Below are 57,671 nucleotides of genomic sequence, written 5' to 3' on the forward strand. Positions count from 1 at the left end.
GCCGGTACCGTTGGTCCCGTTGGCTGCTGCGGAGTTGCCGTCACCTGCGCCGAGTTTGCGCTTTCTCCGGCACTGTTCACCGCACTCACCACGTAATAATAAGCCGTTCCGTTCGTTAACCCCGTATTCGTATAGCCAGTTGCGGTCACTCCCGCTGCCACGGTAGCGTAAGGCCCGCCGCTGGTCGCTGCCCGTTTCACGTTATAGCTTGTAGCGCCGGAAGACGCCGTCCAACTCAGCGTGACCTGCGCGTTCCCCGCCGTCGCAGTCAAACCGGCCGGTGCTGCCGGTACCGTTGGATTAGGATTGCCTCCGCCGTTCGTCGGAATTACCGGATAAGCGTTTTGAACAAGCTGTACAAACTGGTTATGGAACCAGTGGCCGGATACCGGAGCGCCCGGAAGAGCGCCGGTCAATACGCCGCTGGAACTGACGTATGTCGGATCGCACATTCTGTCGAAGCCCTTGCCTTCATCGTTCGGGATGGCGGTACTGGAGCCGTCCGATTCTCCCGGCGGCTTCACCCATACGAATGCGTCCAGATGAGAGGCCGTATACCCCGCCGGGGCGGCTTGAGGCGGCTGTCCCATCCCTGCTCCGCTGGCGTTGCACCAGTTCCCCCGATGGAGACGTTTGTCGATGCGTCCGGAATTTGCATAGACGTCAACCGTCGTTCCGCTGGCGCCGGTCGGCCGATCAGGACCTCCCCAGCCGTTGCGGGAAGTGTCGATGAGGAAACCGATGCCGGACGGCCAACCCTTTGCGACAAATCCGGAATACAGCGCCGCCGTGAAGTCCGCTTCGTCAAAATAAGGATTCCATTCATAATACTTGGCCGACTTCAATTGCGACCCGTTGATCGTCAAATTCGGGTCGGGCAAATACGGTTCCTCTAGCGGAGTCGTGTTTGCCGTATTGCTGATAAAACCGTCTACACTGGCAAGACCGGCGGGAGTTCCGGCAACAACCGTCGTAAAGAGATCGATCGCAGGCTGCCGGTTGCTGTCCCAGCCGAGCCAGCCGGAGTGGCCGATGTCCATGTAGTTATAGACATTGGGAATGGCATGCAGCTTTTCAAGGGCATACCGCGTTGCATCACGATAAATGTTCGTGGAATTCGCTTGGGCGCATCTCGAATCGCTCAGGTTCGTCACCAGATTGGGCAGCGAATCGGGCTCGATGATGGCAACGATCCGGATGCCTGCGTATTTGGGATTGGAAAATACCTGGGCGATCGGATCGATGTAGCTTGATTTATAGGTCTGCAGCCCTTCCTGAGTCAAAGGCAGCTCCCCGTTGGACGCCAAAGCGTGGCAATCCCGGCCCGGCAGATCGTAAATGACGAATGTGGCGGCGATCGGCGTATTCCCTTGCTTTTGGGCAAGTATCTCGTCCATCGTTTGCTCTAGGCTTTTCCGTCCTCCGTTGGCTTCTCCTCCGGCAATTGCCGCGATCCGGTCCAGCCATACGGCCGTCGGGTATGACTTGACGGTCTCCATCTTCTCCTTCAACGTTAAATCGTTGACCTGAGCGATAGAGGTATCAATCAAATTCGAGTAATCGGGATTCAAATACATGGTCGCGCCCAAAAAAGGATTGTCGACATGTGCCTCGGCCGCATATCCCGTTTGCACCCCGAAGGGCTGCAGCAGTGATAACGCCAAGGCCGCAACTCCCGCCATCGATACCGTTCGTTTGAATAGCTTCGAAAACATGAGATCACTCCTTTACTGAGATTGTTTGCATTACAATTTCCCAAATCTGAATAACGTTTTGATGCGGCGTCCTTTTTTTAATCAATACAGGCTACTCTTGGATGTATTAAAGGAATAATCGCGATTCTCGTTGATTGGACCCGATATTGCAAATGATTTTGGGGCCGCTCCATCATGAAAAAACCAGCAGGCCGGCCAGCATACGGACAGCGAGCGTCAGTCATAGCTCCTTTTTCCGGCGGACTCATGCCATTTCACCCCTCTTCCCGCAGAAACTACAGACTCCGGTCTTGCTTTACTAATTGCGGTTCGTTTTTAGTCACCACCTCCCTTTCCGCAAAGTTGGTGTAAGGCGATTAGGCTCCCAAAAATAAAAAAATGAAAGCGATTGCATAATAGAAAATCTTTTACCCATGTCCCTTGCCCATTTCGAGTAAAAAACCTCAATAGCATATACGCTTTCATAAATTCAGCTGTCTTTTCGTCCAAATCAGCAAATCGGGAGTTAATGATTCAACAATCTTCAAAACAAACTCCATGGCTTGGTTTTTAACTTAATATAAGATAAATATGGAATAAAAAGTAAAACCTTGCATCTTCATGTTATTTTTTTCACCTCCTTTTTGTATAGTTCAAATTCTTCCGCGAGATGATTTAAAATCTTCCGATACTTGTCTTAAAACGCAAAAAAAGACGCCGCAAGGACATCTTATCTCTTTCAAACGTTTACTAGAGCAGGACGAATGTCAAAAATATGCATATCACCATTACAATGACGGTAGCTAGATATTCTCTAGAATTCTTTCGGAACTTCCAATCGACAAAGGACTGGAAACCCATAATCGAGACGCCATCGATACCAACTCAACTTTATGGGCGTTCGATGAACCGGAGAAGCCCCTTTGGAGCTCGAAGTAGCTTATTTACAATCTAATAAAGGGAAAAGCTCCCGTTAATTTCAGCAAAATGAGGATTTGCGGCGGTTTAACTGGAAATGCTACCACTAATTTTGGCAAACGAGGTAGTCTACGGTCTAAATCGTCTGATTTAGCTGGAGGATTTCCAGTTCATGTTCGACCAGATTCAATAAGGGGCCAATTAACAGGAGGATTTCCAGTTCGTGTGGTTCCATCGTTAAAAAGTGGCATTAAGAGTCTAATTTGAGTTGACGAGGTACTGTGACCATCCCCCTTTTCCTTTCGTTATGCATAGCAGCCTTAAACACTCCTATCATAACGAGTGCATAAGGTGGTTTTCTATATGCCTCGATTATACCAACCGCATAACCGGTCGTTTTCTGTTTCCCTCGCTTTGCGTGCTCAACTGGCTGAAGCCATAATAAAAAAACCGGACATGGATCATCCGGTTTTTCGCAAACATTATATTCCGTACCGCGTCAAACCCCAAGCCAGCGCTTAAACATGTGCTTGGTTGTCGCTTTGTTCATTTCGGCGATCGACGTGGTCAGCGGAATGCCCTTCGGGCAAGCGCGAACGCAGTTTTGCGAATTGCCGCAGCCGTCGATGCCACCGTCTTCCATCAGCGCTTCGAGCCGTTCTTCGGCATTCATTTCGCCGGTCGGATGCGCGTTGAACAAGCGTACTTGCGAGATGGCCGCCGGGCCGATAAAGTTCGTTTTTTCGTTCACGTTCGGGCAGGCCTCGAGGCAGACGCCACAGGTCATGCATTTCGAGAGTTCATAAGCCCATTGGCGTTTTTTTTCGGCCATGCGGGGACCGGGGCCAAGATCATAAGTGCCGTCGATCGGAATCCATGCTTTCACGCGTTTGAGCGCGTTAAACATGCGGCTCCGGTCAATGATAAGGTCGCGCACCACCGGGAAGGTCTTCATCGGTTCGATGCGGACCGGCTGCTCCAAATTGTCGATGAGCGCCGCGCACGCCTGACGCGGTTTGCCGTTGATGACCATGGAGCAAGCGCCGCAAACCTCCTCCAGGCAGTTGGATTCCCAGCACACGGGAGCGGTATGTTCTCCCTTCATATTCACGGGATTCCGCTGAATTTCCATGAGCGCGCTGATCACGTTCATGCCGGGACGATAATCAAGCTCGAATTCCTCGGTATATGACGCCGCCTTCGGATCATCCTGGCGCGTAATAATGAATTTGACTTTTTTGGCCGCCGTTTTTGGGGCCGATACTTCACTTTCCGCCATAGCCATAGTTTTTTCCCCTCCTATTTGTCCTTCGAATAGTCGCGAATCCGCGGCGGGATCAGGGAGACGTCCACTTCGTCATACGAAATCCGCGGCCCGTCCGGTGTCCATGTCGCTTTCGTCGTCTTCAGAAATTCCTCGTCGTTCCGGTTCGGAAAATCCGGTTTGTAATGCGCTCCCCGGCTTTCGTTCCGCAGGAGCGCGCCCAGCGTCATCGCCTCGGCGAGTTCCAGCATGTTCCACAGCTGACGCGTAAAAGCCGCACCGGCATTGTTCCAGCGGGACGCGTCGTTGATGTTGATTTTGCGGTATCGCTGCTTCAGTTCCTTGATTTTGCCGATGGTCGCTTCCAGCTTGTCGTTATAGCGCACGACCGTCATGTTGGCCGTCATCCATTCGCCCAGCTCTTTGTGAATCACGTAGGCGTTTTCCGTCCCATCCATGGCCAGCAAGCCTTCGTACTTGCTTTCCTGCGCTTTGCGATGGCTTTCAAATACGGACGGGCTGACATCCTCCGCCGATTTTTTCAGGCCGCGGATGTACTCGACCGCTTTCGGGCCGCTGACCATCCCGCCGTAAATGGCGGAGACCAGCGAATTAGCCCCCAGCCGATTGGCCCCGTGGTACTGGTATTCGCATTCGCCGGCCGCAAAAAGGCCGGCGATATTCGTCATTTGATTAAAATCCACCCACATTCCGCCCATCGAGTAATGAACCGCAGGGAAAATTTTCATCGGAATTTTGCGCGGGTCGTCGCCCATGAACTTTTCATAAATTTCAATGATGCCGCCGAGCTTCACGTCCAATTCTTTCGGGTCTTTATGGGACAAATCGAGATAAACCATGTTCTCGCCGTTAACGCCAAGCTTCATGTCGACGCAGACGTGGAAAATCTCGCGCGTAGCGATATCCCGCGGGACCAGGTTCCCGTAAGCCGGATATTTCTCCTCTAGGAAATACCACGGTTTGCCGTCTTTATATGTCCAGATCCGTCCGCCTTCCCCGCGGGCCGACTCCGACATTAGCCGCAGCTTATCGTCTCCGGGAATCGCCGTCGGATGAATTTGGATGAACTCGCCGTTGGCGTATTTCACACCTTGCTGGTACACCGCGCTGGCCGCGGTTCCCGTGTTGATGACCGAGTTCGTCGTTTTGCCGAAAATAATGCCCGGACCCCCGGTCGCCAAAATCACCGCATCCGCCGGAAAAGTCACGATCTCCATGGAGCGCAGGTTTTGAGCGCAGATGCCGCGGCAGGCTCCTTCATCGTCCAGTACGACGGATAGGAACTCCCAGTTTTCGTATTTCGTCACCAGCCCTGCCGCTTCATGCCGGCGTACCTGCTCGTCAAGCGCGTACAGCAGCTGCTGTCCGGTCGTCGCTCCCGCAAAGGCGGTCCGGTGGTGCTTCGTGCCCCCGAACCGGCGAAAATCGAGCAGTCCCTCCGGCGTGCGGTTGAACATGACGCCCATCCGGTCCATCAGATGGATAATGCCGGGCGCCGCTTCGCACATGGCTTTGACCGGAGGCTGGTTGGCCAGAAAATCTCCGCCGTAAACGGTGTCGTCAAAATGCTCCCACGGGGAGTCGCCCTCCCCTTTAGTATTCACGGCTCCGTTGATGCCGCCCTGCGCGCATACGGAGTGCGAGCGTTTCACCGGAACCAGCGAAAACAGCTGCACCGAAACTCCCGCCTCCGCCGCCTTGATCGTAGCCATCAGTCCGGCGAGCCCCCCGCCGACGACAATTAAGCTTTGTTTTGCCATCTCTATTTCAACTCCTAAAAGTTTTGTGAGCGATACGTCCGTGATTTGCTTCGTACAAAACTTGCTTCGTAATCCTCCGCTTCGTTTCGTGAGGGATACGTTCATGATTTGCTGCGCGCAAAACTTGCTTTACTACTCTCCCAGCTCGTTTTGTGCACATTGCTCAGTCGGGAAAACCTGCAAAAGTACAGTTATTTGCCCTTGCAGATCAAAACTCCCGGAAATAACTGCAAAACTGCAGGTTTTTCCGATCATTAGGCCCGTTTCTCTCTAAAATCGCAGAGAATAACTGCAGATTTGCAGTTTTTGATGCGTTCACGCATAAAATCGCCCTAAATAACTGCAGATCTGCAGTTATTCAGCTCAGGGTCGAGTGAAATTAAAGTCAGAACTCTTGCGTAACGTTCCATTATGGCTGGGCTATGTTCCAACTTTTTACAATACGCCCCGCTATAAGCCATGCCTATTTATTCATCAGCCTTTATCCGCCTTTATCTGCCTTTGCCCGTCTTCTTCAACCTTTGTCCGCCTTTGTCCTTCTTCTTCAACCTTCGGTCATTTCAGTCAGGCATTACGGTACCGCCACAGCCGAACTCTCAAACTGGCAACCGCTTACCCTATCAAAGCCTTCGCCGTTTGCAGCAAAACCGCGCCATCCGCCTGGAATTCCGCGCCGCGGAACGCCACCAGCGATACGACGAACATCACCGCCACTACCGCGAACAGGCTCATGCAGACGTAAGAGGAAACCCGCTGTGCCCGCGGTCCCACCGTGATTCCCCAGCTCACCATAAACGACCATAATCCGTTGGAGAAGTGGAACGCCGCCGCAATGACCCCGATTAAATAGAGCGTGAAAAATACCGGATTCATCACAATGTCGTGCATGACGCCGCCGAGCTCTTCATGAGTCACATTACCAAGCGCAACCTGCAATCGCGTCTCGACCAGGTGCCAGATCACGAAGACCAGAGCGATAACGCCGGTAATGCGCTGCAACAGATACCTCATGTTCCGTTCGGTCCGAAAGCGGCCGTTATTCGGCTTCGCCTGAAAAGCGATATAAAGACCGTAAACGCCATGATATAACAGCGGCAGCCAAATGCCGACAATCTCCAGCACCAGGACGAGCGGCAGGCCGTTCAGAAAAGCCACGCTATCCTTGAACCCCTGACTCCCGCCTTCCACGGCCGAAAAATTGGTAATCATGTGTTCCAGAAAGAAAAAACCTAGCGGAATCACACCCAGAAGCGAATGCAGTTTTCTGGAATAAAACCCTTTCATAAGTGCACGTACCCCTTTCCCGTTTCCATCTGTCTTTCGTCATTGGCAAATTTAATAATGATAGGCCGCCAGAAAGTATATGACAAAATCCACAGCATTGCGGCCGAAACACTTTGTTACAAAAGTAACATGTGAACATCTTGTGTCACTTTTTATGTTACTCCTTTTCAACTTATAATGGAATTGCTATATATTTATTAATAGTTATAACAATTTCGCATAAGGAAAACGCGCAAAACAGGAGCTTCACATTCCTATTCATCCTATGGAGGAACCTTGCATGTTAGAAGAACTGCTTGTATTCACTACCGTCGTTGAACAATCCAGTTTGAACAAAGCGTCCAAGCTGCTTAATTTGTCTCAGCCGGCTCTCTCGCGGAAAATCGCCAAATTGGAGGAGGAGTGGGGGGTAATTCTTTTTAACCGCAAAGGCAAACGGCTTGAGCTGACCCGCGTCGGTCAGGAAGCATACAACTACGCGCTTGATCAACGGCAGCGGCATCAAAACTTTCTGCAATCGGTTACCCGGCTCAAGGCGGCGGAGCGCAAAATTTTAACCGTCGGCGCCAGCTTGACCACGATACAGACTACGCTGCCGCCCCTCGTCACCGCGCTCATGCAAAAATTCCCCGATATCGAGCTAAAGCTCGTTACGGGGAAAACCCACGAAATCGTCTCTTATGTTCGCGACAAAAAGATAGATATCGGCGTCATCGCCTCCTCAATCAACGAATCGGGACTAAAATGCATTTCGCTGTTTCAGGACCATTTGGAGCTGGTCGTTCCCAAGGGACACGAACTGACGGTTGCGGCGAGCGCGGAAATGGAGGATCTGAACGGGCGCTCGATGATCATTTTTTCCAAGGGGACCTGGTACAGAAAGCTGATCGATGATCTGTTCGGCCGATACGGCATCATCCCCGATATCCGAATGGAGATCGATTCTTTCGAGGCGATCGTCAGACTGCTTCCCACCTGCAAAGCGGCCGCACTGCTGCCTAAATCCTATTTGCGGTCGCAATTGCTGCGGGACAACGGACTGGTCTCCGTAGCGATGAAAGAACTGGAGCAGACCCGGAGAGAAACTTGCCTGGTTTATGGCGATAAATCGGGGCTGAGCAGCGAAACGAAGGAATGGATCACCGACATCAAGGATAATCTTCTCAAGGAAATGGCTTTGTGAAGGGCATGAGAAGGATAAAAAAAGAAGCTGCAGCGCCAGCCGTTAAGGCTTCTCTGCAGCTTCCTTCACCTCGAGTCCCAGCTTTCGGGCAGCCCAGCCGGTGGTGCTCGCCTGGACGATAATGGTGAGCACGATGGCCATAAACGTCACGGCCGAAATCACCTCGGCATGCGCGATGCCCATCCCGGCGATCATGCCCGACAACGCCGCCGGAATAACGCCGGTTTCCCGAACCCAGGACATAAACAGCATCTCCCGCCAGGACCACTTGACCTTGCGATCCGGCAGAGCGCATAGCAGCACGGTCAAAGGACGCGCCACGAACATCAACAGCAGGATTGCCGCCAGGCTTGGCCAGAAGTAATGGCCCAGCGTCGAAAAATTCACCTGACTGCCCAGCAGAACGAAAATCAGCATCCGCATCATGACCGTTGTGTTCTCCGCAAAGGATCCGATCTCGATTTCCTTATGCTCGAGCGACAAGCCGAACGTATCCGCGTTACCCCAAATGATCCCGGCCACAAAGGTGGCCATAAAGCCGCTGACATGCAGCAAATCCCCGATAAGATACGATGCCAGCGCGCACACGATCATGACGATGGTCGAATACTCTTTTAAAAATCCGTGGCGGGCATGTCCGGCTAAAAAGGTGAGCAGACCCGAAATGACAATCCCCGTTAAAATGCCCCCAAAAGCCGTAACCAAGAAATCCGACGACATGTCGCCGAAGTTCAAAGTCCCGCCGCCGGATACGACAGCAAGGAGCGAAAACGTCAAAATGGAACCCGTCGCGTCGTTGAACGCCGATTCGCTTTCTACCGTTTCCCGAACCCGCTCTTTGATCTTCACCTGTTTAAATACCGGAATGATCGAGGCCGGATCGGTCGATGCAATCACCGCCGCCGCCAAAAAGGCGAAAATCCAATCCACGTTAAAGAGATAATGAATTCCCGTCCCCACAACGGCCGTTGTGATCAAGACCCCCGGCACGCTGAGCATCGACAACGTGATCCAGACCTTGCGCAGCCCGCTGAGCTTCAAGTTCCTCCCGCCGTCAAACAAAATTAGCGCCGAGCCCACCGTAAGGATCAGCTGATTAACCACCGATCCGCTGGATTCATGGAGCAGGCGAAGGCCGGGACCCAACAGCATCCCGACGGCGATAAACACGGCAACGTCCGGCAGTCTCAGCCAAGCGGCGAGCCTTCCGGCAAGCATGCCGACACTTAAGACGAACAGCACTAAAATAAGAAAATGATGTATCGATTCGGTCACAGCCGATTCCACATGAGTCACACTCCAACTGTCGAAGCCACATGTATGGCCTTTTATTGATTAATTACCGTTTCAAATTGCTCGATATTTTTCTTGGAGCCGATGATAACCATAATATCGCCTTGGCTAAGCTGGTCCATGGCGGTCGGAGCTACGATAATCCCGCTTTCGCGATGGATTGCCACAATGCTGCACCCGAAACGGGCTCTCGGATTGAGATCGCCGACGATTTTGCCGTTTAGGCATTCAGGAACATTCATCTCTACGATGCTGTATTCCTTGGACAATTCGATGTAATCCAGCAGGTTTGGCGTTACGAGCTGATGGGCCACGCGAATCCCCATGTCCCTCTCCGGGTAAATGACTCGATCCACGCCCAGCTTCTCCAGCGCCCGCCCGTGCAGAACGGAGATCGCCTTGGCGACGACGGTTTTCATACCAAGCTCCTTCAGCAAAATGGCCGACAGAATATTTAGCTGAATGTCGCTGCCGATCGCCACGATGCCGCAGTCAAAATTGCGCACGCCCAGCGATTTCAACACCTCTTCATCGGTGGGGTCAGCCACGACCGCATGGGTGAGTTGATCGCCCAAAGCCTCCACGATTTCCTCATTCCGGTCAATGCCGAGCACCTCGTAACCAAGATCCATCAGCTCCAGAGCCAGACTTGATCCAAAGCGTCCCAGCCCGATCACCACAAACTGCTGTGTTTTCATTGTAGATTAATCCCCTTATCCTATGATCATTTTGCCTTCCGGATGGCGATATAATTCTTTACCTTTTTTCGGACCGAGCGCGTATGCCAGCGTAAGAGGTCCCAGCCGTCCGGCGAACATGGTGAAGCTGATGATGATTTTGCCGATTAAAGTCAGCTTGCCGGTCAATCCCATGGTCAAACCAACCGTACCGAAGGCGGACGTTGTCTCAAACAGAATGCTGAGGAAGCTGGCATCCTCCGTCGTCGACAAGATCATGGCCACGGCAATAACCAGAAACAAGGCCAACATCGCCAGCGTAACCGCTTTGAAAATCCGTTCCTGGGCCAGACGATAACGGAACAACACCAAGTCCGAGCGCCCGCGGATCATGGAAATCACCGCGCCGACCAGAATCGTAAACGTCGTCGTTTTGATCCCGCCCCCGGTGGAGCCCGGCGACGCCCCGATAAACATCAGGATGATCATAAAAAACTGGGTGGCCTGACGCAAAGCGCCGATGTCCAGTGTGTTGGCTCCCGCCGTTCTGGGCGTTACCGATTGGAAGAACGAGCTCCAGATCTTCGCGCTCCAGTTTAACGGCTCCAGTGTTCTGGAATTCGTGAATTCGAATATAAAAATAACGAGCGCCCCGACAACTATCAGTGCGGACGTCATGGACAACACGACTTTGGAATGCAATGACAGCCTGCGGTGGCGCCGAAATTCAATGAGATCGGACAAGACGATGAACCCGATCCCCCCGGAGACGATCAAAAACATGGCTACAAAATTCGTGACCGGGTCGCCGACATATTGCGTCAGGCTGCGGTATTCGCCAAACAGGTCAAATCCGGCATTGTTAAACATCGAGACGGCGTGAAAGACTCCGAAATAGACCGCCCGGCCAAACGGCATGTCAAAAGCCCAGCGCAGCGCGAAAGTCACGGCCGCACAAGCCTCGATGACGAGCGAATACATCAACACCTTGCGGATCAGCCGAACGATGCCCTCCATCGAATTCTGGTTCATCGCCTCCTGCAGCAGCAGACGGTCCTTCAGCGATATTTTCCGCTTAAATACGAGAGAAAATAACGTTGCCATGGTCATGAATCCCAACCCGCCGACCTGAATCAGCAGCATGATCACGACTTGCCCGAATGTGGAAAAATACGTTCCCGTGTCCCGAACGACCAGACCGGTTACGCAGGTTGCCGAGGTTGCCGTAAACAAAGCATCGATAAAAGGCGTCGTCTCTCCCCGTGTACTTGAGATCGGCAGCATCAGCAGCAGCGCGCCCAGAAGAATAATCAGGGCAAAACCCAGCACAAGAATCTGGGGCGGAGAAAACTTGAACCATTTGGATAGCAACCTATTCACCTCATCGCTTAATTAGGAAAAACAAAAGAAAAAAGCACTGGAAATCCAATGCCTTTCGGGTTTGGCTCCTGTTGCAAAGGCCTACGAGGTTAGCTGACGGATTCGGACATGCACAGTTGCCCTATTCGCTCTCTTACCCGGCATTCCTGCCGGCTCCAAGCGAAATTCACCCCGGAAAATTCGGTTCCCCCGTTTTCAAATGAAATTCGGCCGTATTTTATTTTCATCGAGTTACATTTCATTTTTATCAAATGGATTATAATCCATAATCCAACCTATCACAATGGCTCTTTTCGATGAAATAGCCTTGAAAATCGTGAAAACCAAGAACTCATAGCTTATGATCTCGCTAAATCTAACACATTGGGGAACTTATCTTCGATTATTGGAGGTTTTCATTTATATTTTCATCACCGTCTCTGGCGCGCGGGGTACGCCCTATGATATCTTTACTGTGACGCGATTGCAGTAAAATAATCCCTTTTACAAAAATTTTAAAGGAGCTTAACCATGAACTTGATATCGCAAACCTCTGGGAGGAAAATCAAGCCCAAAACGCTTTGGCTGATGGCCGCGCTCGGATTTATCGTTTTTATCCTTGTTCAGGTTCTCCCGACCGACGCGTCGGAAACGCTGCAAATGGAGCAGCAGGAGAAAACGATTTCCAAACAGCAGGCAGCAAGCGCTGCCGAAGATTTCGCCGCATCCCAGCTTCAATTGGAAGGAGAACTTAAGCCTGCTCTCGTTACATATGAAACGCAATCGGATTTATACGGTTATTTGGCCAAAGAAGATCTGCTCGGCCCGTTTCTGAAATCCTATGACAAGAACTTTCCTTATGACGTCTTTCGCGTTCGTTTCAATAACCCGAATGAAGTGTTGTCCGCATTAACCGTAGACGTCCACATGACGACCGGAAAAGTGGTCAGCTTCGAAGAAATCACGACCGCCAGCAATAAAAATAAGCAGGATATGCTAAGCAATGGTTCGGAAACCGTCGACAGCCTGCGCTCCTGGGAAGGCGATTTGACGCTGGAGCAGAAAGAAAAATTAGCCCAGCCTTACTTGACGTATTTCGGGTTTAACAAAAGCGGGATTCAACCAGCAGCCAATGAGAGCGAAGTCGGCTTGTTGTACCAAATCCCGGATTTCAAGGTCGGGCAATCCAAAGCCCAAATCAAATTCAGCTTCGAATACGGCCAGGTTTCTTCGATGGAAGCTTCCTTCAGCGTTCCGAAATCACATACCGATTACGTGGCTCATCAGACCACGATTGCCAACTGGCTGACGTTTGGCGGTTATGCCCTGTTCACGTTTGTTCTGGGCATTTTGGCCATCGTCTACAGCGGATTGACACGGGTGCACACGTCTTTTAAAAGAGGGATTTTCCTGGCTTCCGTCTACTTTGTTCTTTCGACCGCCAGTACGATCAACATGCTGCCCGTTTTCCAAAAAGAGAGCATGTCTTCCGCCGTGCTGCTTATCGGATTCATTATCCAGGGATTAGTTACCCTGATCCTTGCCGCCTCCGTTTATTTCTCCTTGGTTGGGGGAGACGGATTGTGGCGCAAACAAGGAATCGCCCTGTGGCCGCGCGCCAAGGAGTCCGGATATGGACGGCATGTTTTGGGCGCGGTGTCCGACGCCTATGCCTGGGCCCTGATATTGCTGGGCGCACAGTCCGTCATCTTTTTTGTACTGGAACGAACGCTTCACACCTGGTCGACGACCGACGCCACACAGTCCCCATACAATATGATTTACCCAATTTTCATGCCTCTGCTTGCTTGGGTAGCCGGGATTGGGGAAGAAGCCGTATACCGGCTGTTCGGCATCCCGATGTTGAAGAAAATATTCCGCAGCACATTTGTCGCCAGCGTGATCACAACGATGATCTGGGCGTTCGGCCATACGCTGTATCCGATTTACCCTGTCACTTCCCGTCCGATCGAGCTGCTGTTCATCGGTCTGCTGTTCAGCTTCATCTTTTTGCGGTACGGCTTCGTGACGGTCATGTTCTCGCATACGATTTTCGATACGATTCTGATGTCTTTAAGCATCATTTTCATGGGCGGCGCCCTGAATTTCACGGCAGGCGTGTTTTATATCGTTCTTCCCGCCATCGTCGCTTACGTCGTCTACCGGTTTAATCCGCCGGGGAAAGAACGAAAGCCGCTGCCGTTCGACAAAAAAGAGGAGCCGTTGTTTACGACTCCTCATCCCGAAGGGCATTTATAATTTCATTCGCCAGTTTATCACCAATGGAAAGAGGCCGGAAGTCTTCGACGGAGGCCTCTTTAATTTTTTTCAGCGAGCCAAAATGCTTGAGCAGCGCTTTACGGCGTTTTTCCCCGATTCCGGGGATCGCGTCGAGCCGCGAGGTCACCATTGATTTGCCGCGCTGTTCGCGGTGGAACGAGATGGCGAAGCGGTGCACTTCGTCCTGAATGCGCTGCAGCAGGTAAAATTCCTGGCTGTCGCGCGGCAGGTGAATCGGCTCCGGCGGATCATAAGCCATCAACTGAGCCGTCTTATGTTTCGCGTCCTTAACAAGGCCGCAGACGGGAATGTACAGCCCCAGCTCGTTCTCGAGAATTTCGGTCGCCGCAGAAATTTGCCCCTTGCCGCCGTCCACAACGATCAGATCCGGCATCGGCAAATTCTCCTTCAGCACCCGTTCGTATCTGCGGCGGATCACCTCGCGCATCGTTTCGTAATCGTCCGGGCCCTGTACGGTCCGGACTTTATATTTGCGGTATTCCTTCTTGGCCGGCTTGCCGTCGATGAATACCACCATCGCCGAAACGGGGTTCGTCCCCTGGATATTGGAGTTGTCGAACGCTTCGATGCGCGACACCGACGTAAGTCCGATTGATCGGCCGAGGTTCTCCGCGGCCTTCGATGTCCGTTCCTCATCGCGTTCGATGAGGCGGAATTTCTCGTCCAGCGACACGCGCGCGTTGTCGACGGCCATCGTTATCATCTGCCGCTTCAGTCCACGCTGCGGCACCAACACCTTCACGCCGAGCCACTGCTGCAGCGCGTCCGCGCCGGAATCCGGCCCCAGCAGCTCGCCTTCGGGAGCGGCCGAAGGGCTTGCCTCGGCCTCGGCCGCTTTGCCGGAAGACGGCTGGACTTGCTCGCCGGCCTCATCCGAAACCGGCTGCTCCGGCAGGGCCGCCGAAACCTCGTCCGCCGCCTCCATTGCCGGGAGAAGAATTTCCTGCGGCAGCGCCGGATTATCGCTGTAATATTGGGCCACGAATGACAGAAAATCTCCGTATGCCTCCCCGTAGAACGGAAACGACGAGGCGTGGCGTTCAATCATTTTGCCCTGGCGCATATACAATATCTGCACGCACATCCAGCCTTTATCCACCGCAAACCCGAAGACATCGCGATTCTTGGCGTCGGCCAGCGTGATCTTCTGCTTCTGCATCAGCGCGTCGATGTTGATGATCTGATCCCGCAGCTCCTTGGCGCGCTCAAAGTACAGGTCCTCGGCGGCCTCCTGCATTTTTCGCTGCAGATCTTTTTTAATTTCCTCGTGCCCGCCGCTTAGGAAAGAGGTGATTTCCTGTGTCATCTGATCATAAGAGGCTTGCGGCACCTCCTGTACGCACGGAGCCAGGCATTGGCCCATGTGATAATACAGGCAGACCTCCTTCGGCATCACATTGCATTTGCGCAGCGGGTACATCCGGTCAAGCAGCTTCTTGGTCTGCTGAGCGGCATACGCATTCGGATAAGGGCCGAAATATTTCGCCTTGTCCTTAAGAACCCGGCGCGTAACCTCCAGCCTCGGATGAGGCTCGTTCGTAATTTTGATATAAGGGTATGTCTTGTCATCCTTTAGCAGCACATTAAAGCGCGGATGATGCAGCTTGATCAGATTGCACTCCAAAATGAGCGCTTCCATGTTGCTGCCGGTTACGATATATTCAAAATCGCGGATTTCGGAGACCAGCCGCTGCGTTTTGCCGTTGTGGCTCCCCGTAAAATAAGAACGGACCCGGTTTTTAAGCACCTTGGCCTTGCCGACGTAAATAATGATGCCGTCCTTGTTTTTCATCAGGTAACAACCCGGCAAATCGGGCAGCAGCGCCAGTTTGTGCCTGATGGCCTCCAGCGCTTTCTCCTGCTCCTGAATTTCGTTCAGAAAAGAATCCATGCTCCTAAACCTCCTCACGCATGGAACTGCTGACTTCAGGCGGACTCCATAGAAAACGCCCCCGGATAACCCGGAGGCGTGATCCTAGGCATATACTGCTGCCGCCTTATCCAACCTTATTGATGTTTGGAAATCAGGTTTTTCAAAGCATCCTTGGAGTTCAAACCGACGATTTTGTCAACCGGTTGGCCGTCCTTGAACAGGATCAGTGTAGGGATACTCATAACTCCGAAACGGGAAGCCGTTTCCGGATTATCATCAACGTTAAGCTTGGCAATTTTGATCGCATCGCCTAAATCGGAAGACAGTTCCTCCAAAATCGGGGCGATCATTTTGCAGGGGCCGCACCAAGGAGCCCAGAAATCAACAAGAACCGGACCTTGCCCTTCAATTTCGGTATTGAAAGACTGATCGGATACACTAACGATGGCCACGAAAATTCCTCCTTATGTGTCTGCCCGAAACATGCATCCGCAAGCTCGAGACAGCTTTTGTTAGAATGATAATGAATCGGCAAAACTTATGAAAAAAGCTGCCGAAACAATTATACCACAAATTTTTAGCAAATGGGAATCCACGGCAGCGAGCCTGCTTTACAAATTTCAGCGTCCCTGGTTATACTAAGAGTAACCTAAAACCGAATTGTCTATGATGAATTTCACGAAAATGAACATTATTTTAGCTAGGAGGCCGCCGACATGGATGCAAATCCGCAAGCTAACGACCCGCGCCAGCATATTAACGAAGAGCCGCGCAATGACTTGTTCGATTTGATGAACGGATTTTTCGGCATGCTGACGCTGATGGCCGTTATTTTTTTCGGCATGGTCATCATCAAGTTTATCGGCAGCTAGCCGCCGCGCATAAGCCGCAAAAGCCGGACCTTCTCAATGAAGGGCCGGCTTTTTTTTCATTACCGCTTCAACTCGTTTTTCCGATGATTCATCCCGCTCACCTGCACCACATCCACAAAAGGAGCGATGCGGTCCATCAGCCGTTGGCCCTTGTAAGCTTCTTCCCCGTCTTTGCTTGTGAAGCTTAAATGCCGCTCCAAACCATCCAAATCGTAATTCGAAGTATAAAAAGTAGGCCGCCGGTTCATCCGGTAATTTAAAATGGAGCCGAGAATGTGGTCCCGAACCCAAGGATTCAGGTTTTCGGCGCCGATATCGTCAAAAATGAGAATGTCGGCTTGCTTCATCGTTTCGAGCATGTCCTTCAGCTTCTGATTGTCCTGCATCATAAACTTGACCTCTTCCACGAACTCCGGCATGTATACGATAACTCCGGTATGGCCGGACTTCGCAAGTTCATACAGCAGGTAGGACGACAAAAACGTTTTGCCCGTCCCGAAATGTCCGACGAGATACAACCCTTTATTCGGCAGCCCATGCTCTCTGGCATCATCAATATATTCAAATATCCGGTTTACCGCCGGCGAACGCTTGATATCCTTGGACAAAATCTCCATGGCATCGTACCCTTCGCTTAAGGCCCGTTCATCGACGTAGAAGCTGCTTACCCGTTTCTTGACTTCGGTTTCATGTTGATATACAAGTTGCTTCTCGCAGGGTACCTTTCTTTCATATAACTGAGGCCCCGAAGTGACGTTCTCTACCGTCAGCTTGGTGTAATGCCCCGGAAAATCATTGGGGCAACGGTCCAGCCCCGGGCACGCCGCACAGTTCCTGCTGTCTTTAACGTATTGGTACAGTTTGCCCAAATGCATCGTAAGCTGATTTTGATCCAGTTCCGGATGATGCGCCAGCAGATCCTTTACCGCCGGATTACTGAGCAATTCACGAGTAATTTGCTCGGACCGGGCCTTAAACTGCGGATTGCTGATCTGGGACAGCAGTTCTCCCAACGATTCCATATAAGTTATCCTCCGCTAAAAACGTTAATTTTCTTTGTTTTGGCCGTTTTTCATACGTTCGGCCATCTTCAAAAACTCGGCGTATTCCTCTTCCGACACGGTTTGGTCTTGCAGAGAATTACTTTGGACAATCGGAATTTGCGGCTTGGCGTTTGCATTTCTGGAATAGTTTTTCCCTCTGCCTCTGGTGCCGGCCTGAGGCGTTTCGGAAGGGCTCGTCCGCTTCACCCTCGCCTGATCTCTAATATATTGAACCGCCTTTTCGTAAGTATTGATCTGCTTCAACAGCATATTGGCCGCGATCGCGTCGACGAAATTACGGTTGATCCGCTGTTCTCCGCCGGATATCAATAGCTCCATCAAGTAGTGAATCAGCACGTTGATGACTTCGCCGGGCAGTTTGTAGTTCAAATCGATTTTCTCGAAGATGTCCAACAGGTTATCCGGGACCGCCCCCGGGAAAAACGTCTTCAGCAGCCGCGTATACGGCTCGTTCCGCAACATCATGTTGTATTGATGTACGTCGCATTTGCTTAAGAACTGTTTCGGCACGTCAACGTAAAATTCCATCTGCACCGCTACTTCTTCCTGAAGGCTAGCGGGACGGGACGCCGCTCCCGTCTCTCCGGAGCGGAGCGACACGACTTTGTTGTACGCCACTTCGCGTTCCTCTTTCCGGCGCTTACCCTGACGAAATTGCAAATTCGCCTTGTGCTGGAGCTCGTCGAGCAGCAGTCCGCCGTTCGGATCAAACACACCGTCCTCGTCGAGCAGACGGCATAAATCCTGCACATTCAAATCGTATTTGCGAGCAACGTAATTTGCGACCCCCATGCCCTCGGGATCGAACCGGAGCGCCTCAACGTAGGCGCGATTCCGGGATTCCCGCGGAAATCTCAGGATGATATCCGAATAATTAAACGCGTCATCTTCCGCAGCGGCGCGCGCGCCGGGCTGTCTGGCAATCGCCGTTTCGGCAATAGCCTGCTCCAGCTCATAATCTATGGAATGGGTGTTGAGTTCAAAAATATCGTAAAAAGGAGTCGAAATGTTCTCCTTATTATAGGTTGATCCGGCCCACGCTTCCGGTTCTTTGCTGAACAATTGCTCCCGCAGCGAGAGCACGGCAAATTTGCCGATTTTGTCCCGGAGCAGCAGCGTCAAATGCTGGGTTCGGAAAAACTCGGCCGGCGCAAGCGGCGCCTGCAGCTCGTATTCGTACATATAATCATCGCTGTCGGGCACGTAAAGACGGCTGGTTTGCAGCAACCCCACCGCTTCCAGCTTGGAGGCCAGCTCGATCAACAGCTTTCTTCCCTTTTCGCTGGGCTCCACGCCCAAAGTCATAAACAGCTTACGCTGCTGCTCGACCGCTGAATACCCTACTTGCTCCAGCGGAACTTGCTCCGATAATAGGCGATACAAGGCAACGGCAAACGCGCCGACCATCGGCTGATAGACCAGCCCAAGCATCCTGCCGTCCACGGGGCTGAGGCAAAAGTCACGGTACACGCAGTAACGGTGGTTTTCGGTATAATGCAGCAGGTTGTTAATACGCATGGCTTCAGGAGCTCCTTCCCTTCACGGACATGTAGACTTTCTCTATTTTATCATAAAAGACTTCGTCCTGAATCGATGATAGTTTACAAAAAACGCTGATTTTCTCCTTCGGTTTAACCGGCATTTCGATTATCTTCGATTTTCGCGGCCGCTCCACACAGAAAAAAACGAAGGATCTCCCGGTGAACCGGTCAATCTTCGTCTTTATTTCTTCCTAATAAAAAACCGGGGAGGATCCCTCTAAAACATTCTGTAGCCGCTGCTGCGAAGCTTCGCAATGGTCCAGCCGCTCAACATAGCGCCCACCAGCCCGGCAACGGCTGTCAAATAATCGACGAGCCGGAAGGAGGCCAAATAGGCTCCGAAGCTTTTATCGTGATCCCAAAGCGAATAAACGACAATCGGAATGAGTATAAGAACAAAAACGTACGCGGGAAACCAGGTTGTTTTCATGAGCATATTGAGGATAAACCCGATGCCGAACATCATGACAAAAAACAAAACTATCAGCACCAATACGATAAGCCAGCCCATCTCTTCCCCACCCTTCCGAAATACGCAAACAAAAATAGCCCGTACTATGAATTAAGTCACACCGACTCAAGCTAGTAGTAAGTTTACTAGAAAATTTGTCACGAGGCAATGAACTTTCTGTAAAAAGATGGTGAACCGATTTGCCCCATTCACTCACCTTGCGATACAATAAGAGATGTGCAATTTAACTTGATGATACCAATTAGGAATCTAGGAGTGATTATAAATGAACGAAGCTGCACTAACCTTGGAAGGATGGTACGCGCTTCATGATTTTCGTTCGATGGACTGGAAGGCTTGGAAAGAAGCCGATGACGAGGAGCGCGCCGGAGCTCTTGAAGAGCTGCACACCTTCCTTGAGGAATGGGGCTTAATGGAGCAATCCAAGACAGGCAGTACGGCCTTATATTCCGTTGTGGGTCAAAAAGCCGATTTTGTCTTTATGCACCTGCGGGAATCGCTGGAGGAACTGAACGCCCTGGAAACGGCTTTTAATAAAACAACCTTTGCGGAATATACCGTTAAATCTTATTCTTATGTCAGCGTCGTGGAACTGAGCAATTATACTTCGTCTCCGGACAGCGACCCCAAGGCGAATCCTGAAGTGCTGGCCCGCCTGCAGCCGATTCTGCCGCAGTCCAAGTACATCTGCTTCTATCCGATGAACAAAAAACGCGACCTAAGCGACAACTGGTACATGCTGTCCATGGAAGACCGCCGCGCGATGATGCGCAGTCACGGGCTGATCGGCCGCAGCTATGCAGGCAAAGTGAAGCAGATCATTACGGGCTCCGTCGGTCTGGACGACTGGGAATGGGGCGTTACCTTGTTCTCGGATGATGCGCTGCAATTCAAGAAGCTCGTTTACGAAATGCGGTTTGACGAAGTCAGCGCCCGCTTCGGTGAATTCGGTTCCTTCTACGTGGGTCATCTGCTTGACGCGTCCTCGCTGGATGACATGCTGAAAATGTAACAAAAGAATAACGACCTCGGGCCGCTCTTGTCCGCCACTTGCCTAAACAATAAAGTATATAAGTTGAACTGAAGATTGGATACGTATAATGGCTGTCGTGTGAAATGTTCTTTCGATCGCTGTTGTGACCGGATTTCTTTGATTTGTTAAATTCAAATGAAGTAGAAACCCGGTCACAAAGGCGAACGCTTCGCTTCTGCCAGAACATTTCACCCTTTTGCCAAGTTACTTTTCATTAGTTCAACTTATATAGAAGGTTGGCAAGCGGCTCCCAAATGCGAACAGGCTCCCTCCGGTTCGTTATTCTTTTTTCTTGATATTGAAAGTTAAAGAGCGCGAGTATTGGGAGGCCCCGGTACTCGCGCTCTATTTTTATGTGCCTATTCGTCGTCCTCGGACATCCTCCCCAGCGATTCCAAAAACTCGGCCGTCGCCCGGTCGCGGTCCCGGCTTTTCTCTTTCAGCCTTTCGATCGCGGGCAAAATCAGAATATCCACTTCCTTCTGGATCGTGTAGGCATAATCGTACTGCTGCTGCGATTCCAGAAAAGAGCCCACTTCCATCAGCGCATTATAGCGGTCCAACTCCTCGCGGGTCAACAATCCCCGAACCTGAACGCTGCAATGGCGCATCTTAGAAAAATCTTCCTTTACGGAGAACCAGCGGAATGCCTCCGATGATAAACAGGTAGCGCATATCTACAAGCTTCTTGAGTTGAGCCGCGACCCATCCTTTATATTTCTTGCCGAAGGCCGTGGCCACAGCTTGACCTTTACCTAGGGATGCAACCGTACCTTTATTGCTGAAAGCAAACTTTTTCAGCTCTTTCCCGCGAATAGAGGCAACCACATTTTGGGCGCACACCACGCCTTGCTGCATGGCAATTTGTGCCGTTGGCGGATATGGCCGGCCTTCCGGGTTGAACATCAAAGAGTTGTCTCCGATAATAAACACGTTGTCGTGATTCGGCGCGCGGAGGTAATCGTCGATCTTTACGCGGCCCCGGGTCGTTTCGAAGCCGGCAGCGTCGACAAGCCGGTTTCCGCGGATGCCGCCGGTCCAAATAACGGTAGCCGCTTTGATCTCTTCGCCCGTAGCGAGCATGACCCCATCCGGCGTGCATTCTTTAATGGCAACGCCGATTTTGAACTGCACGCCCTTCTTGCGCAGCACGTTCATCGCGTACTCGACAAGCTCGGGATCGAAGCCGGGCAGCGCCGTTGGCGCAGCTTCTATATTATATACGTTGACGAAATTAGGATCGACGTCGTATTCTTTGCATAATTTCGGGATACGGTCGGCTAGCTCCGCAATAAATTCAATGCCGCTGAAGCCGGCGCCGCCAACCACGAAGTTAAGACGGTCCATGCGGCTCTCATCGGCTTTGTAAAGGGCGAATTGATATTCGATATGCTGGCGGATCATACGGACCGAGTTGATGCTGCGAATCGTCATCGCATATTCGGAAAGTCCGGGAATGCCGAAGGATTCCGGTTCTCCGCCTAGTGCGATAATTAGATAGTCGTACGACAAGGTTCCGTCCTGAAGCACAACCTTTCTATCCGCTAGCCGGATTTCCTGAACATTGGATTTCACGAGATCGATTTTGAATTCATCTATTAATTTGGAAATGGCAACGCGTGTATGGTCAATGGAGTCCGTTCCGGCCGCAGGCATATGTAGATGTGTCGTGAAGTAGTGATATTCATGGCGGTTAACGAGCGTTACGTCCGCCTCATTGTAGTTCAATTCTTTTTGCAAGCGCTGGGCGGTCAGGATTCCGCCATACCCCGCTCCAAGAATGACGATTTTGGGTATGGTACTCATCTGATTCTGTTCTCCTTCCGGTTTTAACACTCTATATTTGTTATTAAAACCAAACACTGCAATGTGAAAATTAACACATAAAAATTCAGCCTTTGGTAGCAATCCAGACGAACTGGGGATGTATCTGAGACATTTATCACAAGTATTTTAAACCTTAATTATAGTATTATCAAAATTCCTGGACAGTATATGCATAAATGTACTTTTTTCGTCACAAAAGAATACATACATTTGAATAATATCGGCTTTTCTATAAAAGATCAAGTCTTATTTTACCTGAAATCATGGGCTTTTCACGTTCTTTTGAGAAGGTTTTTCGACAATAAAATGACGTCTATTTGCAAGTGCGGGCCGGACGATTATAATAAAGTAGAATTGACATTATAAAGATTCAAGCTGCAATATGAATCAGATACTTTCTGGAGGTGCTTGGCCAGTGTCATCCCAAGAATTGCACGACGATTTTACCGATCTTCTTATTATTGGAGGCGGTCCGGCAGGGATGTTTGCCGCGTTTTACGGCGGAATGAGAAAAGCTTCCGTTAAACTGATCGAAAATATGCCTCAGCTTGGTGGACAGGTTGCCGCCCTTTATCCTGAGAAAAATATTTACGATATAGCCGGCTTTCCCAAAATCACCGGTCAAGAACTGGTGGACAACTTGAAAGAACAGTTAAAGATGTTCGATCCGGATATTCGCCTGGAAGAAAAGGTGCTGCAGATCGAGAAAAAAGACGAGCGGAATTTCCAAGTCACCACCGACAAAGGAGTGCATCACGCACGCGCTTTGATCGTGACCGCAGGCGTAGGCGCCTTTGAACCGCGCCGCCTTGAGCTTGAGAACGCCGAACGCTTCGAGAAAACGAATCTGCACTACTTTGTGAGCGATTTGAACCGGTTCCGCGGCCGCAAGGTGCTGATCAGCGGCGGCGGCGATTCCGCCGTGGACTGGGCGCTTATGCTTGAGCCCATCGCCGAGCAAGTCACGCTGATCCACCGCCGCGATAAATTCCGCGCACATGAACACAGCGTGGAGAACCTGATGGCTTCCCGCGTTCAAGTCATTACGCCTTCCGAAATCTCCGAGTTCCATGGCGACGAACGGATCGAACGCGTGACACTTGCTCATGTGAAGACTCAGGAAACTCAGGAAATCGAAGTGGATGATGTGATCGTCAGCTTTGGTTTTGTCTCTTCGCTGGGACCTATCGCCGAGTGGGGACTGAACATCGACTCCAACGCGATCGTGGTCGACTCGCGTATGGAGAGCTCGATTCCAGGCATTTTCGCGGCAGGGGATATCGCAACTTATCCGGGGAAACTCGATTTGATCGCGGTTGGATTCGGCGAAGCTCCTACCGCCGTGAACAACGCCAAAGTTTATATCGATCCGGAAGCGAAGCTGTCTCCGGGACATAGCAGCAATCTTAAGCTGTAAAACTACATGAGATCAAACATAAAAGGGTATCTTAACTTTACGGAAGAAATTGCCGTAAAGGAGAGATACCCTTTGTCTACCATTTGTCCGTTATGCAATGGATTAGCTTCGTTAACGGCCACCTGCCCCGATTGTGGATACCTCCTCGAGGATGAGGGAAAAAAAGAAGATTACGCCGGTCCATACAGCCCCTACGGTTCTGCTGATCAGTATACTTCGGCGATCTCCACACGGTTTCAAGATGGCTGCGAGCATGTCGTTCAATGCCCGCACTGTCATGAAGCTTATATTTATCATGTCAACGCCTGGAAAGCGCCTTGATTAACATGTGGATAACTTCAATTGAATGAATCGCTGAGAACCTGCTTGTCCTAAATTAATGCACAATGGACGGCACATCGATGATCAAATCGCGTTTTCGGATCTCTGCCAACAGCAGTGCGATAAATTCCCGTTCAAGCTGCAATTCTGTAGCCATCTGATAGGATTCAAGCAGCATTTCATCCGTTAACATCGCCATTGGTGTAGCACATCCTTTCTATATTTTTCCTAATCATACCAAGAAAAGTAGGGCAGAACAAGCGTTCTTGTTATCCACAAACGCCTGTGGAAATCCTGTGAATAACATGTGTGCAAAACGCCAAAACCGTTGTGGATCATATTGGGATAATGTGGACAAAAGTTATTCACAGGACATCTTCACCCATTTTCATCCAAAAATTTTTTTTGAATTTTCAAAAAAATTACATTTTTTAACCCCATGCTTTACGTTTCGACAGCTTCTCATTGCGGACGGGTGTTCACCTCGAATATCCAGATCTTCCCGCTGCGATCGATACCATAATCAAAACCCAGTTCGCCGATTCCCGGAAAAGAAGTCTCCATGATTGTGATGCATGTGTCCGTCAAAGAACGCATCTCTTGTCGTTTGGTTTTTACCGCCTTACGGCCCAGTGAACGGCTTAACCCCTCGCGTGAGCTGAGCAGGGTTCCGCCCTTGCATAAATTCGTTACGAACAACCCCGGCCGGGCCAAGCGCCCGACCATCGAGCGATATATCCAGGCTTCGTTTTCTTTGGCGACTTTGACCCGGTAGTCGATGGGCCGCCCGGCGATGTGAGCCAAACGAATCCCCTGTTGAATGATATATTGGCGACCGACCTTCGCCCGGTTTAACGACCTAAACATCGCCTCGAAGCTGGCAAACGATCTTCGTTTGGATAAATATTCGAAGGAATATATTCTGCCCGTGTAGGTCACCTTGATGACACCATATCCGCCGCCGCCCCGAATAGGTTTGATGACCACCATACCGAACTGATGTACCATTCGTTTTAACTCTTCCGAGCTGAACATTCGGGTTTGCGGTACGTGGGCGGCCACTTCCGCGTTGCTAAGCAGCGCTTCGGTTTTCAGCCACTTATTAGCCAGTTGTCTCCCCGCCATGACACCATCCCCTTTCTCCTCCATACGTTATACATACTCAAAAAGAGGCTTCCGCTCTTGGATGATTGTCCAAGGCCTTCGCCCCTTTTCCCTGCAGGTATGGAATAAATGCCTGAAACCAATTCTTTTTAGTACGTATTACTAATTATAAGGATTTGCTAGTTAACAGACTGGAGGGTTTTCTCGTTCATGGGAAGTGTGTCAATGTGGAATGACCGGCTCAAAAAGTACTTTCTCAACAATCGATTTGTCATATTCTTGCTCATCCTGCTGCTCATCGGCCTGAATATTTTCGTCTTCGCCAAAATCTCGTTCGTGTTCACGCCGATCACGGTCTTGCTCGAAACCGTGCTGCTTCCGCTGTTGCTGACCGGAGCCTTATTCTACTTATTGAATCCGCTGGTGGACTTTTTGGAGCGCCGTAGAATCGGACGGGTATATACGATCATCGCCGTATATCTGCTGATCGCGGGCCTGATCACCGTGCTGGTCATCACCGTCATTCCCGTAGTGCGGGATCAGATCAACAGTTTGATCGACAATATCCCTAAATACAGTGATGAGGTTCAGATCCAGTTCGAAAGTTTGATCGGAAGCGATTTTTTTCACCAAATCCAGCAGTCTACCGGATTTAATCCCGATGATTTGGGAAGCACCCTGTCTCAGCAGGCTACCTCGCTGTTCGATAATTTCTGGTCCGGGGTCGGCGGATTTCTGGGGGCCATTAAAAACATCGTTTTGGCCATAGCTACCGTTCCGTTTATTTTGTTTTATCTTCTTAAGGACGGCAAAAAATTGCCGAAATTCTTCCTTCGATTCGTTCCGGTTCGCTTCCGCGAGCAAACGCATGGCGTTATGACGGAAATGAACGGGCAAATCAGCTCCTACATCCGCGGGCAGATCATCGTCAGCTTCTGCATCGGCATCCTGCTGTACATCGGCTACTTGATCATCGGCCTCGACTACTCGCTGGTGTTGGCCATTATCGCTTCATTCACCAGCATCGTTCCTTATCTGGGACCGGCTATCGCGATTACGCCGGCGCTTGTGATCGCCATTGTCACTTCACCGGTGATGCTGCTCAAACTGGTTATTGTTTGGACGGTCGTGCAGCTTATCGAAGGCAAATTCATCTCCCCCCAAATCATGGGGAAAACGCTGCGAATCCATCCGATTACCATTATTTTCGTCATCCTAACGGCAGGCAATCTGTTTGGCATCGTAGGCATTATCCTGGCCGTGCCGGGGTACGCCGTGTTTAAAGTCGTCGTCACGCATCTGTTCGGCTGGTTCGAACGGCGTTCGCGGTTGTATGAAGAAGCCGGGGAAGCGCTGACCACCGACACCGAGGATAACAAAGACCCAGAAGCGGCTAAGGAATGATTTGGGACTAACCCCCATATTATAATAAGTAGGTTTTCATTCAAAGCGCGCAAAAAGGCCATCTCTCCTTCACGGAAAGATGGCCTCTGCTTCATCGGTATAACGCTCCGGTGCCGGCTGCTTTGGAGTTCAGTCGCAAACCTGCGGCTGCCCCTCTTCATCCTTCATGCGGAACGACTGGCCGCATCCGCAGGTAGCGACGGCGTTCGGATTGTGGATGGTGAACCCGCCGCTCATCCCGGACTCCTGAAAATCGATCTCGAGACCGTTCAAATAACGGATGCTTTCTTTCTCCACTACGACTTTGAGACCTTTGACATCCATATAGACATCCTTGTCGCTTTCCTCATTGTCGAGCCCCATGTTATAAGAAAAACCGCTGCACCCGCCGGGATTGACGCCCAAACGCAGGAACATGTCCGGAGCTTCTTCTCCGGCCAACATATGTTGAATTCGCGCCAAAGCGCTGTCGCTAATGTTAATCATGATTTCACCCTCCTTATTCGTTAAAAACAAGCGGGCTTTGTTCGAGCCGACTTTTAAGACTTCAATAAAATTATACTCCACATCTGCAATTCCCTCAAGAAATGTGATTTTTATTGCTGCAATAACGCTCTCTTTCCAGTAAGCATTATTGCCCCGCAAGATTAGGAGGTTTATAATAGGATCATTGACTTGGAAACGGAGGTATTGTCATGATTACAACGGTTACTCCATATACGGATACGAAAATGGCCGAAATTGCCGAAAAAGTCCGCAAGGGCGAAAGACTTAGCCTGGAAGACGGCGTTTATTTATATGAAAGCGACGATATATTGACGATTGGCCAACTTGCCAACGAGGTGAATTTGCGCAAAAACGGTAAAAAGGTCTATTTTATCGAAAATATGAGCCTTTATTTTACGAATGTGTGCGAATCGTACTGCGCGTTTTGCAATTTCCGTAAGGATCAAGGCGAAGAAGGCTCTTATACGCTGTCCGGCGAGGAAATGATTCGCTATGTTGAGCAGCATATCAATCCCGATGTCCGCGAATTTCATATCGTCGGCGGGCATAATAACCATGTTCCGTTTCAATATTATGTGGATTCGCTCAAGGCGCTGAATGAACGTTTCCCTGAAGTTACGCTTAAAGCGTACACGGCCGCGGAAATTGAGTTCTTTACCCGGCTCAGCGGCCTCAGCACGAAGGACGTCCTTGTAAAGCTGCAGCAAGCGGGTCTTCAATCGCTGACCGGCGGGGGAGCGGAAATTTTATCCGATCAATACCGCGAGAAAATGAAGGTATCCAAGGCCAATGTCGATCAATATCTCGACGTGCACCGGACGGCGCATCAGCTTGGCATGAAAACTCATACAACCATGCTGTACGGCTCGATCGAAACCCATGAGGACCGGATTCGCCACATGATACAAATTCGCGAACTTCAGGATGAGACCGGCGGTTTTATGGTGTTCATCCCGCTATCCATGCAGCCCCGCAACAAAAACGCGGGAATTATGCGGCGCAACTCGGCTTTCGAGGATCTCAAGACGATTGCGATCAGCCGCCTGATGCTGGATAATATCCAGCATATCAAAGCGTACTTCATCAACATCGGTGTACAGCTGACTCAAATGGCTTTGACTTTTGGAGCATCCGACGTTCACGGCACGATTTTGCGCGAGCAAATCAGCCATGCGGCCGGCGCGTTGACGCCGGAAGGCATCACCCGGAAGGAACTGGTCTGGCTGATCAAAGGCGCCGGACGAATCCCGGTTGAACGGGACACGTTCTATAATGAAATCAAGGTTTATGAATAAGGTGTCCAAAGCATTTTAAATTTAGATATTTTGTAATATAATGAATCAAGAAAGGAGTTGAATACAATGAGTGAACATGTACAAGATAAATTGTATGACGAAGTTTTGGAAGTACTCGATAAATTGCGCCCTTTCCTGCAACGCGACGGCGGCGACGTTGAATTGGTAGACGTTGAGGACGGCATCGTTAAGCTGAAATTGATGGGTGCTTGCGGAAGCTGCCCAAGCTCCACAATTACCCTCAAAGCGGGGATCGAACGCGCATTGTTCGAAGAAGTGGAAGGCGTGGAAGAGGTTATCCAAGTATTCTAAGGTTTTCCCGGCCTTTAACGGACTTTTTCTCATTTCCCGAAGAAGCTCCGCAATTAAAAAGCTCGGTCCTCCGGCGTTGCCGGCAAGGGCCGAGTTTTTGTTTTCCAAGGGGATTAAATTGGTTTAATCCACGGACGAATCGGATCCAGTCCGCCGGAGATGTCCATAATATTGCCCGTAATGAAGTCGGAATCCGGATGGCATAGAAACGCGATAACCCGGGCGATATCCTCGCCGCTGCCGGGACGTCCCAAAGGGGTCTGCCCATCCCGGATTTCCCGGGCCTCCCGAATCGACTTTTCCTTATTGCCGCCCCGGATATCTCCGGGACATACCATATTGACAGTAATGCCGTAAGAAGCTTCCTCCACGGCCAGCGTTTTCGTAAACGAGACAAGCCCTGTCTTGGCAGCCGCGTATACCGCGCGGTGAGGCCATGAACGGGACTCGGAAGCGTGGCCGAAACCAAAGTGGATGATACGCCCCCAGCCCTTCTCCCGCATGCCGTGAAGCACGAGATGATCCAGCAAAATGGTTCCGACCAAGTTCCCCTCGATCATCCCCAAAATTTCGTTCTGGCTGTAGTCGGCAAACAGCCGGCGCTCCCGGATAAACGGTCCTGCGTTGTTCACGAGAATGTCGATCGTGCCCAGGTTATCGGCAACCTGCGAGGCCAGCGTCTCGATCTGCTCCCGCCGGGAAACATCGGCCTGCACCGCAATGCAGCGCACACCCATCCGCTCAATGGCGGAGCGAAGGGAGAATGCTTCGGATTCGCTATGTACGTAATTCAGCGCAATATCATAGCCTTGCTCGGCCAGCGTCAACGCCGTTTTTTTGCCCAAGCCGGTTGCGCTCCCCGTAATTAGGGCGACTTTTCCCAACAATGTCCTTCTCCTCCTCCAATATAGCTTAGTTTCCAGTATAAAAGATTTGGACGATTGTCACAAACGGGAAGTCCACTCCATAAAAAAACTACTCAAGCAAAAGCATTGAGTAATTTCTTGTATTAAGGCGAATGTACCGTTTACATAGAAAAATCCCGCCCCATGCAAGGAGCGGGATTGCTGTACGATACGTCCAGCCGGTTTAGAATACCGGAACCAATGCGCCTTTGTACGTGTCATTGATGAAAGTTCTGACATCGTCCGAAGTCAGCGCTTTGGCCAGCTTTTGGATGGCGTCGGAATCTTTGTTGTCGGGACGGGCAACCAGGATGTTGGTGTAAGGCGAATCTTTATCTTCGATGAACAGAGCGTCTTTGGTCGGATTCAGATTGGCTTCCAGCGCATAGTTCGTGTTGATCAGCGCCAGATCGACTTCGTCCAATTGGCGTGGCAGCATGGCTGCGTCAACTTCGATGATCTTCAGGTTTTTCGGATTTTCCGTAATGTCGGCTTTCGTAGCTTCGATACCGGCATCCGGGTTCAGCGTAAGCAGGCCTTGCTTTTGAAGCAGCAGCAGAGCCCGTCCGCCGTTGGTCGCGTCGTTCGGAATCGCAACTTTTGCACCGTCCGGAATTTCGTCCGCGGATTTGTATTTCTTGGAATAAGCGCCAAACGGTTCAACATGAACGCCTACGACCGAAACAAGGTCGAAATTGTTCTTTTTATTTTGATCGTCGAGATAAGGCTGATGTTGGAAGTAGTTCGCGTCCAGCTCTTTTTCATACAGTTGAACGTTCGGCTGTACATAATCCGTAAATTCCTTGACTTCAAGGTCGATGCCTTCCTCTTTGAGCTTAGGTGCAATGAACCGCAAAATGTCCGCATGCGGCACAGTCGCGCCAACAACCAATTTAACCGGCTTGGCGGTATTTTCCGTCGTTGCCTGATTGTCGTTGCCGGCAGCAGCCGTTGAGTTGCCCTCCGAAGCATTGTTTTTGGCGTTATTGTTTCCGCAAGCGGCAAGCACCAAAATAAGTACGAGAGTTAACAAAGATAATGTCCATTTTTTCATAACAGCATGACCTCCTAAAAGTTTTTTTATAGTGGAGAAAACGAAATGTTCCTGAAGAAGCGAAGCGTTCGCCTTTGTCCCCGAAATTTCCACAACTAAATTTATTCAAGGAATTTGGGGGCAACAGCGATCGAAGGTCATTTCGTATTCGAAGCCCCCTTATTTCCGGGTAAAGCGGATAACCAGCCGGTCACCCAGCATTTGCAGCAGCTGCACGAGCACAACCATAAAAATGACCGAGATAATCATGATTTCCGTCTCGTAGCGGTAGTAGCCGTAGCGGATGGCCAAATCGCCGAGTCCGCCGCCGCCGACCATCCCCGACATCGCCGTATAGGATACCAGTGTAACTACGGTAATCGTCATACCCGCGATTAAGCCGGGCATGGATTCGGGCAGCAGCACCTTGCGGATGACCTGCAAGGAAGAAGCGCCCATCGCTTGGGATGCTTCAATTACGCCGCGATCAACCTCGCGAAGCGCCGTTTCCACGAGCCGGGCGAAGAAAGGCGCGGCGCCAATGACGAGCGGCGGGATCGTGCCTTCCACTCCGGTGGAGACTCCCATAATTGCCCGGGTCACCGGGATCAGCGCAACGATCAGGATGATGAACGGCACGGATCTGAGAATATTCACTATTAGAGATAATAACCTGTAAACCCATCCCAATACCCAGGTATTAGAACGCGAGAATGTGTAAAGCAAGACGCCAAGCGGAAGTCCGATCACAAAAGTGAACAACGCGGCAAATCCAATCATCCGCAGCGTATCCAACGTGGCCTGGCCCATCTCAGCCCAATCGATTCCGGAAAAATCCATTACCTGATCACCTCCACATCAAGATCCCGCGCTTTGAGCAATGCCAGCGTGTTATCGACGTCCGCGTCGGCGCCTTCGAAGGAAACGGTCAACTGGCCGTAAGGAACATCCTTGATCGTAGAAATCGTCCCCTGAAGAATAGCGAAGTTGACTCCGGTTTCCCGTACGACTTGGGATAATACCGATTCATACGTCTTGACACCAAGAAACGTAATTCGCACAAGGTGCTTCCATTCCGGACGCGATACCGACAATGCCTGTGAAAATCCTTCTTCCCCGGATGGATCCCGGTTTATGAATTCCCTAGTGACCTCATGTTTCGGCTTGAGGAACACCTCCGTGACCGGCCCTTGCTCCACAATACCGCCTTGATGAATCACGGCGACGCGGTCGCAGATGCTTTGGATCACGTGCATTTCGTGCGTGATGAGCAAAATCGTCAATTGAAACTTGCGATTGATATCGAGCAGCAGTTTCAGGATGGAATCGGTCGTCTGCGGATCCAGTGCCGAGGTTGCCTCGTCGCAGAGCAGAACATCCGGATCGCTGGCCAGCGCCCGGGCGATGCCGACCCGCTGTTTTTGTCCTCCCGACAACTGGGCGGGAAACTTATGGCGGTGTTCCTCCAGACCGACCAAAGCAAGCAAGCTGTTTACTTTTTCGGCGATAGCCGCCTTCGGTGTTCCGATCAGCGTAAGCGGAAAAGCGATATTGTCGTACACATTGGCCGACGACAGCAGATTAAAGTGCTGGAAAATCATCCCGATCTTGCGCCGCCGCTGCTGCAGCTCTCTTTTGCCAAGCTTCGTCAGCTCGACGCCGCCTACCCAAACTTCGCCCTCAGTGGGACGTTCAAGCAAGTTGATGCAGCGGATAAGCGTGCTTTTTCCGGCCCCGGAGTGACCGATCACCCCGAAGATTTCCCCTTTTTCCACCGTCAGATTCAGCCCGGACAATGCGGTCGTTGACGTCTTTTTGCCGCCGTATGTCTTGGTGAGCTGTTTGAGTTCAATCAATCCGACTAGCCTCCCATGACTCGTAAGAGCCGAATTTTCTGCATTTTTCCAAAAAAATAAAGAGCCCCTTCACAGATTCAAAGGGCTCTCTTTTTGTAAAGACAAAACCTTCTCATCTGCCAAAACCGGCCGCTTCACGCGCACTCGGTTTTGAAGGAATTAGCACCATGTCATTTGTCATGTCCCGCAGGTTATCAAAACCAACGTCATGATCAAATCGGTTGCTGGGCTTCATCGGGCCTTTCCCTCCGCCTCTCTCGATAAGAAAATATGCAGTTATATGAATTTCAATTTCATGATGTTTTTGATATGTTTTAGAGTATAGAAGCTTTCATGGGTTTTGTCAAAGAAAAAAATTGTCATCAACATTTCAGGCTTTGGCAGCTTTGACGATAATTTAATTTGTAAAATGACTGAGCAAATAAAGCAGCGGAGTGAAACGTTCCTTCGATCGCTGTTGCTCAAGACCCGGAAGTTTATATAAGGGAATAAAAGGGCGTTATTGGGGCGATCCCCCTCGTTTGGCATAAAATAGAGGACAGAAAGGGCGCTATTTTCTCGAATCGCCGGGAAATCGCCGCTTTTTGCAACGTTTTCTGGAAAATAAGACCCATTAATTCCCTTATTGCGGAGTAACACGCCGGAATCCGGAAAATAAGGCCCTAAATGGTCGCTATTTTTTGGGGCAGCATTAGCCATGGGGCAGTAAATTAGCCATGGGGCAGTAAATTAGCCATGGGGCACAGTTAGCGATGAGTTACTGTTGGCGATGAACTCCCCCTTGCCATTAAGCAACGGGCCCCTAACCATACAGGTACCGTCGGAAGGCGAACCGCGTTATTTCCCGGTCGATCTACGAGTTTGACTTAACCAGCTTCTTCCAACGCTGATTGGTGTACTGGAACACCGTCAAAAAGGTCTCGCAAACCATATCATACCCATGCTGCAAATCGCGGATATGCCGATCCAAATCCTCCAGTTCGATCGTCCCGAACAGCGCTTGGTGCCGCTGCCACAAGTCATCCTTCATTTCCGAATTCATGTAGTGGATTTCCGTATTCCGGCGGCTGCGCAGAACGCCAAGCGCCTCCCGGTATTTCTCCTTGATGGACACCAGCTTCGAACCCAGATCCGGGTGCACCTTCCAATAAGAAAACTGGCGAAGTACGGTGAAATAGGAGAAACGAGCCTTCACCTTGGAGGTTTTCAGATCGTACAGCTCATTCAGCACCGTCCCGAGTTTATCAAGCGCAGAGAACACCCGAATGAATCCGTCCTTGTAGAAAAAGACATATCTTGCATAGTTCTCCCGTTCAGCCGGATCCATCTTATCGACGGAATCGGTATGCACCTTTTTCCGGAAAAACGCCGCCGCAAACAGACACTGCTCCAGTTCGTCCAAAGACGAAATCAGACCGTGGGTCCATATCTCCAATTTGCGAAAATCATGCGAGGGATCCTGATGCAGCTCCATTTCCTTCTGCAACAGCTTGGCGGTTGTTGCCATCGCTTCCATCGTATCGGCCAGACGGCCATCATTTTGTCTCGGCGGTTCGCCTAGTAAGCTTCGCAGCATATCATCTTCCTCGCTTTATCCAAAGTAAGATTTCCAGCGCTGATCAACCAGCGACGCAATATCTTCCCGCGGGAACAATTCATCCGGATACCCCGGCTTCATCCGGGCGTCGATGACAATCGGCAGACCGTATGCCAGGTGATGCTGACACACATCCGCAGCGGCGTAAATATCGTCGGCCGGATTAAAGCGGGTAAACACCGTCCACAAAAAAGCGGTCTGATCCTTCGTGGCCGCATCGGCATCGTCAGCCAAAATGACCAGCGGCCAAGATGTTCCGCGTTCCCGCAGTCTTCCCAATAATCGCTGCGGCAATTCAGGCTCGTCCTTATAGGAAGCGCCCGAAACGACCAGGCAACCGTCATGGAACGCCCGAATACGGTCGATTTCGGCCAGATCGCCTTCTTCATAAGCCTTCGGCAACTCGCGAACCGGATCCCCAACGCCGATCAGAATCGCCTTGCTGCCATGATTGAGCTTATGCCCTGTATAATCCAGCGTATCATGCGAAGTATTGTTCAGAATGAACAGGTCGGTTTGCGGATTAAAACGCTCCAGCACCGTTTTGAGCAGGAGCCGGAAGTCCGCCAGATCGAGGGGCTTGTCCGTCAGCATCAGGAATTTGGTCAGCGACAGCTGGCCTTCGCCCAAAATCCGGAAAGCGGAAACCAGCGCTTCGCGGGAATAGCTCTCACGGACTACTGCGGAACTAAGCGCATGGAAGCCGCTTTCCGCGTAGGTCCATAACGATTTCACGTTAGGCATGACGATCGGAAAAGCGGGGGACAGCAGCTTTTGCAGAAAATCCCCGAGATAATAGTCCTCTTGACGCGGTTTCCCAACGATCGTCGCCGGGTAAATCGCATCCTTCCGATGCCACATATGATTAACGTGCAGCACCGGAAAATCATGCTGCAGGGAATAATAGCCGAAATGGTCGCCGAACGGGCCTTCCAAACGGCGTTCATGCGGCGGAACCAGCCCGGTGATGGCAAATTCCGATTCTGCCGGAATCCGGTGTCCGCCAAGCGGATTCTCCGCCATCGGGAGCTTTTCACCAAGAATAAAAGAAGCGACCAGCAGCTCCGACAAATGCTCGGGCACCGGTGAAATCGCGGAGGCGATCATTGCGGGAGGGCCGCCGAGAAATACCGATACCGGCAGCGGTTCGCCGCGTTTTTCCGCTTCGTGATAATGAAAGCCGCCGCCCTTTTGAATCTGCCAATGCACGCCGGTCGTCTGATCGTCATACAGCTGGATCCGGTACATCCCCAGATTATTTTCCTTCGGCTGCAGCGGATTTTCCGTATACACCAGCGGAAGCGTGATAAAGGGGCCGCCATCCTCCTGCCAACTTGTCACCTTCGGCAAATCCCGCAAAGGCGCATCGGTCTTGCAGACTTGCAAAATCGGGGCGTCGCTTTTCGAGACGGTTTTCATCCCGACCTTGAGCACGTCCCAAATCAAGCCGCGTTCGTTCCATACCGCCTTCGGCGTAGGAGGGAGCAGCTTGTGCATCGCCTCCACCAGTCCGTTCGCGAGCTGCTCGGGCCGCGTCCCGAACGCCATTTCCACGCGGCGGATCGTGCCGAACAAATTCGTAGCGACCGGAAAAGGCGTACCTTTCACATTGGTGAATAACAGCGCCGGGCCGCCTTCTTCAATAACTCTCCGGTGAATCTCGGCGAGCTCCAAATAAGGGTCGACGGGCGCTTCGATGATGGCGAGCTGCTTTTCTTTTTTCAGGGCATCGATCCACTGCCGCAAATTTTTATAACTCATTTTTATATTCCTCCTAAAAACCGGGACCTTTAAGCCGTACACGTACCAAGCTCAACCCGGCTCACGCCAACAATTAGGGCTTCACCTCAAAAGTATAACGTTTCAGGAAGCGTTCCGGCCTGGCATCAATCTACAGATTCATGACAATCCTTGCTGAGTTGCCACGTGCGTACGCTCAAATAACAGAGTACCCCAAAAAGTCCCGCCAAAACAACAATATGAGCGAGCGACGCAAACAGATACACATGATAATTGGTTAAGGTAAACACAACTCCGGCGCCGGTAAAAACCTGCAAAATCGCGAGCAGTGTGGCGGCAAGACCCAGCTTGCGGATCTCCGGATGATCCGGGTGCTTGCGGAAGGCGACATGCCCCAAAACGGCAATCACAACCAGAAGCAGCGCCGCGGCAATCCGGTGAACGAAAGCGATCCCTACGCTGCCGGAAAGATCGCCCGGGATCAGCCGGCCGTTGCACAGCGGCCATCCGCTGCAGCCGCCGGCGGAATTCGTATGGCTGACGTATGCGCCAATGTAAACGACGAGATATGTATAAACCGCAGCAAACCACGTCAAGTTCCGGAATGCCTTAGAAACCCGGGCCCGGGGCGGGGTAGAGGGCTGTTTCCGACCGGTTTCCTCTTGCCGAATTCCCAGCACCAGCATAACCGAGCTGGCGAATGCAATCAGCGAGAATCCAAAGTGGAGCGCCATAACCCAGGAAGAAGTCGGATGAACGACGGCCATCGCCCCCATGAAAGCCTGAACCATCACGAAAATAAGGGCAAGCAGGGCAAACAGCTGCAAATCCTTACGGTTTTTCCGGTATCGCAGGAAAGCCACGAACGAGCCTAATGAGAGCAAGCCGGCCCCTCCGCTCACCGCCCGATGCGAAAATTCGATCATCGAAGCAACCGTGTGGGCCGGAACGAATTTTCCGTGGCATAGCGGCCAATCATTGCCGCAGCCAAGACCCGATTCCGTTTTGGTGACCACGCTTCCGCCTAGGATCGCAAGAAACATCACAAAGCAGGAAATATAACTCAACCATTTCAATTGCTTGGTATTCAAAGGATGGACACCTTCTTTACGCCTCTATAAATCCCTACAAATTGATTTAATTATAACCGATAGGGGAAGCAATTTCATAGGCACGACACAGGAAAAGTTCAAAAAAATCACACCTTTCCCTTTAGAACAAAAGGATTGGTGTGATTTTTGACGTTGATCTATAAAATTTACGTTTATGTTTGTTATTCGGCAGGATTGTGGAGCGTACCGTGAACCGCCACCGCCTTATCCAGAAAATCCTCGATTTCCTGACGCGATTTGCGCAGCTTGTTCACGAACCGCACAAGCTCCCGCCCATCGGCATAGGCGACAAAGCTCGGAATCCCCATGATATTTTGCTCCTGGCTGACATCTCCCACTTTATCCACATCGACCTGGATTAACGTCAGCCGGTCGGCGTAATTCGCTTCGACCTCCGGCATAAACGGATCGATAAATTTGCAATCTCCGCACCAATCCGCTTTGAATACCGCGACCACCAGGCCGCCGGACTGAATGCTGGCATAAAACTCTTCAGGGTTTGCGATTTGCTTCATGAGTATCCCATCCTTTCTCTATTGTTCTACTTACTATATAAATTGAACCAAGGATTGAATACGTATAACGGCAGCCGTGTGAAATATTCTTTCGATCGCTGTTGTTCCCGGATTTCTTTGATTGATTAAATTCAAATGGTGTAGAAATCCGGTCACAAAGGCAAACGCTTCGCTTCTGCCAGAACATTTCACCCTTTTGCCAAGTTACTTTTTCATTGGTTCAACATATATAGTCAATCAAAACCGGGAGTGGAAGTCAAATTTTCTGGGTATACTTGGTAATAAACAATTCAGAAATCCACTCTTTCGTGAAGGAGCAGGTGAACCCCATTATGAAGCAGCGTTCCCGCGATTCCTCCGGCACCCTGTCCGTTGCCGGCTTTCTGGAGCTGATCTCCCGTCTGCCCGCCGCCATCGGCGAGACTTTAAAGGGGAAAGCGGAGGGGCTTGCCGAATCCAGCCGTCTGCGCGAAGAGCGGCTTTCTTTGGCGTGGAACGAGTCGGCCGCCCAGACGGTCGCTTCCGAAATCGAGGATTTGCTGCGCCGCGGAGCCCCGTCCAGACCGATGGAGAGAGAGACCTTGAGAGCAGGCGATCTTGCATTGGCCGAAGAGATCGCGGCGGCCGCGAGTAAAGCCGGTATCAGCAACCTAACCCGGACCGAAGCTTATTTGAAATGTTATCAGGCCTATCCCGAATTGCATTGGGCGTTCCTCGCCCACATGGTGTCGCGCAATGCGGGCTGGAGCATGACCGATTTGCACGGCAGCCGGATGAGCGATGTCATGAATGCGGAGGACAAACGAACGGCCTACCGTTTTTGGGAGCGAAACAACGCCCTGATTTTTCTAGATGCCTATCCGCAGCTGCTGCTGTATATGAAAAGCAGAGAGCTAGGCAAGAGCCTCTTTTATTTGCTGCCCTTTTTCCATGTGTCCGCCTTCATGCGTCCATTTTGGGAGCGTTTCTGGATCGACCGGGGCAGCGCCCTGCTAACGGTTGGACTCATCGTCAACGAGCAAAATTACATCGAGAAACGTGTGGTCAAGCATCCCTTTTTTCAAAAGCAGGTTACCGGCAAGTTAAGCAGCCAGCTTTTTACGATGGCCGGCCTTAATCAAGTGATCTTTCCGCTGATGGAGCAGGAGGAGTGCGGCGATTCGGGCGACAATTCCGGCGGAGCGTTTGAAGTGCGCCGCTTGGCGGGCCGAGTCGTCACCGACTTCGACAGCCTGTCCTCCCGCATCGCGCTGGGCAAAGCCCTTTACGCGACGCTCATGGGCCTGCGCGCCGTGCGCAGCGGCGCGGAGCGCTTCGCCGCCGCCGTGCCGCACAGCGGCTCGCGCGCGGATTATTGGCCGGACGTGTTCACGGCCAATAAAGAAGAAGCTCTGACCGCGGCTACGCAGGGGTCAGAGCTTCTTCAATGCGAGACGCTGCCGGATGGCAAGCGTCTCTATAGCCCCAAGCTGCTGGATGCTTGGGGCGACACGCCCTATGAGCCAATTCCCCGGGAGGATTGGCTCAAAGATCTCAGCGCGCTGGACGGCATCAGCGCGCCGCAAACGCCGTTCCTGTGCGACATCAGCCGGGAGCACAGGAACGCGATCCTGAAAACGGCGCTGATGCACGACGCCGTTCAGGATGACTAACGCCGGCGCGGCCGGTCATCATCCAGCCCTTACGCAATCATTTGCTTGCGCCGGCTTGTCCGCCGCGCTGCAGCCGCATCAGCGGAGCCAGCACTTTGCGGAGCGGACGCGGATAACCGGCAAGCTCATCCTTGCGGACAACCCGCAGCACGATCAGCATAACCGGATAAAGCACGAGCACTGCCAGTCCGACAATGCCGCAAGTCAGGAAGAATGCAAGGCGTGCCGGCATAAAAGCAACCATCTGAATACCGGCCTGATTCAGCCCGTACCCGGCGCCGGACAGCAAAATTACGGTGAGCAGAAAGCCTCCCCAACGATTCCCCATAATCGAAAACGGCACGATTTTTTTCATCGTTCTTATATTCAGCAGCGTAATCACCAGGAAACAGAGCCCCGTCGCAGCGATGATCCCATAAATCCCCCAAAGCGGCGCCAACGCGTAACTGGCTCCTAACTTGAACAAAATGCCGATCATAACGTGAACCATCGACAGATTCGGTTTGCCGAGTCCGAGCAGGATCGAGTTGCTTGTCATCATGGTAATCTGGAAGATTGTCATAAACGTCAAAACGCCTACAATCCCGCTTCCGTCAAGCGATTTGAACAACAGCCCGTTCACCGAATACGCCGCTACTCCGAGCATAATGACGATCGGCATCCCGCTGAGGATGGAAATTCGCATCGCCAGCGTCGTTTGATTTCGCAGATGTTCTTCATCTTTCCGAATAAACGCCGCCGAAATCACCGGAATCAGCGATGTGCTCAGGGCGATGGCTAGAATCGGCGGAATCCCGGCAACCATTTGCGCCCGGGACGTCAAATAAGCCAGCACCTGCTCGGCTTTCGCCCCGCCCATCTGCCCGATCAGCAGCGTTTTGACGATCGAGCCGTCAATAAAGTTCACGGCGGTGACCGCGAGAGAAGTTAATACAATCGGAATCGACAGCTTGAAAATGTCGGCATAAATGCGCCCCAGCGGCAGGTTGGCTCCCGCCGAAGCGGATTCCAGCGGAAGCCTCTGGCGGTCATCGCGGCGCATTTTGAACGAATAATACAGCATGACGGCAAAAGCCCCGATACTTCCGAACACGCTGCCGAAGGAAGCCCCCGCCGCCAGCCATTTGTCGCTGTACCCCATGCCCAGCATAACGAAGGCCAACCCGATCGCGGTGATGACGCGAAGGATCTGCTCCATGATTTGCGATATCCCGGAAGCCGTCATGTTGCCCCGGCCCTGGAAATAGCCGCGCATCATCGCGATGGTCGGAAACAGCAGCAGCGCCGGCGCGATCGCCCTAATCGCCAGGGATGCCTCCGGCACTTTTGCGATATGCGTGGCGTAAAAAGGAGCGATAACATAAAGAAAGGCCGTGATCAAAACCCCGGTCACGGCGGCGAAAATCAATGCGGCTTGGTAAACCCGTCCGGCTTCATGAGGCTTATTCAGCGCATACCGTTCGGATACCATTTTGCTCAAGGTGCTCGGAATTCCCGCGGAAGCCACGGTCAGCAGCATGAGATACACATTGTTGGCCAGGCCGTACGCCGAGTTTCCCGTATCCCCGAAAACATGCTCGAGCGGCACCCGCTGCGCGATGCCCAGCACCCGGACGAGCAGCGCCGCCCCCGCAAGAATGAGCGTGCCCTTGATAAAAGACTCTTTCTTGGACAAAGAAAATTCCTTCTTTCTACTTTCCCGGTATTACTGCAAGAGTAATGTACGATGAAGTTTATTGTTCAAAATGAAGCGATCCAGATAATAAATATAACGATCATGGCGAGCTGCAGTACGACCTTGACCACAATGCTGCTGAACAGACCAACCACCGATCCGAATCCGACCTTGATCGCCTTGGAAAGCGATTCGCCCCGGATCAGTTCTCCGATCACAGCCCCCAGCAGCGGACCAATAATCAGCCCAAAAGCCGGGATCACAAAAGGTCCGATGATGATCCCGATGGTGCTGAGCCAGACGGACAGTTTGCTGCCGCCGTACTTTTTGACGCCCCAGGCGCCGACCAGATAATCCGCGACCAGCAGCGCAACGACGATCAATGACTGAATAATCCAGAAAAACGGTCCGAACGGTTCAAACGAGAAAAACCAGCCGTACACGAAAAAGGCAAAAAACACGGCAAGCACCCCGGGAAGAATAGGGTACACCGCGCCAGCCATGCCGACGGCAAAAAGACCTATCACCAGAATCCAGCCGAGTACAGCCATGATTACGCTTCACTCCTCCGCCAAAATATAATCGCGGATAATTATCGCTATGCCGTCGTCATTGTTGGAAGCCGTTACTACATCCGCGTTTTCCTTCACTGCGATTTGGGCATTGCCCATCGCGACGCCTAGCCCCGCGGCTTGGATCGCCGCCAGATCGTTCAGGCTGTCGCCGACCGCCACCACTTCGGACATTTCGATCCCCAGCAGCTCGCACACCGTGCGAATGCCGCTGGCTTTGCTGATGCCGCGCGGGTTTATTTCCAAATTATAAGGAGACGAGTTTGTGACTTCAAGTCCCCCCAAGTCCTGGAGCTGCATCATGAGATCGTGACGAATCCCGTCGTCTTCGGTATGATAGCCGAACTTCATCCATTGGCACCGATCCAGCAGTTCGGGAACCCAGCTATTTTCGTTGTAGCCCCCCTCAACCGCGTATGCCCAGAACCAGATGTTCTTTTCCCGGGCAATATCGTGCATCCTGGCGACCAGCGTTTTGTCGAGCAGTTCCCGGTGATAGAGTTCATGCGGCGACTTCCATACCTCACTGCCGTTCACCGTGATCATGGGCGTCGATAAACCGAGCTGATCGCCGAATGGAACGGCCTCGCTATATCCTCTCCCTGTGGATAAGCAAACATGAACTCCGGCGTCCGCCGCCTTGCGAATCCATTTTTCCGTTTCCGGCGAGATTTGATGGTTATCCGTAAGCAGCGTTCCGTCCATATCAAGCGCCAGCAACTTATATTTCAAGTATGTTCCCCCGTTCCTCTCCCTGTCGTATCTCTCTTCTAACATAACGCCATTTTACCACATTCCCCTAAGCCCAACAAAGATCAGTTCGGCTTTCGTACCGCGCGTCGCTCCCCGCACAGGTGCGACGTCGTTTGCAGCCCGTTACGCCCCGCCCCTTGCCGGAAGAAGCGCGGGAGATCGTCAATTTCAGTGCCCGAATCTTGTATTCCAGGCAACATTTGCAAAGGAAAACGGGAAACGGCATCAAAATATTGTATCAATTGCAGCATTTTCGGGCTGTCGGCGGAGATTCGGTCGAAAATGGGCAAAAATGCTGTATTTCATGCAAAATTTCTGCCTTGAACCGCCGCAAAAAGCACGAAATCGTGTACTTTGTGCAACTTTGACCAAGTAATCAAATGAAGCGGCCTCAGTCCAATGAGATTTAGACCAAGGCCGCCTAACGGATTTTTATTGTTTTCAGTTTGCCGGCAAGCTTACTGCCCTGCAGTATTTCCGTTGTTGTCATTTGTTTTGCCGGAATTTTGACCATTTTGCTGGCCGTTTTGCTGATTGTTCAGCGCTGCCTTTTTAGGTACGCCATCCAAGCCGTATTCCTGATCATACGCATCGAAAATTTTGCGTGCTACCGGCGCGGCACTGTACGCGCCAAACCCGCCTTCAGGGATGACGACAGCCACGGCCAGTTTCGGATGTTCTTTCGGCGCAAAGGCGATAAATACGCCGTTATCCCGGTTCGCTCCGGCTCCATACTGCTGCGAGGTCCCGGTTTTCCGGGCAAAGTCGTAAGGGAATCCGGAGAAGGCAAACGATACGTCCGTTTCCATTCCGTCGAAAATTTCGTTCCAATAGGCATTATTGAATTTGACTTCGTTCAACACTTTCGGTTTGAACTCCTCGACGACATTTCCCGACTCGTCGGTGATTTTGCTGACCATGTGCGGCTCCATCCGTTTGCCCCGGGTAGCGATCGTTGCGACATATTGCGCCAACTGCATCGTGGTATATCCTCCCTGCTGCCCAAAGGAAGCGTAAACCAAGCGGGAAAGCACGGTTTCCTTTTCGTTCGTATATTCCAGTTTTCCCAGATACTCTTGAGGAAGATCGATACCCGTCGAAACGCCAAGGCCAAACTCTTTCATGTACTTATCCCAAATCTCGATACCTTGCTGGTGATATTTGTTGTATAACCTTTCCCCAACCATATCAACCATAAAAACGTTGGAGGAATGCCGGATGGCCGAAGCCGGGTCGAGATTACCGTAAGCGTGATTTTCCGAGTTACGGACGCTGGATGAGTCGTTTCTGCCAAAATAAGCGATCCCCCGGTCCTGGTAATAAGTATTCGTCGTAAACAGTCCCTCGTTCAGACCGATCAAAACCGAAAGCGGCTTAACCGTCGAACCGAGTAGAACAGTGGATTCAAAGTTATGTCCCGATCGGCCCGAACTGAATGGCGTAATGGTTCCATTTTGGTAATTGTTCATTATTTTCTGCCAATCGTCCGTGGATACACTACCCGATTGCCAAATATTCGTATCGTAATCCGGCATGCTGGCCATCGCTACCACGTTGCCCGTATCGACTTCCATGGCTACGGCATAGCCGGTTTTCGCGTCCGGATGAACCTCGCCGGATACCGGATGCGTATGGACCCAGGAAATTTGCTGAGTTATCGCGTTTTCGGCGGCAAGCTGCACGGTTTTATTGATAGTCGTGTGCAGATCATTCCCTTTTTCAGGAGGCGTGATCTCCGGAATACCGATCGCCATATTCCGCGGATCGATCGGCACGCTCTTGAAGCCGTTTTTGCCGCGGAGCTCATCCTGATACTGCAGCTCCAGACCGTCGTACCCGACGTCTTCCGTTTCTGTATATTGCAAGGCGGGATCGTCCGTGTTCTCTTCCCGGATTTTCTTATACTTATCGAGGATTGTGGACGCGCCTTTATATTTTTTAATATACCCCACAGCTTGCACGGCCACCGTATCTTTGTCGTAGTGGCGAACGCTTTCCTCCACGATGTCTATGCCGGGAAAGTCGCTTTTCCGTTCCAGAAAATAAGCGACTTCCTTCTGCGTCAAGTCGATCTTGATTCTGCGGGGAGTAAACCCGTTGTACTGCCTATAGTCAAGGTCCATCGCTTTGATGATATCGTCCGTAGTCAACGGCGTGGCGTTCGGATCTCCGTATTTGTCGAAAACTTGTTTCAGCTTATCCGCCAAAGCCAATGCTTCGGGCCGGTTTTCGCGTCCGCGTTCCGTATTGTCGCTGTAATCCTTCTGAAGGGTAATATACAGAGATTGAACCGGAGTTGAATACGCCAGCTTCTCGCCGCCTGCCGCATAGATAGTGCCTCTTGTCGGCGGCAGCGGCACGTCTTTGACGTGCAAACTGGTTTCTTGCTTGGATAAGGTAGGCCCCTCCACGAACTGTAAAATGGCCAGACGCACAATAATGACCGTAAAAATAGCAAAAGCGCTGAAGAAAAACATATTCAGCCGAATATTAAAATGGCGCTGCATCGACACTTCTTGCTCGCGCGGATCGTCCGAATATACACTTTTCATTTTGTTCCCCCTACTTTTTCCCCCGTTAAAAAACACACCTTTTATTCTAACATAACGAATGCGGGCATGCGAAAGTTACAGCAGATTCCATCTAAAATGGGGAAGGGCACCCCGTTAGTAAGGGTCCCCATCATAATAGCGGCATGTTAGAGTCTTATTTTGCGGATTCCGGCGTGCCCCTCCGCAATAGGGGAATAAATAGGCCCTATTTTCCAGCAAACCGTGCAAAAGGCAGCGATTTCCCGGCATTTCTAAGAAATAGCGCCCTTCCTGTCCTCTATTTCACGCTAAACGAGGAATATCAGCCCAATAGCGTCCTTTTGTTCCCTTATATAGATTTCCCCTCTCAGATCAAGGTTCAAAAAATCGGCTTTTCAGCACCAAGAAGGTTGGATGAAGTTGACCCTGAGTAGCGGAGCGTAGGCAGACCTACGTGAGCAACGGAAGGGGCAGCTTCATCCAAGATTCGACGCCGACAATGCTGCGTCAGCCTCCGCTTCGTGATCAAAAGCCGATTTTTTGAATTTCCTCTCAAATCATTTTGTCGGGGATGTGGGTTTCGCTGAATGCCGGCGAATCAAACCAGTCGCCGCTGGACGCCCATGTCGAGTCCAGAGGAATCCATTTATTCTTATCCGTCAAATAGACTTCGTTCCAGGCATGCGGACCATAACCGCCCTGTCCGTCGTAACCCAGGCCCGTGATTACCTTGACCTGAAGCCCCTGCGATCTTGCCATAACGGCGTATAAGCGGGAATAGTCGATGCAAACCCCGCGTTTCGTATCAAATGTCATTTGCGGCGTCTGCTCGTGCCAAATGCCTTTTTCCTCGTAATCCTTCACCTTATCATAATCGTAGGCTACCCTTGTTCCCACCCACTGATAGAGCAAGCGGGCTTTCTCTTCGTCACCGTCCGCTCCCTTCGTGATTTGGGCGGCGGCAAGTTCGATGTCCTGCGGAATATCGGCGTCGATAACCTCGTATTTCCGCTGCAGAATACCGTTTAACTCCGCTTCCACACTGCGGGTAAAGACCGGAAGCTTCTCTTTGATCAGATTGCCGGTAAGGGGTTCGATAACGGTGCGCGCCCCCTGCTGATACACCGGCGAAGCTTCGACGTACCGGCTAAATCCGCTTCCCGGAAATAATGTGACCGAAATGAACAAAACCGCGATCACGACGAGACATCGCGCCGCGCCGATCAGCGCCCCGATCAGAGCGCCGGTCAGCCTGCTCAAGATCGAAGCGGGCCTTGGTTTCTCGCCGCCGAACGCCAGCCGTCCAAAAATCGAGCCGCCGCCGTATACAAAAGCGGCGACCAGCCCGAGCAGCGTACGAATCAGCCAATAGCTCAGAATGAACAGGACGGCAAAACGCATTAACGGAAAGTCCCGTACAGCCGTCACAAACGTATAATAGACCTGCTCCCACTTGGCCATGTCCCTTTCCGGGACCTTAAGCACGGACAGCCATTCCTGAACCTTGGGAGAAATCCACAAAGTAAAGGGAACCGCCGCCGCCACGCCAACCAGGGACAGCACGCCTCCGGTAAGCAGCGTAAAAAGGCGGCCCGCCGATCGGGATGCGCCCCGCAGCAGGCCCTGAAGTATCGAACCCAGCAATATCACCAGCAGCAATACGGAAATCAGGTTGTATTCCCGCAAGCTTTGAATCCAGACTTCCGTCATGTCTGCCTCCGATCTCGATGACTTAACATCTGTAAAAATGCCTCATCGTCAACTAGGTTTGTAAACAAACTTGGGTTCTACGAATTTCGCTTGGCCTCTTGAATGAAGGCTTCCAACGTATCGTTGACCGACCATTCTCCCAAGCTCACCCCACGAACCTTAACTTTCACCTTATCATTGCCCGCCGTACCGCTAACCTCTAAATTCGGGGTTGTTATTGTGAACGAACCGTCCGGATTTTGAGTCAGCTTGGCATCCTTCGCTTCATCCTTCATCATGTTCAGGACCTCGTTTTTGCTGAGCGTAACCGCCTGGTCCTTGACCGTCGTGACCGCGTCCCCGATATCTTTTAACGAAATCCCGCTGTAAATGATAATAAAAGCGGCAATAACAATGACCAGCGCCCATTTCACCACGGTTTTCACAAAATTGAGGATCAGGAACAAGACCACCAACGCAACAACGATAACCAGCCAGTTTTCCTTCAAAAATTCACTCCATACATGAACATCCACCATTATCAAACACCCCAAACTTCGTTTTTCATCCTTGCAGATTTATAGAAGTTGTCCTATTCACCCTGATGCAAATCCGGAAAACATGCCCTTTCATTATACATGATGGCCAACCCTGGTGTCAGCTTAACCCCGGAATTCCCGCCAAAACCGCCTTTTTTGCCAAAAAAGCGGACAACCCTTATCTATTTTCAGGGTATAAGTTCGTCCCATTGCACGTACAAGTAGAGCATAGCCAATTATCCTGAGGAGGGCACGGCAAATGAAAATCGCATTTTGGCTGTATTTTTTTATGTTTCTGGCTTTCTTCGATCTGCACGCCCAATATCCGATTCTGACCCCGTTTGCGTTATCGCTTGGGGCGGCGCCGGCCTTTATCGGCTGGATGATGGGTATCTATGCGCTGACGCATCTCCCGGGCAACCTGATTGCCGGCCAAGGAGTCGATCGCCACGGCAGCCGGGGCTACATGATCTTCAGCATGCTTACCGCAGGGGTTATTTTGCTTCTTCAAGCCTATGTCACCGAACCTTGGCAGCTCCTGGTTCTTAGGTCGATCAGCGGCTTCGTGCTGGCTTTTCTGTCTCCGGCGTGTCTTGCCATGCTGGCTTCCTTGAGCAAAAATTCCGTCCAGCAAGGAAAACTCATGGCCGGTCACGGGGTAACGCATACGCTGGCTTCCGTCGTTTCACCCGCCGCCGGGGCTTTTCTGGTCGCCCAGACCGGCTTCGCGCTGACATTTCAAATCCTGGGATGGCTGCTTATCTCCACCGGGATCATTGCGATCTTTACCATTCACGATATCCGTGAAGCCAAACCGGCGGCAAATGCCAATTTGATGTCAAAGCCATCTGTTCCCGTAAAAATCAACGTGATTCCGCTCCGCTATTACATCATGCCGTTAGCCGTTTCCTGCTCCCAAGGCATCCTGTTTTTCGAGCTGCCGCTGAAATCCGGCGGAACATCCACCTCGGGTATCATGCATACGGGGATCTATTTTTCGATCATCAGCCTCGGCGCACTGGCGACCCTTTCGATGATGTTCCTTCACAAAATCTCGCCTCATAAACGGGTGCTGTTCGGCATCCTTGGAATCGCGTTGTCCTTCTTTGCCATGGCCGCCTTGGATTTTCTTCCGATTGAATTGCCTTTATTCACGCTGGGAATGGCCAAAGGGGTCGTGTTCCCCGCCATCGCTTCCCTTTTCATCGAACTGAGCGGAGGCAAGCGGCTCGGAACCGTATTCTCCCTGCAATCCATTGCGATGTCGCTTGGCTCTTTCGTTGGACCGATTGCCGCAGGCTCTATGCATGGTCACTATTCTCCTTATTTTCTCGCTTTTATCCTTCTGATGACCGTTTTGGTTGTGGTTCCGCCGGGCAAGCGGTCCGGAACGGCCGTACCTCCCGTTCGTACGAGCCATCTATAAACGGTTTTTCACAACGCTGGAAGCATACTGCATTTTTTTCGAAGTTTAGGCAGTTACACAGGGCAAGGGCAGGGCCTCTACATAGTATATCGTGTAGTAACCGACCCGATCGAAAGTGGGGTGAACACAGATGGGAAACATTGATCCTTGCGGACCCGGCCCGGTAGGCCCAGGTTTCGGATTATGGACGTCAACGGGCATCATCCTTGTCCTGTACATCTTGCTGGTAATCATTCTCCGTGCTCCTCTTTACTAAGAATGAATGCAACAGTGCGGTCTGCCTTTTCGGCAGGCCGTTTGCATTTTACATACCTTTTGCATGAGAAGCCGTGTCGGATATAAACTATACCTGAATACAGAATATGCATGTCTCTTGGGGTTGTTCATTCCGCTATTTGAGGTGATTCATGTTGTCCGTTAGCATCATTGTCGAAGGCAAAAACGACCGCAGCAAGCTCCGACGTCTGCTTCGCGAAGAGATTCGAATTCTGTGCACGTTTGGCACGCTGAACACGAAAAAACTGGAGTCGCTGCGAAAACAAGTTCGGGATGATGAAGTGTTCCTGTTTCTGGACAACGACGCCTCCGGCAAAAAAATCCGCGGCGTGCTTAGAGATGCGTTCCCTGATGCGGTTCAGGTTTATACTCGTAAGGGTTATGCCGGAGTGGAGGGTACGCCCGACGAATACGTGATCGCCCAATTGGAAAAGGCCGGCTTGGAGGAATACATTCTGTATCCTCCGCCGGCTCCGTTTGCTTAATTGCTTTGATTTTATTCCCGCACCAAGCCTTCCACTCCGCTGGCGATCTCCGCGGGAGTCGCTTCCGGACGGTAAATCGCGCGAAGCCGGCCTTCCCGGTCGACAAGTCCGATCAAATCCATATGCACGAAATTCCCATTTTGGTCCTGGTTGATCAATATTTTAAAAGAATCCATAGCTAAATCGATGACTTTTTGCTGGTCGCCCCTCAGAAAGTACCAGCCCGAATAATCCGCCTGGAATTTATCGCCGAACTCTTTCATTTTTGCCAGTGTATCCCGCTTGGGGTCGAAGGAAATCGATACAATTGAAGTGTCCTCGCCGAAGGAGCCTTGTTCCTTCAAAATGTTCTGAACCTGGCTAAGCCTGAATGTGGTTATGGGACATACATCCGGACAATTCGCGAAAAAAAAGTAGAACAGCCGGACCTTCCCGTTGGTATTTTCTAGCGATACCGTTTGGCCGTCCACATTCTCCAAACTGAAATCCGCGACCGGACGAATCACCGGCAGCTTTGGTTTGGCGTAAGTATCCCAAAGCAGGTAGCCTGCTAATACCAAACATACCGCAAGCATGCCCCAGGTCCATTTATATTTTTTCAGAAGGTTCATGGCGGAAGTCCTCCGTTACCATCTTACCGTATCGAGAATGATCACGATCAGGCTGACCGTTAAATAGTTGATCGAAAACAGGAACACTCTTTTGGCCCAAGCGTCGTTATCCTGAGAACGAAAACCTTTGAGCGCCATCAGAAGCCAGGCTGCGGATAAAATTTCGCCGATTACGAGAAACCAGATTCCGGTGTAATGATACATATACATCAGTATCGGAATCGGAAGCAGCAGTCCAAGATAAGGAATCATTTGCAGCTTCGTCCGCGGAATCCCTTTTACCACAGGCAGCAGCGGAAATCCCGCGGCCCGGTATTCTTCCGTGCGCCGGATGCCGAGTGCCCAAAAATGGGGGGGTTGCCACAAAAACAACATTGCAAACAGCATCCAGGCTCCGAGATCAACCTGTCCCGTTACCGCCACATATCCAATTACCGGCGGCATTGCGCCCGAAATCGCGCCGATGGATGTGCTCCATGTCGAGGTGCGTTTCAGCCAAAGCGTATATACCACAACATAAACAAACATGCCTACGATGCCGAACAATCCGGCTAGCAGACCGGAGAACGAAAATAAGACGACCAGCCCGGCGGTTCCCAAAATCACCGCGTACCACAAAACAATGGACGGCGACACCTTTCCGGTCGGAAGCGCGCGGTTTTTCGTCCGCGTCATTTTCATATCCATTTCCCGGTCGAAATAGTTATTAAACACACAGGAAGAGGCCATAATCAGCATCGTTCCCAGCAGCGTCCAAATCAACTTGCCATACTGTAAATCCCAATGCGAAGCAAGCCAGAATCCGGCAAACGCCGCAATCAGATTGGAGCGTAAAATGCCCGGCTTGGTCAGTGCGATAAAATCCCGCCAGGTTGCCGTCTCTCCAGGCGGAGTGGGTCTTACGGACAACGCGGCTTCGGAAGACGTATGATAACTCATTGGTTTATTCACGCGTGATGTTCCTCCTACTTCTTTAGTAGCTGCATATATAAAAAAACATTTATTTAAGTAATAAAACCATCCCTCGCTATTAACTTTATCACATCAAAAGCGATATGTGTTTAACAATCGTTTAATTATCGCTTTGTCATTTTGACAATTCGGTGACATAAGAAAAGACCGCCGGAAAAAATTCCAGTGGTCTTTTACATGACAATATGTGAAAAGCTTGTGTCGCAGGAAAACTTACTTGGCCAAAAAGCCCATCATACGGCTGACTTCCCGCATGGTTTGTTCAGCCATTTCCGCGGCTCTTTCCGCCCCCTGGCGCAAAATGCCGTGAATCTCGCCAGACTCGCGAATCTCGCGGTAACGCTGCTGAATCGGTTCGAGCAATCCGACCACTACTTCCGCCAGATCCTTTTTGAAAGGACCGTACATCTGGCCCTCATACCGCTGCTCGACTTCGGCGATCGCAAGGCCTGAGCATTGGCTGTAAATGGTGATGAGATTGCTGACTTCCGGTTTGTTCGCCGGATCGTATTTCACCTCGCGCCCGGAGTCTGTCGTAGCCCGGCTGATCTTTTTACGAATTTCGGCGGGCGAGTCGAGCAAGGCGATATAACTGCCAGGATTCGGATTGCTTTTGCTCATTTTTTTCGAAGCGTCGTCCAGAGACATGATTCGCGCGCCCACATCCGGAATAAACGGCTCTGGAATCGTGAAATAATCGCCGTAGCGGCTGTTGAATCTGCCCGCCAAATCACGGGTCAGCTCCAAGTGCTGCTTTTGGTCTTCCCCTACCGGCACCAGATCCGCGTTATATAGAAGAATATCGGCGGCCATCAAAGCCGGGTAAACGAACAATCCCGCGCCGACCGATTCTTTTCCCGCGGACTTGTCTTTGAATTGCGTCATCCGCTCCAGCTCCCCCATTGAAGTGAGGGTAGTGAGCAGCCATCCAAGCTGGGCGTGCTGCGGTACATGGGACTGCATGTAAACATTGGCTTTGCCCGGATCAATGCCTGCCGCGACGAACAAAGCCGCCACCGCTTCGGATTGTTCGCTTAGCGCCTTGGGGTCCTGAGGGACGGTGATGGCGTGAAGATCCACGACCATAAAGTTACACGCGTAATCATGCTGCAGAGAAACGAAATTCTTCATGGCACCGATATAATTGCCAAGGGTCAAAGAGCCGCTTGGCTGGATGCCGGAGAGTACCTTTTTCATTTTCTGATCCTCCTATAGATATTATTTCGAAATTATCTTCAACTTTTCCCTCGTATGAACGCAAAAAAGCCCCGCGCCCGCAAGGGACGTGAGACCGTGGTGCCACCCTTATTTACCGAAATCCCTCGCAGGGCAAATAATAGATCACCCTTGGAAAGCTCAGCCTTAAGCGTTCCATAACGGGGAACCATCCGGCCGGCATACTTGTCTGGCGGGATAAGCATGCAGCCATCCCTGACTTTCCGCTCGGCGCTCCGGGGTCCATTCCGCAAAGTTCATCCGCCGGTTCGCATCCACCACCGGCTTTCTGAAGGATCGATTCTCCGCCTACTTGTCCCCATCAACGCGTTCATGTTTATCCAATTGCTGTTATAATCATAAAATGTCCTCAGTTGCTGTGTCAAATCCATTTTTCGTCCACCCAAAAAAGTGTTATGATAAGTTCTAGTTTAAGGATATGAATTATTATGTGGGAAAAGGAGCAACGATATGAAAAAGGTGACCAAAGGGCAATGGAACGGTTACGACACGTACATCTTACATAGCCGCGAACTTGAAGTCACGCTGCTACCCCGCCTTGGAAATAACGTCATTCGCATATGGGACCGTATCCAGCAGCGCGAGGTGCTGCGTCGTCCGGAGGAGAACGAGCTCGATTTCTACCTGCAGAAACCATATCACTTTGGAATTCCGATGTTGATTCCGCCCGGCCGCATTCGCCGCGGGCATTTTATTTATGGAGGCCAAGAATACCAATTTGATCAAAATACGGCTAACGACAATCATATTCACGGGCTGCACCGGACACAAGCCTGGTGTGTCAGCGATATTGAAGAAGACGACGAGGGCTGCGCAATAACTACCGAATTCATAACTTCGGACGATCCCAACTGGATGCGCCAGTATCCTGTGCCGCTTAAACTCGAAATGACGCTCCGGCTTCAAGGAGCTTCTTTGAAACAAACCTTCAAAATTACTCATTTGGGTGAAGCGCCGGCGCCTTTCGGCCTCGGACTTCACACTTGGTTCCAGATTGACGGCGAACCCGGACGCTGGACCCTGCAATTGCCGGTAAGTGAACTGTATTCGGCGGATGCCGAATTGATTCCTACAGGTGAGACGGTTGCGCTTGGCGAATTGGATGCGTTAAATAAAGGAATGAATTTGCAAGGCACGAACTTCGATACCATGTTCAGAATCGGCAACCAACCTGTACAAGCTGTGCTTATGCGCAATGACGGATACGGACTTCGTTATTCGGCCGATCCCGAGTATTTTAAAATCTGGGTTCTTTACTCTAAAGGCGAAGCGGATCAGTTCATGTGCATCGAGCCTTACACTTGGCTCCCGGACGCCCCTAATCAGAAACTGCCCGATGAGTTGACCGGCCTTATCGACCTCCAGCCGAAGCAATCGGTGGAGTTGAACGTAAACCTTGATATTATTTATCCCGCCGGATCTTAGATACGTATACCGAAAAGAGGGTGCCCCAAAAGCCATCATAGATGACGGTTGGGGCACCCTTTAAAATTTATCATAACAACAGAACAGAATAACCCCGCCTGATCGCTCCAAGTAACGGACCAGCTTCGAGGATTTGCATCAGAACAAATATTCTGGTCTGGCCGACGACAAACACCGTATCCCTCCGACACCTAAAATAGCGGTATGGAGTGGCCTTATTTCCACTGGAGAGGCTACATTCTGAATGGATAGGGCCGTTTTATGGCCTTATTTCTGCAGAAGAATTCCTTTTCCCTTCAGTTTTGGAGCGTTTACCGAAAATAGGGCCATTTTGTACCGCTATTCTCAGGAAATTATGGTTTCGGAGTGAAATAAGGCCATTCTATACCGCTATTCGAGAAATCGCCATTGATTGTTGATTCCAGGCCAGGACGCTCAGCAAAAGCAAAGGTTGCCGGGCCCGAAATCAGCTGCGCACGAACAGTTCATCCTCGTGTTGAACTCACTCCGGCTGACCGGACTATCACAAGGCAGGCGACGCCCGGACCTGCGCGCCGCGCGTCAAGGGCAACCGATGCTTACGGCGTTTTCGCCCTCGTAACTTTTCACTTTTGATTCCTTTTTCAGTTTAGTAAGCGGTTCGCCAATTGACCCAAATTACTTTTGGGACGCCCTCTTCTTTTAGTCTTTTTATTGAAATAATTACCACCGCGGTATCTTCAAGTCTACCCGCATATTTTGCTCCCTAGAAACCATACTAACATCACAAAGGCCAAAGGAGGTGACAAACATGGCAGGAAGCCGTTCTAACAACCTCGTTGTTCCTCAAGCTACCGCAGCGCTGCAACAAATGAAAGTTGAAGCAGCTCAAGAATTGGGCGTGCAAATTCCGCAAGACGGTTATTATGGGAACTATACTTCCCGTGAAACCGGCTCCCTTGGGGGGTACATTACCAAACGTCTGGTTCAAATGGCGGAGCAGCAATTGTCGGGTCGTTCGCACCTGTAATTTGACTCTCCTATTCACTCTATAGGAAAACAGGCGGTCTGCTTAACGCAGATCGCCTGTTTCCGATTTATAATCTTTTATGAAGGCATATCTGCATTGTATGTATGGGCCGTATCCTTTCTCGGATATCGCTGAATCAATAAATTCGCCATATTATAATTGGATTCCATAATTGCATCGACGATAATTGTATCCTGACGAACGGCAAATTCGTAGCTAATCTCGCCGTGAGTCCAATACCGTTTAAATTTTAACGCTTCGAGGGCCATGATCCGAAAGGAATGCATTTGTTCGAAAGTAAGGCCTGTTTCCACTTCGCTCAGATGACCATTACGCCCGGGGATCGGATTATGGCGGATCCCAAATTTCCCGATAACGTTATTGCGAATTTGGATAAACATCGTTCCTGATGACAATCCGGCGAGTTCAACTTCCAATTCCTTGAATACCATGTCCACTTGTCTGGCCAGTGAGATTTGATCTGTTTTCAGCATATTCAGCCTCCCTTCTCCGTAATTCCCTATTTTTTAGGAGCTTTATTTTCACTGTGTCTTTAACGTATAGGGCTTATGTCTCATTATATGCCAACCTCATATAACGATCAACAATATGAAACAAAAATGGTTATTTTTTACTATGTATAATAATGACTATTTACCCTTAACATTCCATAATTCAACAGTGTTCTCGGTATTTCGACATAAATATCTCGCGTTATGCGTTTCATACTTTCAGCTAAATTTCAAAAAAGAAAAACAGGCCCGGAATCGGACCTGTTCGATGACGCAATTTTCTTACTTGGTTAGTTCAAGGAACAATTCTACATCGGCTACGGACAACGACAACGCTTCGCGCCAGAAATCCGGCTTCGTCAAATCCGCTCCAAGATGTTTAGCCGCAAGCTCTTCCACGGTCATTCGTCCCGTGTCCCGCAGCAGAGCGTCGTATCTTTCGGCGAAACCTTCGCCTTCCCGCTGGGCAAGTGCGTAAATACCCGTGCTGAACATGTAGCCAAAGGTGTACGGGAAGTTGTAAAAAGGGACATCCGTAAGATAGAAATGCATTTTGGATGCCCAAAAATGCGGGTGATAATTGCCCAGAGCGCCTTGGAAAGCCTCCTTCTGGGCTTCTTCCATCAGCGACGACAGTTCCGCCGCATCCAGGAGTCCCGCTTTCCGTTTTTCGTAGAAACGGGTTTCAAACAGAAAGCGCGCATGAATGTTCATATAAAAGGCGATGGCGCTTTGAATTTTATCAGCGAGCAGCAGAATTTTCTCGGCTTCGTTCGGCGCCTGTTTCACAAGCGCATCGGACACGATCATTTCAGCAAAGGTCGAGGCGGTCTCCGCCACATTCATCGCGTAATCCTGATTAAAGATCGGAAGCTCATCCATCAAATACTGATGGTAACCGTGACCGAGCTCGTGCGCCAGCGTCGATACGTTGGAAACGGTTCCCCCGAATGTCATGAAAATCCGCGTTTGCCGGCTTACCGGAAGCGAGGTGCAGAATCCTCCCGGACGTTTGCCAGGCCGGTCTTCCGCTTCGATCCAGCTCTTCTCGAATGCCTGAGCCGCAAACTCGGACAGCTTGGGGCTAAAGCCATGGAATAGCTTCACGATATCCTTGGCCGCTTGTTCGTAGGTGATTTTGCCGGAGGCCTGACCCAGCGGGGAATCAACGTCGCTCCAATTCAGGCGTTCCACGCCGAGCAGCTTGGCTTTCCGTTCAAGATAAGCCGCAAATACCGGCTTGCTCTCTTCGACGACCTTCCACATGCTATCCAGCGTCTCTCTCGACATCCGGTTAATCGCAAGCGGCTCCTTTAGGGCATTCTCCCAGCCGCGTTTTTCATACAGCTTCAGACGGAATCCAGCGAGCCGATTCAGGGTATCGGCACAGTAATCGGCAGCTTCCCCCCAAGCTTCTTCCCATTTCTGAAACGCCTCGTCCCGGACGCGACGATCCGGATCATCCAGTTTATTGGCCGTTTGGCCGGCGGAAAGCAGAACTTCCTTTCCTTGCTCGTCTTCAAACGGAATCGCGATATGGGATACGACGGTGTCATAATGCTGGCCCCAGCCGTGATAGCCGTCAACGGCCAGATCGGAGGCCAAACTTTCCAATTCGGGAGACAATTTCTCCTTGGCGTCGCTCCGCTTCTCACTCAGCACAAAAGAAATCGGCGCAATTTCTTCGCGTACCATCCATTGGGACCATATCTTATCGTCCGTATTACGCAGCACGCTTAGAAAGTGAGTCATTGCATTATTAAAGGCCGCCCGCAAGGAAGTCACTTTCGCAGCAAGCTGAACGGCTTTTTTGTCATGCTGATCCTGTGCGGTTAAACATCCCACGAAGCTGTCAGCCTCCGTGATTTTGGCGGAGTAGCTCTGCAACCGGGCAATCAATCCGTCGAAAGAAGCAGTCTCCTCTACGGTTGCAGGAGCCTGCTTGTCTTTGATTACCGCATGGGAATCGGCAATATCCCGTTCAAGTACGGCGAGAAAGTCTCGAAATGCATCCGATGATGAACCTCCGGGAAAAATAGATTCAAGTTCCCAGGTCGGCCGAATCGGACCTGTCAATTGCGTCATAAAGATTCATCCTTTCTTTTAACGTATTGTTGATGCCACAGGCGATTAGAGTGTATAACTATGATATAACGCCAGTCTTACAGGAGGGAAATCATAAATGAAACCACTGCAAATTTCGCCGGAAACCGCCGTTAAATTAGCCGAGAAGTTACATGTCCCCATTGAACATCTCATGCATATGCCGCAGCATATCTTGCTTCAAAAAATCGCGGAGCTTGCCAAAGAAGAAGCTCCCGGCAAACCGCCGGAAGATCCAGAGCAGTCCTCATGATTCCTTTTAACCAGTCGCTCCCCTATGATGTAATCATGGGAGACATTTATGTACAGGAATGTCCTTTTTGCGGAGCGGGAAATATCCTGCTCCCGCTGAAGCTTAGAGACCTCGTCAGAATCCGGGAAGGCAAAAAAAGACTCCTTGTCTTCCCTTGCTGCGGCAATAAAGTTCATGTGCTGGACAACGACAGCGATTACTTGCTGACCGACACGGTCATCCGCTGATCAAGCACACTTCATCAAGGAGGGGGAGCCCCCCTCCATTTTAGCTTTGCATTTCCTCCGGCAGCTCGTGCCCTCCGCTCAGCATTTCTTCGCGCAGCAGCGCCCACTGTTCTCTGGATGCCCGAATCATCGCCGCATCGATAATTCTTTTGTCATTAATGACGCGGGAAA

At 51.0% G+C, this 57,671-nt stretch carries 54 protein-coding genes, 2 riboswitches and 1 other annotated feature (1 of these 57 running past the window's edge); of the genes, 15 read left to right on the forward strand and 39 right to left on the reverse strand.

Annotated features, from left to right (window positions below; genetic code table 11):
* The 5 genes from ACI48K_RS11665 to ACI48K_RS11685 all read right to left on the reverse strand — a co-directional run.
* Positions 1-1,715 (reverse strand): glycoside hydrolase family 6 protein (locus ACI48K_RS11665; RefSeq protein WP_475027778.1); only part of this gene is annotated, 1,715 nt, incomplete at its 3' end.
* A 729-nt stretch (positions 1,716-2,444) separates the two neighbouring features.
* Positions 2,445-2,555: a DUF4181 domain-containing protein gene (locus tag ACI48K_RS11670; RefSeq protein WP_475027779.1), complete on the reverse strand. Its 111-nt coding sequence runs from the start codon at positions 2,553-2,555 to the stop codon at positions 2,445-2,447.
* A gap of 556 nt (positions 2,556-3,111) precedes the next feature.
* Positions 3,112-3,897 (reverse strand): succinate dehydrogenase iron-sulfur subunit, encoded by a 786-nt coding sequence (gene sdhB / locus ACI48K_RS11675; RefSeq protein ID WP_475027780.1) that lies wholly within the window; start codon positions 3,895-3,897, stop codon positions 3,112-3,114.
* Between the two features lie 14 nt (positions 3,898-3,911).
* Positions 3,912-5,657 carry a succinate dehydrogenase flavoprotein subunit gene (gene sdhA, locus ACI48K_RS11680; protein WP_475027781.1) on the reverse strand — a complete coding sequence of 582 codons (1,746 nt, stop codon included), beginning with the start codon at positions 5,655-5,657 and terminating at the stop codon, positions 3,912-3,914.
* Positions 5,658-6,269: 612 nt separating this feature from the next.
* On the reverse strand, positions 6,270-6,941 hold the full coding sequence (locus ACI48K_RS11685) for a succinate dehydrogenase cytochrome b558 subunit (protein WP_475027782.1): 672 nt from the start codon (positions 6,939-6,941) through the stop codon (positions 6,270-6,272).
* 280 nt (positions 6,942-7,221) lie between these two features.
* On the opposite strand from ACI48K_RS11685, the gene ACI48K_RS11690 reads away from it, so the two are divergent.
* Complete coding sequence (locus tag ACI48K_RS11690) at positions 7,222-8,124, forward strand: LysR family transcriptional regulator (protein ID WP_475027783.1); 903 nt, start codon at positions 7,222-7,224, stop codon at positions 8,122-8,124.
* A gap of 42 nt (positions 8,125-8,166) precedes the next feature.
* On the opposite strand, the gene ACI48K_RS11695 is transcribed toward ACI48K_RS11690, so the two are convergent.
* Genes ACI48K_RS11695 through ACI48K_RS11705 form a run of 3 tightly spaced genes read right to left on the reverse strand, consistent with a single transcriptional unit; the run spans position 8,167 to position 11,465 of the window.
* On the reverse strand, positions 8,167-9,411 hold the full coding sequence (locus ACI48K_RS11695) for a cation:proton antiporter (protein ID WP_475027784.1): 1,245 nt from the start codon (positions 9,409-9,411) through the stop codon (positions 8,167-8,169).
* Positions 9,412-9,452: 41 nt separating this feature from the next.
* A complete protein-coding gene (locus ACI48K_RS11700) occupies positions 9,453-10,115 on the reverse strand; it encodes a potassium channel family protein (RefSeq protein WP_475027785.1) in 663 nt (220 codons plus the stop codon).
* Positions 10,116-10,130: 15 nt separating this feature from the next.
* Positions 10,131-11,465, reverse strand: coding sequence for a TrkH family potassium uptake protein (locus ACI48K_RS11705; RefSeq protein ID WP_475027786.1), 1,335 nt, complete (start codon positions 11,463-11,465; stop codon positions 10,131-10,133).
* 72 nt (positions 11,466-11,537) lie between these two features.
* Positions 11,538-11,696: riboswitch (cyclic di-AMP (ydaO/yuaA leader) on the reverse strand.
* A 288-nt stretch (positions 11,697-11,984) separates the two neighbouring features.
* Between ACI48K_RS11705 and ACI48K_RS11710 the strand changes: the two genes are divergently transcribed.
* On the forward strand, positions 11,985-13,712 hold the full coding sequence (locus ACI48K_RS11710; protein ID WP_475027787.1) for a CPBP family intramembrane glutamic endopeptidase: 1,728 nt from the start codon (positions 11,985-11,987) through the stop codon (positions 13,710-13,712).
* Here the strand turns inward: ACI48K_RS11710 and uvrC are convergent.
* A complete protein-coding gene (gene uvrC, locus ACI48K_RS11715; RefSeq protein ID WP_475027788.1) occupies positions 13,681-15,645 on the reverse strand; it encodes an excinuclease ABC subunit UvrC in 1,965 nt (654 codons plus the stop codon). The genes ACI48K_RS11710 and uvrC overlap by 32 nt on opposite strands.
* A 116-nt stretch (positions 15,646-15,761) precedes the next feature.
* A complete protein-coding gene (trxA, locus tag ACI48K_RS11720; protein ID WP_475027789.1) occupies positions 15,762-16,079 on the reverse strand; it encodes a thioredoxin in 318 nt (105 codons plus the stop codon).
* Between the two features lie 264 nt (positions 16,080-16,343).
* Here trxA and ACI48K_RS11725 point away from each other — a divergent pair, with 264 nt between their 5' ends.
* Positions 16,344-16,499 (forward strand): YqzM family protein, encoded by a 156-nt coding sequence (locus ACI48K_RS11725; RefSeq protein ID WP_475027790.1) that lies wholly within the window; start codon positions 16,344-16,346, stop codon positions 16,497-16,499.
* Positions 16,500-16,558: 59 nt separating this feature from the next.
* Here the strand turns inward: ACI48K_RS11725 and dnaI are convergent, their stop codons facing one another.
* The 3 genes from dnaI to ACI48K_RS11740 all read right to left on the reverse strand — a co-directional run bounded on the left by dnaI (position 16,559) and on the right by ACI48K_RS11740 (position 19,615).
* Positions 16,559-17,521, reverse strand: a complete 963-nt coding sequence (dnaI, locus tag ACI48K_RS11730; protein ID WP_475027791.1) for a primosomal protein DnaI — start codon at positions 17,519-17,521, stop codon at positions 16,559-16,561.
* Between the two features lie 24 nt (positions 17,522-17,545).
* Entirely contained in the window at positions 17,546-19,081 is a 1,536-nt protein-coding gene (locus ACI48K_RS11735) for a replication initiation and membrane attachment family protein (protein ID WP_475027792.1), read from the reverse strand.
* A gap of 240 nt (positions 19,082-19,321) precedes the next feature.
* Positions 19,322-19,615, reverse strand: a complete 294-nt coding sequence (locus tag ACI48K_RS11740) for a YuiB family protein (RefSeq protein ID WP_475027793.1) — start codon at positions 19,613-19,615, stop codon at positions 19,322-19,324.
* Positions 19,616-19,841: 226 nt separating this feature from the next.
* Between ACI48K_RS11740 and hemQ the strand changes: the two genes are divergently transcribed.
* The gene (gene hemQ / locus ACI48K_RS11745; RefSeq protein ID WP_475027794.1) at positions 19,842-20,588 is read left to right on the forward strand and encodes a hydrogen peroxide-dependent heme synthase; all 747 of its coding nucleotides are present in this window, start codon (positions 19,842-19,844) and stop codon (positions 20,586-20,588) included.
* Between the two features lie 380 nt (positions 20,589-20,968).
* On the opposite strand, the gene ACI48K_RS11750 is transcribed toward hemQ, so the two are convergent.
* On the reverse strand, positions 20,969-21,220 hold the full coding sequence (locus tag ACI48K_RS11750) for a hypothetical protein (RefSeq protein WP_475027795.1): 252 nt from the start codon (positions 21,218-21,220) through the stop codon (positions 20,969-20,971).
* A gap of 1 nt (position 21,221) precedes the next feature.
* Positions 21,222-22,415, reverse strand: coding sequence for an NAD(P)/FAD-dependent oxidoreductase (locus tag ACI48K_RS11755; protein ID WP_475027796.1), 1,194 nt, complete (start codon positions 22,413-22,415; stop codon positions 21,222-21,224).
* Positions 22,416-22,851: 436 nt separating this feature from the next.
* Here ACI48K_RS11755 and ACI48K_RS11760 point away from each other — a divergent pair, with 436 nt between their 5' ends.
* Positions 22,852-23,853: an NAD(P)/FAD-dependent oxidoreductase gene (locus tag ACI48K_RS11760; RefSeq protein WP_475027797.1), complete on the forward strand. Its 1,002-nt coding sequence runs from the start codon at positions 22,852-22,854 to the stop codon at positions 23,851-23,853.
* 376 nt (positions 23,854-24,229) lie between these two features.
* On the opposite strand, the gene sda is transcribed toward ACI48K_RS11760, so the two are convergent.
* Positions 24,230-24,373 (reverse strand): sporulation histidine kinase inhibitor Sda, encoded by a 144-nt coding sequence (gene sda / locus ACI48K_RS11765; protein ID WP_475027798.1) that lies wholly within the window; start codon positions 24,371-24,373, stop codon positions 24,230-24,232.
* 263 nt (positions 24,374-24,636) lie between these two features.
* Complete coding sequence (locus ACI48K_RS11770) at positions 24,637-25,299, reverse strand: YheC/YheD family protein (protein WP_475027799.1); 663 nt, start codon at positions 25,297-25,299, stop codon at positions 24,637-24,639.
* A 189-nt stretch (positions 25,300-25,488) separates the two neighbouring features.
* Here ACI48K_RS11770 and ACI48K_RS11775 point away from each other — a divergent pair, with 189 nt between their 5' ends.
* Positions 25,489-26,682 (forward strand): AI-2E family transporter, encoded by a 1,194-nt coding sequence (locus tag ACI48K_RS11775; protein WP_475027800.1) that lies wholly within the window; start codon positions 25,489-25,491, stop codon positions 26,680-26,682.
* A gap of 129 nt (positions 26,683-26,811) precedes the next feature.
* Here the strand turns inward: ACI48K_RS11775 and ACI48K_RS11780 are convergent, their stop codons facing one another.
* The gene (locus ACI48K_RS11780; protein WP_475027801.1) at positions 26,812-27,168 is read right to left on the reverse strand and encodes a HesB/IscA family protein; all 357 of its coding nucleotides are present in this window, start codon (positions 27,166-27,168) and stop codon (positions 26,812-26,814) included.
* Positions 27,169-27,377: 209 nt separating this feature from the next.
* Between ACI48K_RS11780 and mqnE the strand changes: the two genes are divergently transcribed.
* Complete coding sequence (mqnE, locus tag ACI48K_RS11785) at positions 27,378-28,484, forward strand: aminofutalosine synthase MqnE (protein WP_475027802.1); 1,107 nt, start codon at positions 27,378-27,380, stop codon at positions 28,482-28,484.
* Between the two features lie 66 nt (positions 28,485-28,550).
* Positions 28,551-28,796, forward strand: coding sequence for a NifU family protein (locus ACI48K_RS11790; RefSeq protein ID WP_475027803.1), 246 nt, complete (start codon positions 28,551-28,553; stop codon positions 28,794-28,796).
* A gap of 113 nt (positions 28,797-28,909) precedes the next feature.
* Here ACI48K_RS11790 and ACI48K_RS11795 read toward each other — a convergent pair whose 3' ends face one another.
* The 9 genes from ACI48K_RS11795 to ACI48K_RS11835 form a co-directional block, all read right to left on the reverse strand.
* Entirely contained in the window at positions 28,910-29,683 is a 774-nt protein-coding gene (locus tag ACI48K_RS11795; RefSeq protein WP_475027804.1) for an SDR family oxidoreductase, read from the reverse strand.
* Positions 29,684-29,885: 202 nt separating this feature from the next.
* The gene (locus ACI48K_RS11800) at positions 29,886-30,755 is read right to left on the reverse strand and encodes a MetQ/NlpA family ABC transporter substrate-binding protein (protein WP_475027805.1); all 870 of its coding nucleotides are present in this window, start codon (positions 30,753-30,755) and stop codon (positions 29,886-29,888) included.
* Positions 30,756-30,914: 159 nt separating this feature from the next.
* Positions 30,915-31,574: a methionine ABC transporter permease gene (locus ACI48K_RS11805; protein WP_475027806.1), complete on the reverse strand. Its 660-nt coding sequence runs from the start codon at positions 31,572-31,574 to the stop codon at positions 30,915-30,917.
* Positions 31,574-32,590 carry a methionine ABC transporter ATP-binding protein gene (locus ACI48K_RS11810; protein WP_475027807.1) on the reverse strand — a complete coding sequence of 339 codons (1,017 nt, stop codon included), beginning with the start codon at positions 32,588-32,590 and terminating at the stop codon, positions 31,574-31,576. Before ACI48K_RS11810 ends, ACI48K_RS11805 begins: the two co-directional genes overlap by 1 nt.
* Before the next feature lie 109 nt (positions 32,591-32,699).
* Positions 32,700-32,857, reverse strand: a riboswitch (SAM riboswitch).
* A gap of 9 nt (positions 32,858-32,866) precedes the next feature.
* On the reverse strand, positions 32,867-33,289 hold the full coding sequence (locus ACI48K_RS11815) for a hypothetical protein (RefSeq protein WP_475027808.1): 423 nt from the start codon (positions 33,287-33,289) through the stop codon (positions 32,867-32,869).
* Positions 33,290-33,443: 154 nt separating this feature from the next.
* Positions 33,444-34,166 (reverse strand): Cthe_2314 family HEPN domain-containing protein, encoded by a 723-nt coding sequence (locus ACI48K_RS11820; RefSeq protein WP_475027809.1) that lies wholly within the window; start codon positions 34,164-34,166, stop codon positions 33,444-33,446.
* A gap of 15 nt (positions 34,167-34,181) precedes the next feature.
* Entirely contained in the window at positions 34,182-35,948 is a 1,767-nt protein-coding gene (locus ACI48K_RS11825; protein ID WP_475027810.1) for a UbiD family decarboxylase, read from the reverse strand.
* Between the two features lie 125 nt (positions 35,949-36,073).
* A complete protein-coding gene (locus ACI48K_RS11830) occupies positions 36,074-37,018 on the reverse strand; it encodes a COX15/CtaA family protein (protein ID WP_475027811.1) in 945 nt (314 codons plus the stop codon).
* Positions 37,019-37,200: 182 nt separating this feature from the next.
* Positions 37,201-37,554, reverse strand: coding sequence for a thioredoxin family protein (locus tag ACI48K_RS11835; protein WP_475027812.1), 354 nt, complete (start codon positions 37,552-37,554; stop codon positions 37,201-37,203).
* A gap of 332 nt (positions 37,555-37,886) precedes the next feature.
* Here ACI48K_RS11835 and ACI48K_RS11840 point away from each other — a divergent pair, with 332 nt between their 5' ends.
* On the forward strand, positions 37,887-39,206 hold the full coding sequence (locus ACI48K_RS11840; RefSeq protein WP_475027813.1) for a DUF2515 family protein: 1,320 nt from the start codon (positions 37,887-37,889) through the stop codon (positions 39,204-39,206).
* A 37-nt stretch (positions 39,207-39,243) separates the two neighbouring features.
* Here the strand turns inward: ACI48K_RS11840 and ACI48K_RS11845 are convergent, their stop codons facing one another.
* The 6 genes from ACI48K_RS11845 to ACI48K_RS11870 form a co-directional block, all read right to left on the reverse strand.
* Positions 39,244-40,881 (reverse strand): putative polysaccharide biosynthesis protein, encoded by a 1,638-nt coding sequence (locus ACI48K_RS11845; RefSeq protein WP_475027814.1) that lies wholly within the window; start codon positions 40,879-40,881, stop codon positions 39,244-39,246.
* Positions 40,882-40,946: 65 nt separating this feature from the next.
* Positions 40,947-41,432: a DUF456 domain-containing protein gene (locus tag ACI48K_RS11850; protein ID WP_475027815.1), complete on the reverse strand. Its 486-nt coding sequence runs from the start codon at positions 41,430-41,432 to the stop codon at positions 40,947-40,949.
* Between the two features lie 9 nt (positions 41,433-41,441).
* A complete protein-coding gene (locus ACI48K_RS11855; protein ID WP_475027816.1) occupies positions 41,442-42,230 on the reverse strand; it encodes a Cof-type HAD-IIB family hydrolase in 789 nt (262 codons plus the stop codon).
* Between the two features lie 434 nt (positions 42,231-42,664).
* A complete protein-coding gene (locus ACI48K_RS11860) occupies positions 42,665-44,758 on the reverse strand; it encodes a peptidoglycan D,D-transpeptidase FtsI family protein (RefSeq protein ID WP_475027817.1) in 2,094 nt (697 codons plus the stop codon).
* A 531-nt stretch (positions 44,759-45,289) separates the two neighbouring features.
* The gene (locus ACI48K_RS11865) at positions 45,290-46,447 is read right to left on the reverse strand and encodes a transglutaminase domain-containing protein (protein WP_475027818.1); all 1,158 of its coding nucleotides are present in this window, start codon (positions 46,445-46,447) and stop codon (positions 45,290-45,292) included.
* Positions 46,448-46,524: 77 nt separating this feature from the next.
* Positions 46,525-46,962, reverse strand: coding sequence for a hypothetical protein (locus ACI48K_RS11870; RefSeq protein ID WP_475027864.1), 438 nt, complete (start codon positions 46,960-46,962; stop codon positions 46,525-46,527).
* Between the two features lie 262 nt (positions 46,963-47,224).
* On the opposite strand from ACI48K_RS11870, the gene ACI48K_RS11875 reads away from it, so the two are divergent.
* A complete protein-coding gene (locus ACI48K_RS11875) occupies positions 47,225-48,391 on the forward strand; it encodes an MFS transporter (protein ID WP_475027819.1) in 1,167 nt (388 codons plus the stop codon).
* A gap of 407 nt (positions 48,392-48,798) precedes the next feature.
* The gene (locus ACI48K_RS11880; RefSeq protein WP_475027820.1) at positions 48,799-49,152 is read left to right on the forward strand and encodes a toprim domain-containing protein; all 354 of its coding nucleotides are present in this window, start codon (positions 48,799-48,801) and stop codon (positions 49,150-49,152) included.
* Between the two features lie 11 nt (positions 49,153-49,163).
* On the opposite strand, the gene ACI48K_RS11885 is transcribed toward ACI48K_RS11880, so the two are convergent.
* From ACI48K_RS11885 to trpS, 3 genes are all read right to left on the reverse strand, one after another.
* Complete coding sequence (locus ACI48K_RS11885) at positions 49,164-49,763, reverse strand: SCO family protein (RefSeq protein ID WP_475027821.1); 600 nt, start codon at positions 49,761-49,763, stop codon at positions 49,164-49,166.
* A gap of 15 nt (positions 49,764-49,778) precedes the next feature.
* Positions 49,779-50,714 carry a heme o synthase gene (cyoE, locus tag ACI48K_RS11890; RefSeq protein WP_475027822.1) on the reverse strand — a complete coding sequence of 312 codons (936 nt, stop codon included), beginning with the start codon at positions 50,712-50,714 and terminating at the stop codon, positions 49,779-49,781.
* Between the two features lie 234 nt (positions 50,715-50,948).
* On the reverse strand, positions 50,949-51,932 hold the full coding sequence (gene trpS / locus ACI48K_RS11895) for a tryptophan--tRNA ligase (protein WP_475027823.1): 984 nt from the start codon (positions 51,930-51,932) through the stop codon (positions 50,949-50,951).
* Between the two features lie 79 nt (positions 51,933-52,011).
* Positions 52,012-52,285, reverse strand: a binding site (T-box leader).
* Positions 52,286-52,421: 136 nt separating this feature from the next.
* On the opposite strand from trpS, the gene ACI48K_RS11900 reads away from it, so the two are divergent.
* The gene (locus ACI48K_RS11900) at positions 52,422-53,396 is read left to right on the forward strand and encodes an aldose epimerase family protein (protein ID WP_475027824.1); all 975 of its coding nucleotides are present in this window, start codon (positions 52,422-52,424) and stop codon (positions 53,394-53,396) included.
* A 790-nt stretch (positions 53,397-54,186) separates the two neighbouring features.
* Positions 54,187-54,405: a small, acid-soluble spore protein, alpha/beta type gene (locus ACI48K_RS11905; protein ID WP_475027825.1), complete on the forward strand. Its 219-nt coding sequence runs from the start codon at positions 54,187-54,189 to the stop codon at positions 54,403-54,405.
* Positions 54,406-54,482: 77 nt separating this feature from the next.
* On the opposite strand, the gene ACI48K_RS11910 is transcribed toward ACI48K_RS11905, so the two are convergent.
* Together ACI48K_RS11910 and ACI48K_RS11915 are read right to left on the reverse strand one after the other, a co-directional pair.
* Entirely contained in the window at positions 54,483-54,899 is a 417-nt protein-coding gene (locus tag ACI48K_RS11910) for an O-methyltransferase (protein WP_475027826.1), read from the reverse strand.
* A gap of 300 nt (positions 54,900-55,199) precedes the next feature.
* Positions 55,200-57,002, reverse strand: a complete 1,803-nt coding sequence (locus ACI48K_RS11915; protein WP_475027827.1) for a M3 family oligoendopeptidase — start codon at positions 57,000-57,002, stop codon at positions 55,200-55,202.
* Between the two features lie 97 nt (positions 57,003-57,099).
* Between ACI48K_RS11915 and ACI48K_RS11920 the strand changes: the two genes are divergently transcribed.
* Both ACI48K_RS11920 and ACI48K_RS11925 read left to right on the forward strand, forming a co-directional pair.
* The gene (locus ACI48K_RS11920; protein ID WP_475027828.1) at positions 57,100-57,273 is read left to right on the forward strand and encodes a YycC family protein; all 174 of its coding nucleotides are present in this window, start codon (positions 57,100-57,102) and stop codon (positions 57,271-57,273) included.
* Positions 57,270-57,500: a hypothetical protein gene (locus tag ACI48K_RS11925; RefSeq protein WP_475027829.1), complete on the forward strand. Its 231-nt coding sequence runs from the start codon at positions 57,270-57,272 to the stop codon at positions 57,498-57,500. Before ACI48K_RS11920 ends, ACI48K_RS11925 begins: the two co-directional genes overlap by 4 nt.
* Before the next feature lie 40 nt (positions 57,501-57,540).
* On the opposite strand, the gene ACI48K_RS11930 is transcribed toward ACI48K_RS11925, so the two are convergent.
* A protein-coding gene (locus tag ACI48K_RS11930; RefSeq protein WP_475027830.1) for a DUF2225 domain-containing protein crosses the window boundary here: on the reverse strand, positions 57,541-57,671 show its final stretch. The gene runs 568 nt beyond the window's last position; the window shows 131 of its 699 coding nt (coding positions 569-699); its start codon lies beyond the right edge, outside the window; its stop codon occupies positions 57,541-57,543.

It is taken from the genome of Paenibacillus terrisolis (genome assembly GCF_056171975.1).

Bases quoted from the DNA above. Each gene is read 5' to 3' on its own strand.
- ACI48K_RS11790 (WP_475027803.1), top strand. From the start codon at position 28,551: ATGAGTGAACATGTACAAGATAAATTGTATGACGAAGTTTTGGAAGTA.
- ACI48K_RS11690 (WP_475027783.1), top strand. From the start codon at position 7,222: ATGTTAGAAGAACTGCTTGTATTCACTACCGTCGTTGAACAATCCAGT.
- ACI48K_RS11825 (WP_475027810.1), bottom strand. From the start codon at position 35,948: ATGAGTTATAAAAATTTGCGGCAGTGGATCGATGCCCTGAAAAAAGAA.
- ACI48K_RS11700 (WP_475027785.1), bottom strand. From the start codon at position 10,115: ATGAAAACACAGCAGTTTGTGGTGATCGGGCTGGGACGCTTTGGATCA.
- hemQ (WP_475027794.1), top strand. From the start codon at position 19,842: ATGAACGAAGCTGCACTAACCTTGGAAGGATGGTACGCGCTTCATGAT.
- sdhB (WP_475027780.1), bottom strand. From the start codon at position 3,897: ATGGCTATGGCGGAAAGTGAAGTATCGGCCCCAAAAACGGCGGCCAAA.
- ACI48K_RS11915 (WP_475027827.1), bottom strand. From the start codon at position 57,002: ATGACGCAATTGACAGGTCCGATTCGGCCGACCTGGGAACTTGAATCT.
- sda (WP_475027798.1), bottom strand. From the start codon at position 24,373: ATGGCGATGTTAACGGATGAAATGCTGCTTGAATCCTATCAGATGGCT.
- ACI48K_RS11800 (WP_475027805.1), bottom strand. From the start codon at position 30,755: ATGAAAAAATGGACATTATCTTTGTTAACTCTCGTACTTATTTTGGTG.
- ACI48K_RS11740 (WP_475027793.1), bottom strand. From the start codon at position 19,615: ATGGGCTGGCTTATCGTATTGGTGCTGATAGTTTTGTTTTTTGTCATG.
- ACI48K_RS11820 (WP_475027809.1), bottom strand. From the start codon at position 34,166: ATGCTGCGAAGCTTACTAGGCGAACCGCCGAGACAAAATGATGGCCGT.
- ACI48K_RS11880 (WP_475027820.1), top strand. From the start codon at position 48,799: ATGTTGTCCGTTAGCATCATTGTCGAAGGCAAAAACGACCGCAGCAAG.
- ACI48K_RS11910 (WP_475027826.1), bottom strand. From the start codon at position 54,899: ATGCTGAAAACAGATCAAATCTCACTGGCCAGACAAGTGGACATGGTA.
- ACI48K_RS11775 (WP_475027800.1), top strand. From the start codon at position 25,489: ATGGGAAGTGTGTCAATGTGGAATGACCGGCTCAAAAAGTACTTTCTC.
- ACI48K_RS11805 (WP_475027806.1), bottom strand. From the start codon at position 31,574: ATGGATTTTTCCGGAATCGATTGGGCTGAGATGGGCCAGGCCACGTTG.
- mqnE (WP_475027802.1), top strand. From the start codon at position 27,378: ATGATTACAACGGTTACTCCATATACGGATACGAAAATGGCCGAAATT.
- ACI48K_RS11815 (WP_475027808.1), bottom strand. From the start codon at position 33,289: ATGGCTAATGCTGCCCCAAAAAATAGCGACCATTTAGGGCCTTATTTT.
- ACI48K_RS11920 (WP_475027828.1), top strand. From the start codon at position 57,100: ATGAAACCACTGCAAATTTCGCCGGAAACCGCCGTTAAATTAGCCGAG.
- ACI48K_RS11725 (WP_475027790.1), top strand. From the start codon at position 16,344: ATGGATGCAAATCCGCAAGCTAACGACCCGCGCCAGCATATTAACGAA.
- ACI48K_RS11710 (WP_475027787.1), top strand. From the start codon at position 11,985: ATGAACTTGATATCGCAAACCTCTGGGAGGAAAATCAAGCCCAAAACG.
- uvrC (WP_475027788.1), bottom strand. From the start codon at position 15,645: ATGGATTCTTTTCTGAACGAAATTCAGGAGCAGGAGAAAGCGCTGGAG.
- ACI48K_RS11840 (WP_475027813.1), top strand. From the start codon at position 37,887: ATGAAGCAGCGTTCCCGCGATTCCTCCGGCACCCTGTCCGTTGCCGGC.
- ACI48K_RS11900 (WP_475027824.1), top strand. From the start codon at position 52,422: ATGAAAAAGGTGACCAAAGGGCAATGGAACGGTTACGACACGTACATC.
- sdhA (WP_475027781.1), bottom strand. From the start codon at position 5,657: ATGGCAAAACAAAGCTTAATTGTCGTCGGCGGGGGGCTCGCCGGACTG.
- ACI48K_RS11925 (WP_475027829.1), top strand. From the start codon at position 57,270: ATGATTCCTTTTAACCAGTCGCTCCCCTATGATGTAATCATGGGAGAC.
- ACI48K_RS11860 (WP_475027817.1), bottom strand. From the start codon at position 44,758: ATGAAAAGTGTATATTCGGACGATCCGCGCGAGCAAGAAGTGTCGATG.
- ACI48K_RS11780 (WP_475027801.1), bottom strand. From the start codon at position 27,168: ATGATTAACATTAGCGACAGCGCTTTGGCGCGAATTCAACATATGTTG.
- ACI48K_RS11685 (WP_475027782.1), bottom strand. From the start codon at position 6,941: ATGAAAGGGTTTTATTCCAGAAAACTGCATTCGCTTCTGGGTGTGATT.
- dnaI (WP_475027791.1), bottom strand. From the start codon at position 17,521: ATGGAATCGTTGGGAGAACTGCTGTCCCAGATCAGCAATCCGCAGTTT.
- trpS (WP_475027823.1), bottom strand. From the start codon at position 51,932: ATGAAAAAGGTACTCTCCGGCATCCAGCCAAGCGGCTCTTTGACCCTT.
- ACI48K_RS11755 (WP_475027796.1), bottom strand. From the start codon at position 22,415: ATGAGTACCATACCCAAAATCGTCATTCTTGGAGCGGGGTATGGCGGA.
- ACI48K_RS11670 (WP_475027779.1), bottom strand. From the start codon at position 2,555: ATGGGTTTCCAGTCCTTTGTCGATTGGAAGTTCCGAAAGAATTCTAGA.
- ACI48K_RS11850 (WP_475027815.1), bottom strand. From the start codon at position 41,432: ATGGCTGTACTCGGCTGGATTCTGGTGATAGGTCTTTTTGCCGTCGGC.
- ACI48K_RS11865 (WP_475027818.1), bottom strand. From the start codon at position 46,447: ATGACGGAAGTCTGGATTCAAAGCTTGCGGGAATACAACCTGATTTCC.
- ACI48K_RS11885 (WP_475027821.1), bottom strand. From the start codon at position 49,763: ATGAACCTTCTGAAAAAATATAAATGGACCTGGGGCATGCTTGCGGTA.
- ACI48K_RS11835 (WP_475027812.1), bottom strand. From the start codon at position 37,554: ATGAAGCAAATCGCAAACCCTGAAGAGTTTTATGCCAGCATTCAGTCC.
- ACI48K_RS11855 (WP_475027816.1), bottom strand. From the start codon at position 42,230: ATGTTAGAAGAGAGATACGACAGGGAGAGGAACGGGGGAACATACTTG.
- ACI48K_RS11750 (WP_475027795.1), bottom strand. From the start codon at position 21,220: ATGCGCCATTGCAGCGTTCAGGTTCGGGGATTGTTGACCCGCGAGGAG.
- ACI48K_RS11875 (WP_475027819.1), top strand. From the start codon at position 47,225: ATGAAAATCGCATTTTGGCTGTATTTTTTTATGTTTCTGGCTTTCTTC.
- ACI48K_RS11770 (WP_475027799.1), bottom strand. From the start codon at position 25,299: ATGGCGGGGAGACAACTGGCTAATAAGTGGCTGAAAACCGAAGCGCTG.
- ACI48K_RS11905 (WP_475027825.1), top strand. From the start codon at position 54,187: ATGGCAGGAAGCCGTTCTAACAACCTCGTTGTTCCTCAAGCTACCGCA.
- ACI48K_RS11735 (WP_475027792.1), bottom strand. From the start codon at position 19,081: ATGCGTATTAACAACCTGCTGCATTATACCGAAAACCACCGTTACTGC.